Source organism: Litchfieldella qijiaojingensis (assembly GCF_014651875.1).
Lineage (GTDB): Bacteria > Pseudomonadota > Gammaproteobacteria > Pseudomonadales > Halomonadaceae > Litchfieldella > Litchfieldella qijiaojingensis.
Window position 1 is genome coordinate 115343 of sequence record NZ_BMXS01000002.1, and the last position, 56735, is coordinate 172077.

At 61.5% G+C, this 56735-nt stretch carries 55 protein-coding genes and 1 other RNA gene (2 of these 56 running past the window's edge); 10 read left to right on the plus strand and 46 right to left on the minus strand.

The window, feature by feature from the left end:
* From fabF to IE093_RS02940, 7 genes are all read right to left on the minus strand, one after another.
* A protein-coding gene (fabF, locus tag IE093_RS02910) for a beta-ketoacyl-ACP synthase II (RefSeq protein WP_189466048.1) crosses the window boundary here: on the minus strand, nucleotides 1-61 show its beginning. The gene continues 1178 nt to the left of window position 1, outside the view; only the first 61 of its 1239 coding nucleotides appear in the window; it begins with the start codon at nucleotides 59-61; its stop codon lies off the left edge, out of view.
* A 239-nt stretch (nucleotides 62-300) separates the two neighbouring features.
* Complete coding sequence (gene acpP, locus IE093_RS02915; RefSeq protein ID WP_016414620.1) at nucleotides 301-534, minus strand: acyl carrier protein; 234 nt, start codon at nucleotides 532-534, stop codon at nucleotides 301-303.
* A gap of 102 nt (nucleotides 535-636) precedes the next feature.
* A complete protein-coding gene (gene fabG, locus IE093_RS02920) occupies nucleotides 637-1380 on the minus strand; it encodes a 3-oxoacyl-ACP reductase FabG (RefSeq protein WP_189466050.1) in 744 nt (247 codons plus the stop codon).
* A gap of 42 nt (nucleotides 1381-1422) precedes the next feature.
* Complete coding sequence (gene fabD, locus IE093_RS02925) at nucleotides 1423-2376, minus strand: ACP S-malonyltransferase (protein ID WP_189466052.1); 954 nt, start codon at nucleotides 2374-2376, stop codon at nucleotides 1423-1425.
* Between the two features lie 5 nt (nucleotides 2377-2381).
* Nucleotides 2382-3473 (minus strand): phosphate acyltransferase PlsX, encoded by a 1092-nt coding sequence (gene plsX / locus IE093_RS02930; protein ID WP_189466054.1) that lies wholly within the window; start codon nucleotides 3471-3473, stop codon nucleotides 2382-2384.
* Between the two features lie 43 nt (nucleotides 3474-3516).
* Nucleotides 3517-3687, minus strand: a complete 171-nt coding sequence (gene rpmF / locus IE093_RS02935; RefSeq protein WP_010627954.1) for a 50S ribosomal protein L32 — start codon at nucleotides 3685-3687, stop codon at nucleotides 3517-3519.
* A 32-nt stretch (nucleotides 3688-3719) separates the two neighbouring features.
* Nucleotides 3720-4247, minus strand: a complete 528-nt coding sequence (locus IE093_RS02940) for a YceD family protein (protein ID WP_189466056.1) — start codon at nucleotides 4245-4247, stop codon at nucleotides 3720-3722.
* 147 nt (nucleotides 4248-4394) lie between these two features.
* On the opposite strand from IE093_RS02940, the gene IE093_RS02945 reads away from it, so the two are divergent.
* Nucleotides 4395-4982, plus strand: coding sequence for a Maf family protein (locus IE093_RS02945; RefSeq protein WP_189466058.1), 588 nt, complete (start codon nucleotides 4395-4397; stop codon nucleotides 4980-4982).
* A 188-nt stretch (nucleotides 4983-5170) separates the two neighbouring features.
* On the opposite strand, the gene sppA is transcribed toward IE093_RS02945, so the two are convergent.
* The 3 genes from sppA to rluC are packed head-to-tail and all read right to left on the minus strand — an operon-like array spanning nucleotide 5171 to nucleotide 7912.
* A complete protein-coding gene (gene sppA, locus IE093_RS02950) occupies nucleotides 5171-6265 on the minus strand; it encodes a signal peptide peptidase SppA (RefSeq protein WP_189466059.1) in 1095 nt (364 codons plus the stop codon).
* 28 nt (nucleotides 6266-6293) lie between these two features.
* Nucleotides 6294-6944: an HAD family hydrolase gene (locus IE093_RS02955; protein WP_189466061.1), complete on the minus strand. Its 651-nt coding sequence runs from the start codon at nucleotides 6942-6944 to the stop codon at nucleotides 6294-6296.
* A 20-nt stretch (nucleotides 6945-6964) separates the two neighbouring features.
* Nucleotides 6965-7912 carry a 23S rRNA pseudouridine(955/2504/2580) synthase RluC gene (rluC, locus tag IE093_RS02960; RefSeq protein ID WP_189466063.1) on the minus strand — a complete coding sequence of 316 codons (948 nt, stop codon included), beginning with the start codon at nucleotides 7910-7912 and terminating at the stop codon, nucleotides 6965-6967.
* A gap of 588 nt (nucleotides 7913-8500) precedes the next feature.
* Here rluC and rne point away from each other — a divergent pair.
* The gene (gene rne / locus IE093_RS02965; RefSeq protein WP_189466065.1) at nucleotides 8501-11338 is read left to right on the plus strand and encodes a ribonuclease E; all 2838 of its coding nucleotides are present in this window, start codon (nucleotides 8501-8503) and stop codon (nucleotides 11336-11338) included.
* 82 nt (nucleotides 11339-11420) lie between these two features.
* Here rne and murB read toward each other — a convergent pair whose 3' ends face one another.
* The 9 genes from murB to IE093_RS03010 are packed head-to-tail and all read right to left on the minus strand — an operon-like array spanning nucleotide 11421 to nucleotide 20156.
* A complete protein-coding gene (gene murB, locus IE093_RS02970) occupies nucleotides 11421-12449 on the minus strand; it encodes a UDP-N-acetylmuramate dehydrogenase (protein WP_189466067.1) in 1029 nt (342 codons plus the stop codon).
* On the minus strand, nucleotides 12446-12922 hold the full coding sequence (locus IE093_RS02975) for a low molecular weight protein-tyrosine-phosphatase (RefSeq protein WP_189466069.1): 477 nt from the start codon (nucleotides 12920-12922) through the stop codon (nucleotides 12446-12448). The genes murB and IE093_RS02975 overlap by 4 nt, the downstream gene beginning before the upstream one ends.
* Before the next feature lie 3 nt (nucleotides 12923-12925).
* Nucleotides 12926-13717 carry a 3-deoxy-manno-octulosonate cytidylyltransferase gene (kdsB, locus tag IE093_RS02980; protein ID WP_189466071.1) on the minus strand — a complete coding sequence of 264 codons (792 nt, stop codon included), beginning with the start codon at nucleotides 13715-13717 and terminating at the stop codon, nucleotides 12926-12928.
* Nucleotides 13710-13919: a Trm112 family protein gene (locus IE093_RS02985; protein ID WP_189466073.1), complete on the minus strand. Its 210-nt coding sequence runs from the start codon at nucleotides 13917-13919 to the stop codon at nucleotides 13710-13712. The genes kdsB and IE093_RS02985 overlap by 8 nt, the downstream gene beginning before the upstream one ends.
* A gap of 12 nt (nucleotides 13920-13931) precedes the next feature.
* Nucleotides 13932-14963, minus strand: coding sequence for a tetraacyldisaccharide 4'-kinase (gene lpxK / locus IE093_RS02990; protein WP_229803204.1), 1032 nt, complete (start codon nucleotides 14961-14963; stop codon nucleotides 13932-13934).
* Nucleotides 14960-16696: a lipid A export permease/ATP-binding protein MsbA gene (gene msbA / locus IE093_RS02995; protein ID WP_189466459.1), complete on the minus strand. Its 1737-nt coding sequence runs from the start codon at nucleotides 16694-16696 to the stop codon at nucleotides 14960-14962. The genes lpxK and msbA overlap by 4 nt, the downstream gene beginning before the upstream one ends.
* A 5-nt stretch (nucleotides 16697-16701) precedes the next feature.
* A complete protein-coding gene (locus tag IE093_RS03000) occupies nucleotides 16702-17130 on the minus strand; it encodes an ExbD/TolR family protein (protein ID WP_189466075.1) in 429 nt (142 codons plus the stop codon).
* Nucleotides 17127-17813 (minus strand): MotA/TolQ/ExbB proton channel family protein, encoded by a 687-nt coding sequence (locus IE093_RS03005; RefSeq protein ID WP_189466077.1) that lies wholly within the window; start codon nucleotides 17811-17813, stop codon nucleotides 17127-17129. The genes IE093_RS03000 and IE093_RS03005 overlap by 4 nt, the downstream gene beginning before the upstream one ends.
* Nucleotides 17814-17867: 54 nt before the next feature.
* A complete protein-coding gene (locus tag IE093_RS03010; RefSeq protein WP_189466078.1) occupies nucleotides 17868-20156 on the minus strand; it encodes a DNA internalization-related competence protein ComEC/Rec2 in 2289 nt (762 codons plus the stop codon).
* Between the two features lie 128 nt (nucleotides 20157-20284).
* On the opposite strand from IE093_RS03010, the gene IE093_RS03015 reads away from it, so the two are divergent.
* A complete protein-coding gene (locus IE093_RS03015) occupies nucleotides 20285-20830 on the plus strand; it encodes a DUF2062 domain-containing protein (protein WP_189466080.1) in 546 nt (181 codons plus the stop codon).
* Between the two features lie 18 nt (nucleotides 20831-20848).
* On the opposite strand, the gene IE093_RS03020 is transcribed toward IE093_RS03015, so the two are convergent.
* Both IE093_RS03020 and IE093_RS03025 read right to left on the minus strand, forming a co-directional pair.
* Nucleotides 20849-21556 (minus strand): ABC transporter ATP-binding protein, encoded by a 708-nt coding sequence (locus tag IE093_RS03020; protein ID WP_229803221.1) that lies wholly within the window; start codon nucleotides 21554-21556, stop codon nucleotides 20849-20851.
* A gap of 42 nt (nucleotides 21557-21598) precedes the next feature.
* Nucleotides 21599-22840, minus strand: a complete 1242-nt coding sequence (locus IE093_RS03025; RefSeq protein WP_189466084.1) for a lipoprotein-releasing ABC transporter permease subunit — start codon at nucleotides 22838-22840, stop codon at nucleotides 21599-21601.
* Between the two features lie 176 nt (nucleotides 22841-23016).
* Here IE093_RS03025 and IE093_RS03030 point away from each other — a divergent pair, with 176 nt between their 5' ends.
* Nucleotides 23017-24066: an agmatine deiminase family protein gene (locus tag IE093_RS03030; RefSeq protein WP_189466086.1), complete on the plus strand. Its 1050-nt coding sequence runs from the start codon at nucleotides 23017-23019 to the stop codon at nucleotides 24064-24066.
* A 4-nt stretch (nucleotides 24067-24070) separates the two neighbouring features.
* The gene (locus IE093_RS03035; RefSeq protein WP_189466088.1) at nucleotides 24071-24967 is read left to right on the plus strand and encodes a carbon-nitrogen hydrolase; all 897 of its coding nucleotides are present in this window, start codon (nucleotides 24071-24073) and stop codon (nucleotides 24965-24967) included.
* Nucleotides 24968-25145: 178 nt separating this feature from the next.
* Here the strand turns inward: IE093_RS03035 and IE093_RS03040 are convergent, their stop codons facing one another.
* The 4 genes from IE093_RS03040 to IE093_RS03055 all read right to left on the minus strand — a co-directional run bounded on the left by IE093_RS03040 (nucleotide 25146) and on the right by IE093_RS03055 (nucleotide 30567).
* A complete protein-coding gene (locus IE093_RS03040; protein WP_189466460.1) occupies nucleotides 25146-26093 on the minus strand; it encodes a Nudix family hydrolase in 948 nt (315 codons plus the stop codon).
* Nucleotides 26094-26144: 51 nt separating this feature from the next.
* Nucleotides 26145-27353, minus strand: a complete 1209-nt coding sequence (gene argJ, locus IE093_RS03045) for a bifunctional glutamate N-acetyltransferase/amino-acid acetyltransferase ArgJ (protein WP_189466089.1) — start codon at nucleotides 27351-27353, stop codon at nucleotides 26145-26147.
* A gap of 12 nt (nucleotides 27354-27365) precedes the next feature.
* Nucleotides 27366-30104, minus strand: coding sequence for a preprotein translocase subunit SecA (gene secA / locus IE093_RS03050; RefSeq protein ID WP_189466091.1), 2739 nt, complete (start codon nucleotides 30102-30104; stop codon nucleotides 27366-27368).
* An 85-nt stretch (nucleotides 30105-30189) separates the two neighbouring features.
* Entirely contained in the window at nucleotides 30190-30567 is a 378-nt protein-coding gene (locus IE093_RS03055; protein WP_189466093.1) for a hypothetical protein, read from the minus strand.
* A 115-nt stretch (nucleotides 30568-30682) separates the two neighbouring features.
* Between IE093_RS03055 and IE093_RS03060 the strand changes: the two genes are divergently transcribed.
* Entirely contained in the window at nucleotides 30683-31165 is a 483-nt protein-coding gene (locus tag IE093_RS03060) for a DUF721 domain-containing protein (RefSeq protein ID WP_189466095.1), read from the plus strand.
* A 63-nt stretch (nucleotides 31166-31228) separates the two neighbouring features.
* Here the strand turns inward: IE093_RS03060 and lpxC are convergent, their stop codons facing one another.
* The 17 genes from lpxC to rsmI form a co-directional block, all read right to left on the minus strand.
* Nucleotides 31229-32140 (minus strand): UDP-3-O-acyl-N-acetylglucosamine deacetylase, encoded by a 912-nt coding sequence (lpxC, locus tag IE093_RS03065; protein WP_189466097.1) that lies wholly within the window; start codon nucleotides 32138-32140, stop codon nucleotides 31229-31231.
* A gap of 112 nt (nucleotides 32141-32252) precedes the next feature.
* Complete coding sequence (gene ftsZ, locus IE093_RS03070; RefSeq protein WP_189466099.1) at nucleotides 32253-33416, minus strand: cell division protein FtsZ; 1164 nt, start codon at nucleotides 33414-33416, stop codon at nucleotides 32253-32255.
* Between the two features lie 33 nt (nucleotides 33417-33449).
* Nucleotides 33450-34724 (minus strand): cell division protein FtsA, encoded by a 1275-nt coding sequence (gene ftsA / locus IE093_RS03075; RefSeq protein WP_189466100.1) that lies wholly within the window; start codon nucleotides 34722-34724, stop codon nucleotides 33450-33452.
* Nucleotides 34725-34920: 196 nt separating this feature from the next.
* Nucleotides 34921-35649 carry a cell division protein FtsQ/DivIB gene (locus IE093_RS03080; protein WP_189466102.1) on the minus strand — a complete coding sequence of 243 codons (729 nt, stop codon included), beginning with the start codon at nucleotides 35647-35649 and terminating at the stop codon, nucleotides 34921-34923.
* A 6-nt stretch (nucleotides 35650-35655) separates the two neighbouring features.
* A complete protein-coding gene (locus tag IE093_RS03085; protein ID WP_189466104.1) occupies nucleotides 35656-36588 on the minus strand; it encodes a D-alanine--D-alanine ligase in 933 nt (310 codons plus the stop codon).
* The gene (murC, locus tag IE093_RS03090; protein WP_229803223.1) at nucleotides 36585-37997 is read right to left on the minus strand and encodes a UDP-N-acetylmuramate--L-alanine ligase; all 1413 of its coding nucleotides are present in this window, start codon (nucleotides 37995-37997) and stop codon (nucleotides 36585-36587) included. The genes IE093_RS03085 and murC overlap by 4 nt, the downstream gene beginning before the upstream one ends.
* A 58-nt stretch (nucleotides 37998-38055) precedes the next feature.
* Nucleotides 38056-39114, minus strand: coding sequence for an undecaprenyldiphospho-muramoylpentapeptide beta-N-acetylglucosaminyltransferase (murG, locus tag IE093_RS03095; RefSeq protein WP_189466462.1), 1059 nt, complete (start codon nucleotides 39112-39114; stop codon nucleotides 38056-38058).
* Nucleotides 39115-39143: 29 nt separating this feature from the next.
* Nucleotides 39144-40325, minus strand: coding sequence for a putative lipid II flippase FtsW (gene ftsW, locus IE093_RS03100; protein ID WP_189466464.1), 1182 nt, complete (start codon nucleotides 40323-40325; stop codon nucleotides 39144-39146).
* A 29-nt stretch (nucleotides 40326-40354) separates the two neighbouring features.
* Nucleotides 40355-41743 carry a UDP-N-acetylmuramoyl-L-alanine--D-glutamate ligase gene (gene murD, locus IE093_RS03105; RefSeq protein WP_189466109.1) on the minus strand — a complete coding sequence of 463 codons (1389 nt, stop codon included), beginning with the start codon at nucleotides 41741-41743 and terminating at the stop codon, nucleotides 40355-40357.
* A 48-nt stretch (nucleotides 41744-41791) separates the two neighbouring features.
* The gene (gene mraY / locus IE093_RS03110) at nucleotides 41792-42874 is read right to left on the minus strand and encodes a phospho-N-acetylmuramoyl-pentapeptide-transferase (RefSeq protein ID WP_189466111.1); all 1083 of its coding nucleotides are present in this window, start codon (nucleotides 42872-42874) and stop codon (nucleotides 41792-41794) included.
* Nucleotides 42875-42883: 9 nt separating this feature from the next.
* On the minus strand, nucleotides 42884-44254 hold the full coding sequence (locus IE093_RS03115; protein WP_189466113.1) for a UDP-N-acetylmuramoyl-tripeptide--D-alanyl-D-alanine ligase: 1371 nt from the start codon (nucleotides 44252-44254) through the stop codon (nucleotides 42884-42886).
* Complete coding sequence (locus IE093_RS03120; RefSeq protein ID WP_189466115.1) at nucleotides 44251-45768, minus strand: UDP-N-acetylmuramoyl-L-alanyl-D-glutamate--2,6-diaminopimelate ligase; 1518 nt, start codon at nucleotides 45766-45768, stop codon at nucleotides 44251-44253. Before IE093_RS03120 ends, IE093_RS03115 begins: the two co-directional genes overlap by 4 nt.
* A gap of 47 nt (nucleotides 45769-45815) precedes the next feature.
* A complete protein-coding gene (locus tag IE093_RS03125) occupies nucleotides 45816-47540 on the minus strand; it encodes a peptidoglycan D,D-transpeptidase FtsI family protein (RefSeq protein ID WP_189466117.1) in 1725 nt (574 codons plus the stop codon).
* Nucleotides 47537-47860 (minus strand): cell division protein FtsL, encoded by a 324-nt coding sequence (gene ftsL / locus IE093_RS03130; protein WP_189466119.1) that lies wholly within the window; start codon nucleotides 47858-47860, stop codon nucleotides 47537-47539. Before ftsL ends, IE093_RS03125 begins: the two co-directional genes overlap by 4 nt.
* Nucleotides 47861-47869: 9 nt before the next feature.
* Complete coding sequence (rsmH, locus tag IE093_RS03135) at nucleotides 47870-48826, minus strand: 16S rRNA (cytosine(1402)-N(4))-methyltransferase RsmH (RefSeq protein ID WP_189466121.1); 957 nt, start codon at nucleotides 48824-48826, stop codon at nucleotides 47870-47872.
* 67 nt (nucleotides 48827-48893) lie between these two features.
* Nucleotides 48894-49245: RNase P RNA component class A (gene rnpB, locus IE093_RS03140), an RNA gene on the minus strand.
* 34 nt (nucleotides 49246-49279) lie between these two features.
* Entirely contained in the window at nucleotides 49280-50137 is an 858-nt protein-coding gene (gene rsmI / locus IE093_RS03145; RefSeq protein ID WP_189466122.1) for a 16S rRNA (cytidine(1402)-2'-O)-methyltransferase, read from the minus strand.
* A gap of 42 nt (nucleotides 50138-50179) precedes the next feature.
* On the opposite strand from rsmI, the gene IE093_RS03150 reads away from it, so the two are divergent.
* From IE093_RS03150 to IE093_RS03165, 4 genes are read left to right on the plus strand one after another with little or no spacing between them, the layout of a single operon-like run.
* Nucleotides 50180-51985, plus strand: a complete 1806-nt coding sequence (locus tag IE093_RS03150) for a penicillin-binding protein activator (RefSeq protein ID WP_189466124.1) — start codon at nucleotides 50180-50182, stop codon at nucleotides 51983-51985.
* On the plus strand, nucleotides 51969-52337 hold the full coding sequence (locus IE093_RS03155; protein WP_189466126.1) for a YraN family protein: 369 nt from the start codon (nucleotides 51969-51971) through the stop codon (nucleotides 52335-52337). The genes IE093_RS03150 and IE093_RS03155 overlap by 17 nt, the downstream gene beginning before the upstream one ends.
* Before the next feature lie 22 nt (nucleotides 52338-52359).
* Nucleotides 52360-52953 carry a phosphoheptose isomerase gene (locus IE093_RS03160; protein WP_189466128.1) on the plus strand — a complete coding sequence of 198 codons (594 nt, stop codon included), beginning with the start codon at nucleotides 52360-52362 and terminating at the stop codon, nucleotides 52951-52953.
* 5 nt (nucleotides 52954-52958) lie between these two features.
* On the plus strand, nucleotides 52959-53534 hold the full coding sequence (locus tag IE093_RS03165) for a BON domain-containing protein (protein WP_308427190.1): 576 nt from the start codon (nucleotides 52959-52961) through the stop codon (nucleotides 53532-53534).
* Between the two features lie 74 nt (nucleotides 53535-53608).
* On the opposite strand, the gene IE093_RS03170 is transcribed toward IE093_RS03165, so the two are convergent.
* The 4 genes from IE093_RS03170 to IE093_RS03185 form a co-directional block, all read right to left on the minus strand.
* Nucleotides 53609-54067: a ClpXP protease specificity-enhancing factor gene (locus tag IE093_RS03170; RefSeq protein WP_189466132.1), complete on the minus strand. Its 459-nt coding sequence runs from the start codon at nucleotides 54065-54067 to the stop codon at nucleotides 53609-53611.
* A 62-nt stretch (nucleotides 54068-54129) separates the two neighbouring features.
* Nucleotides 54130-54756, minus strand: a complete 627-nt coding sequence (gene sspA / locus IE093_RS03175) for a stringent starvation protein SspA (RefSeq protein WP_189466134.1) — start codon at nucleotides 54754-54756, stop codon at nucleotides 54130-54132.
* A gap of 135 nt (nucleotides 54757-54891) precedes the next feature.
* Nucleotides 54892-55659, minus strand: a complete 768-nt coding sequence (locus IE093_RS03180; RefSeq protein ID WP_189466136.1) for a cytochrome c1 — start codon at nucleotides 55657-55659, stop codon at nucleotides 54892-54894.
* A protein-coding gene (locus tag IE093_RS03185) for a cytochrome b (RefSeq protein WP_189466138.1) crosses the window boundary here: on the minus strand, nucleotides 55659-56735 show its 3' portion. The gene runs 183 nt beyond the window's last position; 1077 of the gene's 1260 nt are visible here — the last part of the coding sequence; the start codon falls outside the window, past its right edge; its stop codon occupies nucleotides 55659-55661. The genes IE093_RS03180 and IE093_RS03185 overlap by 1 nt, the downstream gene beginning before the upstream one ends.

Here is a 56735-nt window from a genome sequence, read left to right on the forward strand (position 1 = left end):
CGGTGTTGCCGACCGGCGTTACCACACCGAGCCCGGTCACCACGACCCTTTTACGAGGCATCAGTTTTCCTCCCGACTTTCTGGTTGGCAAGCCACTCCGCCAATGAAAGCGGGAGCCCTGCCATGACTTTGCGCATTATACCTGAACAACTCGGCTATGTGCCCCGAGTTGCAAATCCGTCGGGTCAGACTTCCATGCTTGTCAAAAAACGAGAGCCGTCCTGTATCCAGAACGGCTCTTATTACAGACACTGTAACCAGTGCTGCGTTCCGCTACGGTCACGAACGTGACGTCACGACTTACTGATGAGCGTTGACGTAGTCGATCGCTTCCTGAACGGTGGTGATCTTCTCGGCTTCTTCGTCGGGGATTTCGGTATCGAATTCCTCTTCGAGCGCCATCACCAACTCGACGGTATCCAGGGAATCCGCGCCGAGATCCTCGGTGAAGGAAGAAGTGTTCTGGATGTCCTCTTCCTTGACGTTCAGACGCTCGGCCACAACCTTCTTCACGCGCTCTTCGATGGTGCTCATTATGTCGTCACTCCTAGTCGTACGAAATCCGCAAGCCAAAAAAGCTGCGGGGTAGTTTATAGACCGCCCCTCGCCGACGCAACACAAGCGTCGACCGAGCCGTCACCGCATGTTCATGCCGCCATTGACCTGCAAGGTCTCGCCGGTAATGTAGCTGGCCGCATCGCTGGTCAAAAAGGCCACGGCGGCGGCAATCTCTTCGGGTTGCCCCAGGCGTGCCAACGGGATTTGCGCCAATAACGCCTCCTGCTGAGCCTCCGGCAGCGATTCAGTCATGTCGGTAGCAATGAAGCCGGGCGCCACGGCGTTGACGGTGATATTGCGCGATGCCACCTCACGTGCCAAGGCACGAGAGAACCCCTCCATGCCAGCCTTGGCCGCAGCATAATTGCTCTGCCCCAGGTTGCCCATGGTCGCGACCACTGAACTGATACTGACGATACGACCGAAGCGTGCCTTGGTCATGCCACGCAGGCAAGCCTTGGAGACACGATAGACGGACTTGAGGTTGGTATCGAGCACCGCGTCCCACTCTTCTTCCTTCATGCGCATCAGAAGATTGTCGCGCGTAATGCCGGCATTATTGACCAGAATCGTCGGTGCCCCGAACTCTTCGCCGATCGATTTGATCAACGCATCGACACTGGCTTGATCGGTCACGTCGAGCTGACGACCGGCACCCTCGATTCCCTGCTCCTTGAGGTCGGCGTCGATCTTCTCGGCACCTTGATCACTGGTGGCGGTACCGATGACCACTCGCCCCTGGCGCCCAAGTTCATGGGCGATGGCACGTCCGATACCTCGACTGGCACCGGTGACCAGGGCAACTCTGCGAACGCTTGTCATAATCTATCCTGAATGAGTCTACGTCGTTGTCGGGCTGTACATTCAGCCGTTGGCCATGTCCCGGGCCAGCTCCAGCGCCGCAGCCAGGCTGTCCGGATCGTTGACCGCCAGCCCCTTGCTGCCACGCGCGATACGCTTGTTGAGTCCCGTCAGCACCTTGCCGGGACCGCACTCGATGAACACTTCGGCCCCCTGGGAAAGCATCGTTTCGATGCAAGCGGTCCAGCGCACCGGCCGATAGAGCTGCTCGATCAAGCGTGAACGCAACGTCTCGACATCGGCATGTGCTTGGGCATCGACATTCTGGACCACGGTATAGCGCGGCGGGCGAATCTCGATCTCCTGCATGGCAGCGGACAGGCGCTCGGCCGCCGGACGCATCAACTCACAATGCGACGGCACCGACACAGGCAAGGGCATTGCACGTTTGGCACCCGCCTCCTGACACAGGGCAATGGCGCGCTCCACGGCGGCCTTGCTGCCGGCGATCACCACTTGGCCAGGCGCATTATAGTTGACCGCCGAGACCACATCACCCTGGGCGGCATCCTCACACGCTCGCTCCACCGCGGCATCGTCGAGGCCCAGTATGGCGGCCATGGCACCTTGACCGATAGGTACCGCCTCCTGCATGGCCTCCCCGCGCAAACGTACCAGCCGCACCCCTTCAGCGAAGGTCAATACGCCGGCACAAACCATTGCGCTGTATTCGCCCAGACTATGGCCGGCCATGGCCAACGGACGCGGCCCTTCGAGCTCCTGCCAGACACGCCATACGGCCACGCTGGACGTAAGCAGTGCCGGCTGCGTGCAAGCCGTGGCATTCAGCGCCTCTTCCGGCCCCTCCTGCACGACGTTCCATAGATCGTACCCCAAGGCATCCGAGGCCTCTTCGAAGGTCGTTCGCACCACACTGTAGCGTTCGGCCAGCTCCCGCAACATTCCGACTTGCTGGGAGCCCTGCCCCGGAAACACTAGGGCCAGGGATTGTGTCATGGCTATCACCTTTCACTATTGTATTCATCGGGCCGGCAGGCTTCGGCCCCGCCACCGCCCTGGCTGGCGACTGCGGCAATTGCCGATCGGCGCCTGCCAAGTTCCGAGGCAAGGCGAACCGGAAGAGCCTGCTCGACCTCCTGGACGGCACGCGATACGGCATAGGCGAAGCCCGTGTCATCGGCTCCACCATGGCTCTTGACCACGATGCCTCCCAACCCCAGCAGACTGGCACCATTGTAGCGCACCGGATCAAGCTGGCTTTTCAACCGACGCAGGGCAGGACGCGCCAACACCCCGACCAGACGGCTGGTCCAGTGAGCATCGAAAGTCTGCTGGACTCGATCGATCAGCATTTTCGCCAATCCTTCGCTGGCCTTGAGCACCGCATTGCCAACGAAGCCATCGCAGACCACCACGTCGACGTCCCCGGAAAAGATGCCGTCGCCTTCGACGAATCCCCGATAATCAAGATCCGTTGCCCGGCGCAACATGGCATCGGCCTGACGCACACTGGCCGTCCCTTTGGTTCCCTCGACGCCCACGTTCAACAGTGCCACTCGAGGCGCCGGCAACCCGTCGACCTCGCGCGCCATGACATCGCCCATCAGGGCGAAGTCCACCAGCCGCTCGGCACTGGCCTCGACGTTGGCACCCAAGTCGAGCAAATAGCAGCGATCACCAAGCCGCGTAGGAATCGCCGTGCTGATTGCCGGACGCGGCACCCCGGCGACCGTGCCCAGCGCCCGCCGCGCAAGTGCCATCAAGGCACCAGTATTGCCTGCACTGACTGCGGCATCCGCGTCACCTGCCGCCACGCAATCAAGCATCATCGCCAGGCTCGAATCACGAGGCGCACGCAACGCACTCGAAGGCTTCATGGCCTCGGCAATGGTGGTCGGTGAATGCTGCAGGGAGAGGCGTGGCAGAACAGCGGTCAGCGAGCTCGGTAATGTCTCGATCACACCCTCCAGCTCGGCCTGGCGACCAAACAGTCGCACTTCCAACCGAGGATGCGCGAGGAGTGCGCGAGCAGCTCCCACAACGGTGGCACGGGGACCAAAGTCCCCGCCCATCGCATCGATGGCGAGTCGCACGGTCAGCGTCAGCTATCGAGCGCTGCCAAGTAAGGTCATCGACTCAAACGTCGACGACCTTGCGACCACGATAGAAGCCGTCAGGGGAGACGTGGTGACGCAGGTGGGTAGTACCGGTCTCCTTGTCCTGGGACAGGGTCGGCGCGGACAGCGCATCGTGGCTACGACGCATGCCGCGCTTGGAACGGGTCTTGCGGTTCTGTTGAACTGCCATGGGATATCACTCCAGAGTGCATCGACATTGAATCAGGATTTGCCTTTCAAGGTGCGCAACACCTCGAAGGGGCTCGCAGCAGGCTTTTCCGAGGCCTCGGAGTCCGCCCCGCTGGTCAGCTGGTCTCGAGAGACGCCACACTGCGCCTCATCGTGGTAAACCACCTGTGGCAGGCTGAGGATCAATTCATCCTCCAGCACGGTCAGGAGGTTCAGCTGTTCGTTTTCCACCAGCACTGGCTCGTGGGAGCTCGGCAGCTCGGCCGCCAGAGCGTCATCCGTGACCACCCCCAACAGGAAATGACTCTCGATCTGCACAGGCATCGCCTCTAGACAACGGCGACAAGGCAGCCGCACCTCGGCCTCGAGCCAGCCCTCGATGATCCGCCGGCCCTGGGCATCGATACCGAAATCGAGCCGCACCTGGCAGTCGCCCTCCTGCGTACCGGCATCCAACGCCAAGCGCTCGAAGGTCTCGAGAGCCACCAAGCCCTCGAGGCGTTCATCCTGGGCGGCGAGCCGGTAGGGCTCGACTTGTAACGGGAGTCGTGTGGTCAACATAGGCGCGCAATGATAGGCACTCGCCCCGCCCCTGTCAAAGCAACCGTTGCACTGTACAATCCTGGCCAGCGCTGGGCAGACTTTCCAGCGATATTGCTGGGATCCATGGATGACACCGGCATCTTAGCCATCACAGAGGACATGCTCATGACGTCACTGGTTCTCGCCTCGGGATCGCGCTGGCGCCGCCAGCTGCTCGACCGCCTCGACCTGCCTTATGCGTGGGCCAGTCCCGACATCGACGAAACCCCGCGCCCCGGCGAGTCTCCTGAGGCGCTGGTGCATCGCCTGGCCTTGACCAAGGCAAGCCGCCTGGCCGACGAGTATCCGGCACACCTGATCATCGGCGCCGACCAGGTCGCGGTATTCGACGGCGAGATCCTTGGCAAACCAGGTAATGAAGCCGTCGCCCGCGCTACCCTGGCTCGTTTCTCCGGTCAGCGCGTGCGCTTCTTGACCGGTCTGGCGCTGCTCGACACCCGCCAAGGCCTGCACCGAGTCTGTCACGAACGCTACGACGTGGTGTTTCGCCGCCTTGGCGAACGCGAGATCGCCAATTATGTCGCCCGCGAGCAGCCCCTGGACTGCGCCGGCAGCTTTCGCATGGAGGGGCTGGGCATCGCCCTGTTCGAGAAGCTCGAAGGGGACGATCCCAATACCCTGATCGGCCTGCCGCTCATCCGCCTATGCGAAATGCTGCGCGAAGCCGGCCTCGACCCGCTCGCTGAGCCGTAAGCCTAATCAATCTTGGCCTCGCGCTGCGGGCAACGAGCTGCGAAAACCACGACAGCAAAACGCCCGTAGCCCGTAGCCCGTAGCCCGTAGCCCGTAGCCCGTAGCCCGTAGCCCGTAGCCCGTAGCCCGTAGCCCGTAGCCCGTAGCCCGTAGCGATTAGGCAGTTAATAGGCCGTACTCAGCAATCGCTAATAGGCTTGATAACGCACCGGCGACTGGCTACTGGGGATGCCCAACCACTCAGCAGTGACTCGTCCGAACCGGCGCGTCAAACGCTCGAAGGGATCGAGGGGTGGCGTATAGTCACGCAGTCGCGGCTCTTCCAATCGCTCGCGTGCCACCCCATCCAGGCTATTGAGACCATCGACCAATCCCAGCTCGACGGCTTGCTCACCGGTCCAGATCAAACCGGAGAACAAGCGTTCGTCATTGGCCAGGCGTTCGCCTCGCCCTTCTTTCACCGCGTCGATGAACTGGCGGTGAGTGGTATCCAACACCTCTTGCCAGAACTCGCGTTGCTGCGGCGCAATCGATGAGAACGGATCGAGGAACGCCTTGTTGTCGCCGGCAGCGAAGATGCGCCGCTCCACCCCCAGGCGCTCGATGGCTTCCTCCAGGCCGAAACTGGCAAAGATGACACCGATCGAACCCACCAGGCTCGAAGGCGAGGTAACGATCTCGTCGGCGGCCGAAGCGATGTAGTAGGCACCGCTGGCGCCGATGTCCTCGATAACCGCGATGATTGGCTTGTCACCTTCATCACGCAGCCGCATGATCTCCTGATAGATACGTTGCGACTGTACCGGGCTACCGCCGGGACTATTGATATGCAATACCACGGCACGGGCGCTATCGCTCTCCCAGGCTCGTTTCAGTCCTTCGATGATACGTTCGGCATTGGCTGGCGACTTGCTGTCGATCGCGCCCTCTACCTTCACTATTCCGAGATGCGGCGCTGAAGGAATCGACGGCTGGGCAGCCGAATACAGGCCATAGCCGGTCATGACCAGCCCACCCAGGATCAAGGCCGCGAACAAGAAACGGAAAAACAGTTTCCAGCGCCGTGATCGACGCTGCTCGGCGAGCACGCCATCGATCCAGCGATCCATCATGGCGAGTTGCGCCAGACGCTGGCGCTCACGAAGCGTCTCGGCATCCTCGCCAGCATGTTCATCGCGACCACCAGTGGCCTGCGCCTCACGCCGGCGCTGAGCCTCCTCGGCGCTCAACTCAGGGCCTTGCGTCCATTTGTCGTGATCGTCACGATGCTTGTCGTCACTCATCGGCATCCTACCTGGCAGTGGAATCAAGTCATTGGTGCAACCAGTCGATCAACTCGGCAAAGCTGCCGGCAACGAAAACCGGTTGGCTTCGCTCCAAGCGCTCGACCGTGTGCACACCATAGGTCACGGCCGCCCGGTCCATGCCCAAGGCGCGGGCCATGTCCAGGTCGTATTCGGTGTCGCCCACCATCACGGCCTCGCCAACCTCGACGTCGAGTTCTGCGAGGAGTTCCTCGAGCATTTGTGGATGCGGCTTCGAGCGCGTCTCGTCGGCGGTGCGACTTGCATGAAACCAGTCACCACTGCCATTGGCTGCAAATACCCGCTCGAGACCGCGGCGACTCTTGCCTGTTGCCACCGCCAAGCGGATGTCAGGATTCTGACGCAGCCGTGCGACTCCTGCCTCGACGCCGGGGAAAAAGGACATCGGTTGCTGATCGGCGGACACGAAATGATGGGCGTATCGCTCACGCAACATGCGCGCCTGATCGTCGGCGATCCCTGGGCACAAGCGAGCGATGGCTTCGGGCAACCCAAGGCCGATGATATCGCGGACGCTCTCGCGACTCAGCTCACCCCAGCCCACGTCGCGAGCCGCCGCCTGCATGCATGTCACTATCCGCGACTCGGAGTCCATCAGGGTTCCGTCCCAATCGAAGATCACCAGTCGATAACGCATTGCTTCTCCAGATCCAGGCGTCAGAACTGCTGGCGAGCCCTGGCTAGCACTTCGTTCAATTCGTCTCCCAACGGTGCTTTGATATGGACCGGACGACCGCTGGTGGGTTCGGGAAAGGTCAGCGCCACGGCATGCAGGAACAGCCGCGACAACCCGAAGCGTCCGGCCAACCGCTGCGCTTCCCAGGATCCATACTTGTCATCGCCCAACAGCGGGTGACCAGCATGGGCGGCATGCACGCGGATCTGATGGGTCCGGCCGGTCACAGGCTCGGCTTCCACCAGGGTAGCGCCCACGAAGGTCTCGCGTACCGCGAAGCGGGTTTTTGCCACCTTGCCTTGCGAGTCGACTCGTACTCGACGCTCGCCGTTGCCGGCCTCATAACGCTCGAGCCGGGCACTGACATAATCACGCCGAGCCGGCCAGCGCCCCGCCACCAGTGCCAGATACTGCTTCTGCATCTGATGCCGCTTGAGAGCATCGTTGAGTGTCAGCAGCGCAGGCCGTGTCTTGGCCAACAGCAGGCAGCCCGAGGTGTCGCGATCGAGCCGGTGCACCAGCTCGAGGAAGTCGAGATCCTCACGCACTTGACGCAGCGCTTCGATCAGGCCGATCTTGACGCCGCTACCACCGTGCACCGCCAGTCCCGACGGCTTGTTGACCACCAGCCAATCGGGGCCTTCGAGGAGTACACTGCCGACCAGCAGGTTACGCAGGTTGTCGCTGACTTCGCGTACCGCTTCCTCGGGCGCCAAGCGCAAGGGCGGAATACGCACCAGATCGCCAACGGCAAGCCGGTAGTCGGCTTTGACGCGCTTCTTGTTGACTCGCACCTCACCCTTGCGCACGATCCGATAGATCAATGACTTGGGCGCGCCCTTCAAGCGCGTGCGCAGGAAATTGTCGATGCGCTGGCCGTCCTGCCCTTCTGAAACCTCGACCCATTGTACGTCATGCCCTTCGGCCATGCCCGCTCCTCATACGACGAACCTGCAAAGGGCGCATTCTACCTCACGAAGGCAAGATCTGCGCCAATTGCTGCTTCTCCCTATTGCTGTTATATTTCCAGCTCGCTCAAATGGGCAACAAGTGCCCGGAAAATGCGCCTGCACGGCTGACACGCAGGCCAGAGCGACGAATAAGGCTGCCACGACGAACCATGGGCTCGTCACGGCGCCAGCAGCAAGTAAAGCGATACAAGAGAGAACGCCACGCCCGGACCCCGGTCCGATCCGCATGATGCCGGACGGCCCGCAGGCCACGGGGACTTTCAACACCGTGCCGGAGGCCGGCGTTGGCGAATCGATGAATGCCAGGTGTCTGGCGGTTGACCGCAGGGCCGGATGGGCCTAATCGTGCCCACCGAAACATGTCCTGCCACCGCCGCGTACTCAACATGATCATGTCATGACCGCGACGCCCCAGTGCCATACGGTCATGGTCGGGCGCTGTACCGCATCCGCGACATGCGCTGAGCACAAGCACGCAGCACCAGAGGTTCGCCTTCGTCGACGCGCACTGCCCGCCTTCCGGCGCGATTCAGTTAGCGAGACAACATGAAACGGATGCTCATCAATGCGACCCAGCCCGAAGAGCTGCGCGTCGCGCTGGTCGATGGACAACGTCTGTATGACCTGGACATCGAATCCGGTGCCCGGGAACAGAAGAAAGCCAATATCTATCGCGGCAAGATCACCCGCGTCGAACCTTCCCTGGAAGCCGCTTTCGTCGATTTCGGTGCCGACCGTCACGGATTCCTGCCACTGAAGGAAATCTCCCGAGAATATTTCACCAAGGATCCCGGTGGTCGCCCCAACATCAAGGAAGTCCTCAAGGAGGGCCAGGAAGTCATCATTCAGGTCGACAAGGAGGAACGTGGTAACAAGGGAGCCGCGTTGACCACCTTCATTAGCCTGGCCGGTCGTTTCCTGGTGTTGATGCCCAACAACCCTCGGGCTGGCGGTATTTCGCGCCGCATCGAGGGTGAGGAGCGCGCCCAGCTCAAGGAGGCCATGGGACAGCTGACCCTGCCCGACAAGATGGGCGTGATCGTACGCACGGCAGGTATCGGTCGAAGCCCCGAAGAGCTGCAGTGGGATCTCGACTACCTGGTACAGGTCTGGGAGTCGATCACCGAGGAGGCCGGCAAGCGCCCCGCGCCTTTCCTGATCTATCGCGAATCCAACGTCATCATCCGCGCCATGCGCGATTATCTGCGCCAGGATATCGGCGAGGTTCTGATCGACAGCCCCGAGGTCCATCAGGAGGCCTTGACCTTCATTCGCCAGGTGATGCCGTCGTATCAACAGAAGATCAAACTCTACGCCGATGAGGTCCCGCTGTTCTCGCGCTTCCAGATCGAGTCGCAGATCGAGACTGCCTATCAGCGCGAAGTCAAACTGCCCTCCGGTGGCTCCATCGTCATCGACCACACCGAGGCCCTGGTTTCCATCGATATCAACTCGGCTCGTGCCACCCGCGGCAGCGACATCGAGGAGACCGCACTGCAGACCAACCTGGAAGCCGCAGACGAAATCGCTCGCCAGCTTCGCCTGCGCGATATCGGCGGTCTAGTGGTCATCGACTTCATCGACATGAGCCCGGCGCGCAACCAACGCGAAGTCGAGAATCGCATGCGTGATGCGCTCAAACTCGACCGGGCGCGAGTGCAGATTGGCCGCATCTCGCGCTTTGGCTTGATGGAAATGTCACGCCAGCGCCTGCGCCCCTCGCTGGGTGAAACCAGCGGCGTGGTCTGCCCCCGTTGTGTCGGCCAAGGCACCATCCGCGATGTGCGCTCGCTATCGCTATCGGTCATGCGCCTGATCGAAGAAGAGGCGATGAAGGAGCGCAGCGCCCAGATTCGCGCCATCCTGCCAGTGCCGGTGGCCACTTACCTGCTCAACGAGAAGCGTAGTGTGCTTGCCGAGATCGAACGTCGCCAGGGCGTCCGGGTGGTGATTTTGCCCAGTCCGGAAATGGACACGCCGCACTACGATGTTCAGCGCCTGCGAGCCGACCATCTCGACGAAGAGGACACCGAAAAATCGAGCTTCGAGTTGTCCACCGATACCGAGATCGGCAAGGAACCCGATACCAGCTTCGAAAAACCCGCGCAACGTGCCGAAGCGGCGGTCAAGAGCGTGGTCCATAATGCCCCTGCCCCCGCCTCGTTGCAGCAAGAGGAAGTTGCTCCCACTGAAAGCAAGGTCACAGCCGGAGCCCCCCAAGGCGAAGGGACTTTGGCTCGCCTGGTCAAGGGGATTGCCCGACTGCTGGGTGGTGCCGATGACACCCAGGCAACTCGTTCAGCCGAGGAGCAGGAGCCTCAGCCTCGTCCCAGTAGTGCTCGTCGTCAGGAGAGTGACACCCGCAGCGGGCGTGGCGGGCGTAACGGCGGAAGCAGCCGTCGCGGGCGCGGCGACAGCCGTGAGGAAGCCCGCCAACCCCGTGGTCAGCGCCAGGAAACGGCGCGCGGCGAGGCACGCGACACCAAACCGGCCGATACCAAGGCCGACAACCGTGGCGAGGCCGATCGCAAGCAGGCGGATGGTCGTGGCCAACGCGGTCGCGGTCGTGCACGCACCGGCGACGACAGTCAGCGTGCACAGGAGACTCGTCAACAGGAACCAGCCCAAGTCGACAAGGCTCCCGCCGACGATACCCCCAAGGGCAAGGAAGCTGACAAGGTCAGCGAAGACAGCAAGCCCAAGCGGACTCGCAACAATCCACGTCAGCGCACTCGCAAGCACGCACTGAACCCTGAAGCCAAGGCCGAGCAGGAACGCTTGCAGGCTGAGGCGGCAAAGCAAGAGGCCGTACCAGCTACCAAGGCTACCGAGGCCAAGTCGGAAGCCAAAGCCAGCGAGGCCAAACCCGAAGCCAAGGTCAGCGCGCCCAAGGCTGAGGCCAAGCCCGAAGCCAAAGCCACTGAGCCCAAGACCGAGGCCAAGCCGGAAGCCAAGCCCAGCGAGGCCAAGCCGGAAGCCAAGCCCAGCGAGGCCAAGCCCGAAGCCAAAGCCACTGAGCCCAAGGCCGAGGCCAAGGCCGAAGCCAAGCCCAGCGAGCCCAAGGCCGAAGCCAAGCCCAGCGAGCCCAAGGCCGAAACCAAGGCGACTGAGCCCAAGGCCGAGGCCAAGCCCGAAGCCAAGGCGACTGAGCCCAAGGCCGAGGCCAAGCCCGAAGCCAAGGCCACTGAGGCCGAGGCCAAGCCCGAAGCCAAGGCCACTGAGCCCAAGTCCGAAGCCAAGGTCAGCGAGCCCAAGACCGAAGCAGAAGCCAAGGTGGAAGAGACCAAGCCTGCAACCCGCCGTCGTCGCCGGGCACACAACGACCCTCGGGAAATCCGCCGTCGCGAGCAACAAGCTCAGGCCAAGGCCGACGACAGCAAGTAAAAGCGAGTCTTCCCGAGTACTACCGAAAACGCCCACCGCAATGCGGTGGGCGTTTTCCTTTTACGGCCTGTTCCCACTGCCATCAAGCGGTATCGGCCAACCCTATCAGGCGCGGCTCGCGTTCGAGACTCACTCCGAAACGTTGCCACACCCGCATAGCGATAGCATTGGAAAAGGCCAGCAGTTCGCGAGCATTCCCGTCGCCATGATGAACCAGCACCAGTGCCTGCCGATCGTGAACGCCGAAGGCACCCTCGCGATATCCTTTGAGCCCACATTGGTCGATCAGCCAGCCCGCCGCTAACTTGACACGTCCATCCGGCAGTGGAAAGTGCGGCATATCGGGGTAACGAGACAATAATGCCCGCGCCTGTACCGTCGTCGCCACCGGATTCTTGAAGAAGCTTCCGGCATTGCCGAGTTGCGAGGGGTCGGGGAGTTTTTCGCGCCTGATACTGATCACGGCTTCGGCAACCTCGCGGGCCGACGGCGCCGGTCCCACGCGCCTGGCTAGATCGCCATAGTCCAGCCGCGGGCACGAGCGACGCGAAAGCTGTAATACCAGCTTGGTGATTGCCACTCGACCGTCCAACTCTCCCTTGAAGATGCTGTCGCGATAGCCAAAGGCACAGTCGGCGCTCCCCAGCACGGCCTCGCGTCCATCGTCGAGGTACACCAAGTGTACGGCTTCCAGTACCTCGGCCAATTCGACACCGTAGGCACCGATGTTCTGGATCGGTGCCGCGCCGCAGTGACCGGGGATCAAGGCCAGATTCTCGATACCCCACAGGTCGCGTTCGACCAAAGCCATGACCAACGCGTGCCACTCCATGCCAGCCTCGACATGAACGCGTACCGAACCGGCAGGTCCCTGCTCCAGCCACCAACCGGTGAAGGCCGGCTGCACCACCAATCCCTTCAGGCATTCGCCGAGGATCAGATTGCTGCCCCCTCCCAGCAGTGTCAGTGGCCATTGGCGTTCGCGCGCCATCGTCACCACCGACATCAGTTCGCCTTGGCTGGCAGGAGCCACGAAGTGAACCGCTCGGCTAGGCAGGCCCAGCGTATTGGCTCGCGTCAGATCGCGATCCCGATGTATCTCGAGACTCAAGACGTGGCCTCCAAGCGACGACGCAACTCGTCGATCAACCCCTCGGCTCCCGCTTCGACCAGATCCAACACCTTCTCGAATCCTTGCTTGCCCCCGAAATAGGGATCAGGCACCTCCTTGTTCTCGTAGCCAGCGAAGTCGAGGAAGAGTCCGATATGCGCCCGACAGTCCGGTGGGCACCACGCCTCAAGCACTAAAAGGTTGTCTCGGTCCATGGCCAGCAGATAGTCGAAGCGATAGAAGTCATCGACCTCGAGCTGCCGTGCACGCAAGCCGCTCAGGTCGAAGCCACGCCGCGCCGCCGCAGCCATGGCGCGACGATCCGGAGCCTTGCCGATATGCCAGCCACCGGTCCCGCAGGAATCCACCTCGACACGAGTCGCCAACCCGGCCTGCTCGAGCTTGTGACGCAAGATACCCTCGGCGGTGGGAGAACGGCAGATGTTGCCCAGACAAACCAAGAGAACACGCATCGCTTATCGCTCCCCGTCGTGATCCGCACTGAACAATGCTCTGACCCGCACCAGGTCCTCGGGAGTATCGACACCGGCCGGATGTGCCTGGCAGGCCAACCCCACCTGAATGCGATGCCCCTGCTGCAGAGCACGCAACTGCTCGAGTTGCTCGAGACGCTCCAGCGGCGCCGGTGACCAACCACGATAGGCCGCCAGGAAACCGGCTCGATAAGCGTACAGACCGATATGGCGCAGCCAGACATCCTGCGCAAGAGGCCCAGAATGCCCGGTCAAGGGACCGTCTCCCCACTCCTCTCGATGCCATGGCACGGGCGCCCGCGAGAAATATAGGGCACGACCGGATAAGTCACGCACCACCTTGACAACGTGTGGGCTGAACAGTGCCTCGGCATCCATGATCGGTTCAGCCAGAGTCGCGATCGAGGCGTCGGGGTCCTCGGCAAGGCACTCGGCGACTTGATCGATCAGTACTGGCGGTAACAAGGGCTCATCGCCCTGAACGTTGACCAGGATTGCCTCCTCGGTCAGCGCCAGCGACTCGGCCACTTCACTCAGTCGATCGGTGCCGGTGAGATGGTCTGCCCGGGTCATCAACACCTCGCCGCCAGCCTCGGCGATGACGTCATGGATACGTTCGTCATCGGTCGCCACGACGACGCGCGAGGCTCGGCTCTGTTTGGCCTGACGCCAGACCTTGACCACCATCGGCTCACCACCGATATCGAGCAACGGCTTGCCCGGCAGGCGGCTGGACGCATAACGCGCGGGGATCACGGCGATGAAATCACTCATGCTCGGGAGCCCCTGGCGTCTTGCCCAGCTTCTCGTCGACGTCCATGACCCGAGCCTCCTCTTCCAACATCACCGGGATGCCATCACGTATGGGGAAGGCCAGGCCGTCGAAGTGGCACTTGAGTTCACCACGATCGCGATCGTACTTCAGCTTACCCTGGCACAGCGGGCAAACCAGCATGGCCAGCAGTTCCTTATCCATTGTCATCTCTACCTACTCGGGAATCTTTGTGTTCGAGGATACTTCCATCAAGCACTCGAGACGCCGTTCCAGCCAGTCGATGAACTCTCGACCGGGGCACGCCTCCACATCCAGCGCCCAACAACGAGCATCGGCGAAACTACGACACTTCACCGCATCCTTGGCAGTCATCACCACCGGCCGATCATCGCCAAAGGCCAGGTCGCCCGCCTTGTAATCATGATGATCGGCGAACGGATGTGGTTCGACCTCTAGTCCCAAATCCGCCAGGGTGGCGAAGAAACGCTCGGGATTCCCGATACCGGCGACAGCATGCACTCGTCCGGTAAGGGGATGAGTATCGATCGACACCCGGGAGTCATCGTCGAGCCGGCGCCAATAACGAGGCTCCAGCCGCATTTCATAATGTGGCTGGGGTATCGCCCGGCGCGGCCGACCGTTGACGATCAAGGCATCGCAACCGGCCAGGCGCGACATGGGCTCGCGCAGCGGACCGGCAGGCAGGCAACGCGCATTGCCGAAACCTCGCTCGCCATCCACCACCACCAGTTCGATATCCCGCCCCAAGGCCAGATGCTGCAGCCCATCGTCACTGATCAGGATATCGCAGCCTTCTTCAAGCAGGCGACGGGCGCCCCGCGGGCGCAAGGGATCGACCACCACCGGCACGCCGGTCTGACCTGCCAGCATCAAGGGCTCATCTCCGCACTCGGCAACCGGTGTGTCGGGGCTCACCCGCAAAGGATAGGCCTCGCTTCGACCACCATAGCCACGTGACAGGATACCCGGGCGCAACCCTCGCTCGACGAGCCAGCGCGCCAACCAAGCCACCAGCGGCGACTTGCCGGTCCCACCGAGGGTGATATTACCGACCACGATCACCGGTACCGGTGCCCGCCACACCGGCTTGCGCCCTGTGGCATAGGCACGCGCACGCGCCGCAACCAGGCTTTGATACAGCCACTCCAGTGGAACCAACCCCTTGAGCCAGGCGGCGTCTCGATACCAAGCCGACAGCAGGCGCGAACTCAGGGCCGCCTTCACGCTGTCTCCTGGAACTGCAAACGGTATAACGCTGCATAGGCACCGTCCTGTGCCAGCAACTCGGCATGACTTCCGCGTTCGATGATTTCCCCTTGCTCCATCACCAAAATGCGATCCGCACGTTCGACGGTCGACAAGCGGTGAGCGATGACGAAGGTGGTACGGTCACGACAAACCCTTTCCAACGCTCTCTGAATATAGCGCTCCGACTCGGTATCCAACGCCGAGGTAGCCTCATCGAGAATCAGGATCGGCGCATCCTTGAAGATGGCCCGGGCGATGGCCAGACGCTGACGCTGCCCTCCCGAGAGCATTACCCCATTCTCGCCGACTACGGTGTCGTAGCCCGCTGGCAGGCGTGCGATGAACTCATCGGCATAGGCGGCGCTTGCCGCGGCTATGATCTCTTCCCGGCTCGCACCTGACATGCCATAGGAAATATTGTCGGCGATACTGGCATTGAACAGCGTGACTTGCTGCGAGACCAGGGCAATCTGACGGCGCAAGGGAGGCAGCCGATACTCTTCGATAGGAACCTCATCGATGAGAATCCGCCCCGCAGTCGGACGGTAGAAACGCGGCAACAGGCTGACGAAGGTCGATTTTCCGCTTCCCGAGCGCCCGACGATGGCGACCATCTCTCCTTGGGCGACCTCGAGGTCGATCCCCTTAAGCACTTCAGGCTGCTCCTCGCCATAAGCGAAGCGCACCCCCTCGAAGCGAACCTTTCCGGCGAAGCGTGGCGGCTCACGAGTTCCTTCATCGGGTTCCAAGGGCTCTTCGAGCAAGCCAAACAGTTCACCTGAAGCCGCGATTCCCTTCTGGATGGAACTGTTGACCTCGGTAAGCTGGCGAACAGGCTTGGCCAACAGCGAAGCCGCGGTGATGAAAGCCACGAATTCGCCTGGCGTCATGCTGGCCATCAAAGCCGGTGACATCGCAAACCAAACCAATATCGCCAGCGCCAGCGCCACCAAGAGCTGGATCACCGGCGTACTGGTGGCCTTGGTCAAGGCTTCCTTCATGCTTTGCTGGCGGTTGTATTCGCTAGCGCTCGCGAAGCGACGCTTTTCGTAGTCTTCTGCGCCATGGGTACGCACCACGCGGTATCCGGACAAGGCCTCCGAGGCCACATGGGTGACATCCCCCATGGAGTGCTGGATGCGTTGCGAGATGCGCCGAAATCGCTTGCTGGCATAACTGACCACCCCGCCGATCAAGGGGGTCACGCCAAGAAACAACAGTGTCAACAGCCAGTTGGTCCACAGCAAATAGACGACCAAGCCGATCACGAACAACCCCTCACGCAACAGAATGGTGATGGCATTGGTCGCCGCCCCCGTGACCTGCTCGACATGATAGGTCACCCGTGAGATCAGATGGCCACTGGAGTGGGAGTCGAAAAAGCGGCCAGGCAAATGCAACATATGACCGAACACATCACAGCGCAGGGCATGCACCACGTTACGAGCCACATTACTCATGAAGTAGGTACCAAGGAAGGTGCCCGCGCCACGAGTGGCAAACATGCCGACCACGAACAGCGGCAGGAACACGCGAAAAGCAGCATCGGGATCCTGAATCCCGTCGATCAGCCGCTTCATCATCTCCGCCAGGGCCGTACTGGATGCCGCATAGATGCCATACCCCAGCACGGCCAGCAGGAAGGACTTCCAATGCGGCCTGACGTAGCCCAACAGGCGCATATAGAGGGACCAGCCTGACGTCGACATTTGTGTCACGGTGACTCCGCTTGAATGAATGAGTTCTCATACTCGCGAGTGGCAATACGCACACGCGAGATCCCCAAGGCCGCGGCATGATCCAAGGCCTTGACCACGGCGGCATGTCGTGCACGGCCATCGGCCTCGACGATCAGGCCATGCTCACGCGCTTCCCCGACCCGCTCGGCCAGCACCGCTTTCAGTTCGTTGGCCGGCACGCGCTCGTCGCCCAGGCGATAACCGCCTTCGGCGTCGACCACCAAGGTCACCGGCGCGGCTTCAAGAGAAGCGCCGGCCGTGCTCTCGGGCAACACCAGTTCGAGCGCCTGGCGAGTATCGAAAGTGGTCGAGACCATGAAGAAAATCAACAACAGAAAGACGACGTCGATCAGCGGTGTGAGGTTGACCTCCACCGGATCGCGGCGTCGCCGCGGAAATCTCACAGGCGCCCCACCCGCGGCTCGCGATGCCCCTCGGCATCGTGCCGTTCACCCTCATGGCGCTCGGCAAGCGTCAGCTCCCCCTGGTGGTGGGCCAGGAACTCGACCAGCAGTCCGGCCTGCTCCTCCATGCGCACAGTAATGTCCTCCACGCGACGCTGGAAGTAACGATGGAACATAAGCGCCGGAATGGCGACAGTGAGACCGGTGGCAGTGGTCACCAGCGCTCGCGAGATCCCCCCGGCTAGATCGGCGGTGCGCTCGACTCCATCGGTGGCGACGATCACCGAAAAGACTTCGATCATGCCGACCACAGTCCCCAACAGACCGATCAAGGGGGTTATGGCGGCGATGGTCCCCAGGGGGTTCAAGAATCGCTCCATATCATGGATCACCGCCATGGCAGCCTCTTGCAAACGGGCCCGCACTTGCTCGTGACCGAGCCGCGCGTTGCGCAAGCCCGCAGCCAGTACGCTACCCAGTGGCGAATGACTCTCCAGCCAATGAAGATTGACCTGGCCTTTGGCAATCAGCGTGCAGACCTCCTGCCCCAATCCCAAGGGTGCGATGCGCTGGGCTCGCAGCGTCCACAGCCGTTCGATGACGATCACCGTAGCCACCAGCGAACAGCCCAACAGCGGTATCATCAACCAGCCACCAGCGACCAGGGCGTCGAGCACATTCATTCGAAGCTCTTCCTCCAGGCTCAAGGCATCGGGCGGTGAAACGTCTCTCCCGAATCAAGGGTGCGATTTTACCTCATGACAGAGGCCTTCGACACCGCTGCCCGGTTGCCCTCGCATACCGGTGACCAGCGGACCATCGGCGCCACCCAACCACAGTGTCACGGCCCCATCCAGGGCGGTATTCCATAGACAGCTTTGGTGACGGCGAAAGCGCCTGATGACCTCGTCGTGAGGATGGCCGAAGGCATTGTCACGACCGGCGCTGAAGATCACATGGCGTGGCGCGAGCTCCGCCACCAATTGCGGCCCTGAACTGGTGCGGCTGCCATGATGACCGGCTACCAGCACCTGCAACGGATGCGACACCTGGCGCAAGAAGCGTCGCTCGACCTCAGCCCCCACATCACCGGTGATCAACAAGCGCTGCTCGCCGGCCTCGACCAACAGCACGCAGGATCGGTCATTACTCGGCCATTCACCGCTGTCCTCGGAAGGCGGCCACAGGAAGCGAAACGTTACGCCATCCCAGTGCCAGCCTTCACCGGCCAGACACGAGATGAAAGGCACGCCGATGTCCTCACCGGCTGGGGCCAGATAATGCCCTACATGATGATCGGCTAGCGCCGGTACGCCGCCGGCGTGGTCGATATCGGCGTGGCTGGCGACAACCCTATCGAAGGTCTGTCCGGATGACCACAACGTGGTCAGGGGCATGAAGCCGGAACGGAAGCGCGGCCCCGTGTCGTAAAGCAATCGGTGGTTGGCGGTACGCAACTCGATCAGTTGTCCCTGCCCCACATCGTGCACGCGTATACGGACCGCACCCTCGGCAATCACCGGCGGTTCGAGTGCGAATAGCATTGCTGCCAATAGCGCCGTCCCCGTGACACGCAGGCCTTGCGCCAACCCCGGCAAGGCCCACAGCATGGCAACCGCCCCCAGCACCAACACCATGGGCAGCACTTGCCAGGCAGGCGGCTGCCAGAGCGGCAACCCGGCCACGGCCTGATCCAACAGCGTGACAAGACCTTGAGCTAACTGCCCAAACAACCACCAACCGTTCTGCGACAAGGGGGGCACGCCGACCAACAGCCAGCCGATCAGTCCAAGGGGCACCATCAGGACGCTCACCAACGGTACCGCGAACAAGTTGACCAACGGTGCTACAGGTGCCACACGTTCGAAGGCCAATAGCACCGCTGCCGCCATCATTGGCGCCAAGAGCCCTTGGGTTCGCAACAGTGCCCAGCACCATCCCCTTATCCCTTGTGGTCGTTTACGTCGCTGCCAGATCAGGATCAACAAGGCCACGGCGACAAACGAAAGCCACAGCCCTGGTCGCCACACCGACAACGGGTCGCTCGCCACCACCAGCGCCAGAGCTAGCCACCAGCCCTGCCAAACCCCAGGAGCGTGACGGCCACTGGCCACCCACAGCCCGACCAGAGTCATGATCACGGCACGCATAGCGGGCGGCTCGAGTCCAGCCAGCCAGGCATAGGCAAAACTTGCCATCGCCGCCACCCACCAGGGCCAGACCGCCATGCGCCAGCGACCTGGCGTGATCAGTCGCGCCACTCCCCGCGCCAATATCAATGCGAAGGACGCCACCAGCCCCACATGCAAACCGGAGATGACCATCAGATGGGTGGTGCCGCTGGCATTGAGCAGCTCCCAGTCGTCGGCACTCAGGCGCTCCCCGGCACCCAATGTCAGGGCCGCCAGCCAGCGACGCGTCGAGGCCTCCAATGGTTGCTCATCCAAATGCGCCAGTGCCATGCGTCTCAGCGAGAATCGAGGCCCGGCCTGGCGCACCGCTGCCGGCTCCGTTCGCACATAACCAGTAGCGTCGATGCCCTCGCGCCACAACCAGGTTTCGTAGTCGAAGGTATGGGGATTCATGAACCCACGCGGCGGACGCAGTCGCACGGTCAGTGCCCAGCGCTCATCCACGCGCCAGTCATCGCTAGAAAAGGCGCTGACCCGAACTTGGCGCAGGCGCTCGCACGGCAAGCGGGGGGACTCGAGAGGCTGGCATTGCTCCACGTCAATACGGAGCCGTACGCGCTCGTCGCCTTCATCGACCAGCGAGACGACACGTCCCTCGACTCGCAAATCCACACCGGACAGTCCTTGTGGAAGCTGTGCGTGGCGCGCCGACAACACTTGCCCCGCCACCAATCCCGCCATCAGCAGCATCCATAGCGCGATGCGCTGCCGCGATGCGCAGGCACACAGCAGCGCCAGCGCCCAGGCCTCGAACACGCCAGGCAGCGTCAGACTGCCAAGAACAGCCCCCACTAACGCGGCGACGGCTAGAGGCATCGCCAGCCCCACTTGCATTCCCTTGCTCCTGCATCCCTTGTGAGAACCATCCTCGCCGCGAACCACCGAGGCATCCTGCGCAAGCATGGCGAGTGGCGCGACTAGTATGGATAATAGCCCGAATCACGAATCGATGAGCCGACTTCATGCCGCGCCGTTTCTTTCAGCGCTATCTACCCCATCCCGACACCCTCAAACGCCAACGCTCCTTGCGCGTCGTGGGTCACCTGATCGGCAACCCATCGTTGTGGGTGCTGTCACGTCGCTCGGTAGCAAATGCCTTTATGGTCGGCTTATTCAGTGCGCTGCTGCCGATCCCCTTTCAGATGGTGGTGGCGGCCTTCGGCGCCTGGCTGCTGCGCTGCAACCTGCCGTTGTCGGTGGGATTGGTATGGATCACCAACCCGCTGACCATGCCCGTGATCTTCTACGGGAATTATCTTCTCGGTGCCTGGCTGTTGAGCACTCCGGCCCGAGAAGCACCGGGGCACCTGTCGACACACTGGATCGCCGAGCAGATGGTCGACATCCTGCCGGTGCTGGTCTTGGGTTCACTGGTATCGGCAGTAGTAGTGGGACTTGCCGGCAACCTGATCATCCGCCTGATCTGGCGTTGGCATGTTGCGAGAAGCTGGAAACGCCGCCGCCTCAAGCGCCGACAGGCCCGGCGATCGGCCGTCGATGATCTTTGATCGTCCTGGCCGTGCCGATCACTCCGACGGTGTCAATCGCCCGTCGTCAAGGCGCAATATGCGATCCTGGTGCGCAGCCAGTGCCGGGTCATGCGTCACCACTACGAAGGCACAGGCACTGTCACGCGCCAATTCGTCCATCAACGCCAGGATACTTGCCGCAGTGCTCTGATCGAGGTTCCCGGTGGGTTCGTCCATCAACACCACGCTCGGATCGGTGATCAGGGCGCGGGCGATCGCGACCCGTTGACGCTCGCCGCCGGACAGCTCTCCCGGCTTGTGCTCGCTGCGTTCGGCCATGCCGACCCTCGTCAGGATCTCGCGCGCCCTCGCCATCGCAGGCTTGCGCTTGTGACCGCGCACGATCAACGGCAGCGCGGCGTTCTCCAGCGCCGTGAACTCGGCCAGCAAGTGGTGGAACTGATAGACGAAACCAATATGCCGGTTACGAAACCGCCCCATCGCCGCCTCGTCGAGTTCCGACAGGGACTGTCCCGCCACGTGTACTTCACCAGCACTGGGGCGATCCAACCCTCCCAAGAGATTGAGCAGGGTCGTCTTGCCCGAGCCTGAACTGCCCACTACCGCGACCCGCTCACCGGCTCTGACATCGAGCGCCAAGTCATGCAACACCGTGACGTCCTGGGGACCTTCGCGGTAAACGCGGGTCAACCCCCGACAAGACAACATGACGGGTGACGTCGAATGCTTGTCATCGGCGGGCATTGCGACAGATGGCATCTCGGTTCCCTTGTTCATGACAACACCTCACTCGTAGCGCAGAACTTCGGCCGGCTGGATGCGTGCAGCACGCCAAGCGGGATACAGGGTCGACAGGAACGTCAGGCCGAAGGCTGCCGCCACGATGTTGCCGACATCGCTCCACTCCAGTCGCGACGGCAGATAACTGATGAAGTACACATTGGCATCAAGGAACTGGATACCGAACAGCGACTCAACGCCACGAATCAGTTCAGAAATCGTCAGTGCCAGCCCGATGCCAGCTGTCACGCCGATCAGAATACCGATAATCCCGATCGCCAGTCCCTGGACGACAAAGATCCCCATGATCGAGCGAGGCGTGGCGCCGATAGTGCGCAGGATGGCGATATCGGCATGCTTGTCGGTGACCACCATCACCAAGGTCGAAACGATATTGAACGCCGCCACAGCGATGATCACTGTCAACAACAAGGCGATCATGCGCTTTTCCATCTGGATTGCCTGGAACAGGTTACCGTGGGAAAAGGTCCAATCGAACCCACGGTAACCGGGTCCCAGATCATTGACGATCGCCCGGGTTTCGGTACTGGCGGCGAACAGATCGTCGAGTTCCAGACGCAGCCCGCCCACGGCATCCCCCAGGCGAGCCAGGGTCTGCATATCCTCGATATTGGCATAGGCGAGGTTGGAGTCGAGGTCGGCGCCAACGCTGAAGATGCCGCTCACGGTAAAGCGCTTGAGTCGGGGGAAAACACCACCTGGGGTGATCGAGGCCTCCGGGACCAACAGTGTGACACGATCACCCACTCCGACTCCTAACTGACGAGCCAGCAGTGAGCCCAACACGACGTTCCATTCACCGGGAACCAGGTCGTCGAGACTACCCCGTTGCATATGGTTACCGATGATCGATACCTGGCTCTCGTACTCCGGGTCGACACCCGTGACCATGGCACCCTTGTTGTTCCCTCCGGCCGAGAACATTCCCTGCTGCTCCACATAAGGAGCCACACCGATCACCCGTTCACGCTGAACCAAGCGGCCTGCCAAGGCTTGCCAGTCGGTCAACCCGCCACGAGCCTCGATCTTGGCATGCGGCACCATGCCCAGTACCCGGGTGCGCAGTTCATGGTCGAAGCCATTCATCACCGAGAGAACCAGGATCAACACCGCCACCCCAAGCATCAAGCCCAGCATGGAGGTCAAAGAAATGAAGGAGATGAAGTGATTACGGCGCTTGGCGCGCACGTAACGCAATCCAATCAAGAATGGCAGGCGGTCGAGCATCGCGATCGGTTCCTTGTCTGCGGGCGCTCATGGTACGGTTTTTCGTATCGGGCTGCACGGAGAATGCCGCATGTCATCCACTTCGCCCCACTAGCGGACCTCGATTCAGTACTTGCAACGGCAACGTGCTGGCCCTACATTGCGCGGTTTCGTGGCGCACCCGAGAGAAGACTGCGATGGCAAACCGCTTGTTCCCCGAATGGCATCCCCAGGATGCGGTTCAATTGACCTGGCCCCGCGTGGATAGCGACTGGGCAGGGCTGCTCGAGCGTATCGAGGCGACGCTGGAGGCCATCGTGGTGGCCATCGCTCGCTATCAAAACGTGCTGATCAGCGTGCCCGACACCGCCACCCGCATCCGGTTGACAACGAGTTTCCATCATCTGGGCATACCGACGCAACGCCTGCGACTGATCGTCGCGCCGGCCGACGACACCTGGTGCCGCGATCATGGTCCCATCGCCATCGAACGCGACGGTCATCCCGTGCTCCTGGACTATACCTTTACTGGCTGGGGCGGCAAGTTCCCAGCGTCACGCGACAATGCCCTGAACCGTGCCCTGAACGACCAAGGCGCCTATCGATCACCACTCGAATCTCGCGATCTGATCCTCGAAGGGGGAGCCATCGAGACCGACGGTCAAGGCACGCTGTTGACCACCGAAGCCTGCCTGCTCAACCCCAACCGCAATGCCTCCCTTGACCGGGAGGCAGTGGAAGCGCATCTGCGTCAGGATTTCGGGGTCGAGCGCGTGCTATGGCTAAGTCACGGCCACCTGGAAGGCGACGATACCGACAGCCATATCGACACCCTGGCACGCTTTTGCGACCCGCAGACCATCGCCTATGTGCGCTGCGACGACGAACTGGACAGCCACTATCCTTCGCTCAAGGCCATGGAAACCGAGCTCCAGAGTTTCCGTCAGGCCAATGGTCAGCCGTACCGGTTGATACCGCTGCCCTGGCCAAGCGCTTGCCACGACCCCGAAGATGGCCACCGTTTGCCGGCCACCTATGCCAACTTTCTGATCATCAATGGTGCGGTGTTGGCCCCCACCTATGGCGATGCCGCCGATGCATATGCCCTGGAGGCACTGGCCAAGGCCTTCCCCGGCCGCGATATCGTACCCATCGACTGCCGCAGCGCGATACGCCAACATGGCAGTCTGCACTGTCTGACCATGCAACTGCCCCAGGGAAGCCTGACGCCCTTCGCCGAGGAGTAACGAGATGAGCAAGACCTTGAAAGTGGGCCTGGTGCAACAAGAAGCCTGGCCGGAGAAGAACCGCAGCCTGGCCGAGAGCGAAGCCGGGGTGCGCGAACTCGCCGCCCAGGGGGCCGAACTGGTGTTGCTGCAGGAACTGCACGCCACTCACTATTTCTGTCAGTACGAAGACCCCGCCCTGTTCGATCTGGCCGAGCCGCTAGACGGCCCCACCGGACAGCGCCTCGCTGCGTTGGCCGCCGAATTGAATATCGTCCTGGTCGGCTCTTTGTTCGAGCGCCGTGCCCCAGGGCTCTATCACAACACCGCGGTGGTCTACGACCGGGCACGAGGCCGGGTCGGCCACTACCGCAAGATGCATATTCCCGACGATCCGGGCTTCTACGAGAAGTTCTACTTCACCCCAGGCGATGCCGAACAGGGTCAAGGTTTCGCGCCCATCGATACCTCGGTGGGCCGCTTGGGCGTGCTGGTGTGCTGGGACCAATGGTACCCGGAAGCGGCGCGCCTGATGGCACTTGCCGGCGCGGAGCTACTGCTCTATCCCACCGCCATTGGCTGGCACCCACCGGACGATGGCGACGAAAAGGCCCGCCAGAAGGATGCCTGGACCCTGATCCAACGTGCGCACGGTGTGGCCAACGGCCTGCCGGTGCTTGTCGCCAACCGCGTCGGTCATGAGCCCGACCGATCGGAAGTCAGCCCCGGGATCGACTTTTGGGGCGGCAGCTTCGTCTGCGGTCCACAAGGCGAATTGCTGGCGCATGCCGGCGAGGGCCCCGAACGGCTGTTGGTCGAAATCGACATGGCACGCTGCGAGGATACCCGGCGCATGTGGCCGTATCTGCGCGACCGCCGCATCGACGCCTATGGTGACCTGACGAGGCGGTATCGGGACTAGGCGTCGAGCTTCGAGCTTCGAGCTTCGAGCTTCGAGCTTCGAGCTTCGAGCTTCGAGCTTCGAGCTTCGAGCTTCGAGCTTCGAGCTTCGAGCTTCGAGCTTCGATCAGCAGTCTGCTGTCCCTTTCAGTTGGCTGCCAACTACCCGTTGCCCGAAGCTCGCTGCTCGACGCTGAGGGTTACTTCCAAAAATCCCGTATCGAGGCGATACCTTGTGCCCCCACGGCCCTGGCATGATCGGCGTCGTGACGCGTCATGCCACCCAGGGCGAATACTGGCATCCCGGCAGTTTCCACCAGTTGCTGGAAATCGTGCCAGCCCAGCGGCTCGACTTCGGGATGGGACGGCGTGGTACGCAGTGGCGACAGGGTCACGAAATCGCAGCCGATACGTTTCGCCTGGTCGAGCTGGGCCCGGTCGTGAGTCGAGGCCGACAGCCACTTGTCTTCGGCGATGGGACGACGCTCCAGGCTCATCAAGCGCTCACTGGTCAGGTGTACCCCATCGGCATCGAGCGATCGCAACAGCTCCGGTTCGCCATTGAGCAGCAAACGAGCACCATGCTCGCGACACAGCCCCAGCGCCTTCTCGGCGCGCTTCAGATAAGCATCACGATCCAGGGTCTTGGCGCGGAGCTGAACCAAGCTTATGCCATCCTCGCGCAGCGCCCGCCCCAACTTGGCCAGGAATACCTCGTCATCGACCTCTTCATCGCTGATCAGGTACTCGGTGGGTAGCATCACGGCGCGCAGAATTGGCAGGTTGGCAGCCGGGAAGGGGTAGTTGTAAAGCTCGTCCATCGGCACCCAGCGTACCGCCTGTCCCTCGCGACCGAAGGGCTCGCCAGCGAAGGTGAGCACCTGCCACACGTCCAGCAGGATATGCTTGTCGGGATACTCGTGATGCACACGGATCAACGGCTGCGCGCGCTGGATCTCCACGCCCAGTTCCTCGTGCAGCTCACGCTTCAAGGCCTCGAAGCCGGTCTCGTAAGGCGCCAGCTTGCCGCCAGGGAACTCCCACAGCCCGCCCTGATCGACATTGGACGGACGCCTGGCGATCAACACTCGCCGACTGTCCCGACTGATGATGGCGGCAGCCGCCACATGTACCCTTCTCTTGACCATGGTGCTCATTGACTCTTCCAGAATGGGCAACGCGTCCATCGCAGACTCGGCTCAGCTACGATAATCGGCGTTGATCGATACGTATTCGTGCGACAGATCCGAGGTCCAGACCGTGGCGGCTGCCTCGCCGCGCCCCAGGCGGATGCGGATGGTAATCTCCTCGCCCACCATCACTGCACTGCCAGCCTCTTCGGTATAGCTGGCGGCTCGGCCACCCCCTTCCACCAGCCTGACCTCGCCGAGGTCGATGACCACACGCTCGACATCGAACGCTTCCACCGGGGCCCGCCCTACCGCTGCAAGAATGCGCCCCCAGTTGGCATCTGAGGCGTAGAGCGCAGTCTTGACCAGCGGCGAATGGGCCACGGTGAAGGCAACATCCAGCGCTTCCTCGCGCGTACGTGCCTCGCTGACCTCCAGGGTAACGAACTTGGTGGCCCCTTCACCGTCGCGAATGATGGCCTGGGCCAGCTCGATCAACACACGATCGAGTGCCTCGCGGAAACGCGCGATATCGTCATCGCTGGAAACCCGGGGGCCTCGGCCAGTGGCGATCAGCATGCAAGCATCATTAGTGGAGGTATCACTGTCCACGGTGATGCAGTTGAACGAGCGTGCCACACCCTCGCGCAGCAGGGTCTCAAGCAGCGCCTGATCGACACCGGCGTCGGTAGCCACGAAGCCCAACATGGTGGCCATGTTGGGCTTGATCATGCCTGAACCCTTGCTGATACCGTTGATGGTCACCTTGCGCCCCCCGATCTCGAGCGACGTGGTAGCGCCCTTAGGACGGGTATCGGTGGTCAGGATGCCTTCTCCGGCTGCCTGCCACCCATCGGCCGTCAGCGACTCCAGGACCATCGGCAAACCACCGAGCAAACGGTCCATGGGCAATGGTTCGCCAATCACCCCCGTGGAAAACGGCAATACCGCCGAACCCGGCACACCAGCGAGACGTCCAAGCTCGGCACAGGTCGCTTCGGCATCGCGCATGCCGACGTTACCAGTACCGGCATTGGCGTTCCCGGTATTGACCACCAGAAAGCGCGGCGCCCCGCTCGATAGATGGCGCTTGGCCACATGCACCGGCGCTGCGCAAAAGGCATTTCGCGTGAAGGTTCCCGCCACGCTCGCGCCCTCGGCGATCTCGATCACCACCAGATCACGACGCCCAGGTTTCTTGATCCCGGCCTCAGCCGTCCCCAAGCGCACGCCCTCGATCACCGGCATCGCCGGAAACAACGCCTCACCCACCGCCATGGTGATGTCTCCTTAACTGAGTTTTCCGCAACACTGCTTGTACTTCTTGCCCGAACCACAGATGCAAGGATCGTTGCGACCGACCTTGGGCCCCTCGCGCCGTACCGGCCGTCCATCGGCACCGGGCACCGCGGCGGCCTGGCCGCCGGCAGTGGCATCGGCCCTCCCCACATCGAGGGCATCACGGCGATTGCCGGCCTGGGCCTTCTCACGCTCCAGAGCCTCACGACGCTTGCGCTCGAGCTCCTCGACTTCTTCCTGGCGACGCACCTGGACATGACTGAGGATACGCGTCACATCGGACTTGATATTGGCCAACAGAGTCTGGAACAGCTCGAAGGATTCGCGCTTGTATTCCTGCTTGGGGTTCTTCTGCGCGTAACCACGCAGATGAATGCCTCGCCGTAGGTGGTCCATGGCCTGCAGGTGTTCCTTCCAACGAGTATCCAGCACCTGCAACAGCACCTGCTTCTCGAAGCGGCGCATCAGTTCCGCACCAACCGCCTCGACCTTAGCGGAATAGGCATCGCGATGCTGAGCCTGGAGGCGCTCACGCAACTGTTCCTCGTGGAAGCGCTCGTCTTCCTCGGCCCACTTAGTCACCGGCGCATCCAGGTTGAACTCGCTCTTGAGATGCGCTTCGAGGCCTTCCAGGTCCCATTGCTCAGGCAGGCTCTGCGGCGGCACGAACTCGCTGATCGCCTCATCGAGCACTTCCTCACGGATGCCCAGCACGGTGTCGGAGACATCCTCGGCGGCGAGGATGCCGTTGCGCTGCTCATAGATCACGCGACGCTGATCGTTGGCCACGTCATCGTACTCGAGGAGCTGCTTGCGAATATCGAAGTTGCGGCTCTCGACCTTCTTCTGAGCCCGTTCGACCGCATTGGAGACCATCTTGTGCTCGATTGCCTCGCCATGTTCGATACCCAATGCCTTCATCATGCGCTGAACCCGTTCGGAGCCGAACAGCCGCATCAGGTTGTCTTCCAGCGACAGGAAGAAACGGGTCGAGCCGGGGTCGCCCTGACGCCCGGAACGCCCACGCAGCTGGTTGTCGATCCGCCGCGATTCGTGGCGTTCGGAACCGACCACGTGCAAGCCGCCGGCTTCCACAACGGCACCATGGCGCTCCTGCCAGGCCGCCTTGATGGCCTCGACCTGGGCCTGGTCGGGATTGTCGAGCTTGGCGACCTCGGCCTCCCAGTTGCCGCCGAGCACGATATCGGTGCCGCGACCGGCCATGTTGGTGGCGATGGTGATCGCACCGGGCCGGCCAGCCTGGGCGATGATCTCGGCCTCGCTCTGGTGCTGCTTGGCATTGAGCACGTTGAAGGTCAGGCCTTCTTTCTTCATCAAGCCGGCCAGATACTCGGAGGTATCGATGGAGGCCGTGCCCACCAGTACCGGGCGGCCCTTTTCCGTTTCGGCCTTGACGTCCTTGATGATCGCCTCGAACTTCTCCTCTGCGGTGAGGTAAACGAGGTCATTGAGATCCTCGCGGATCAGCGGCTTGTTGGTGGGGATCACCATCACGTCCAAGCCATAGATCTGACGGAACTCGAAGGCCTCGGTATCGGCGGTCCCGGTCATCCCCGCCAGCTTCTCGTAGAGACGGAAGTAGTTCTGGAAGGTGGTGGAGGCCAGCGTCTGGCTCTCGCGCTGGATGGCGACCCGCTCCTTGGCCTCCACCGCCTGATGCAGGCCTTCCGACCAGCGTCGACCGGGCATGGTGCGCCCGGTATGCTCATCGACGATCACCACCTGACCGTCGTTGACGATGTAGTCGACATCGCGGTGGTAAAGATGCCGTGCTCGCAGCGCCGAATGCATGTGCTGCAGCAGGTTGAGGTTCTGGGCAGCGTACAACGAGTCATTCTCGCCAAGCCGCCCCTCGCTGCGCATCAACTCCTCGACCTTGTAGTGCCCCTCTTCGGTCAGCTCGACCTGCTTCTGTTTCTCGTCGAGCAGGAAGTCGCCAGTGGACGGATCCTCCTCATCGGTGCAGAGGGTCAAGTTGACCGCCAGACGGTCCGCCACCTGGTACAGTTCGGTGTTCTCGTCCACCGGGCCGGAGATAATCAGCGGCGTGCGGGCCTCGTCGATGAGAATCGAGTCGACCTCGTCGACGATCGCGTAGTGCAGCTCTCGCTGCACCTTGTCTTCCAGCGAGAAGGCCATGTTATCGCGCAGATAATCGAAGCCATACTCATTGTTGGTGCCGTAGGTGATGTCACAGGCGTAGGCGGCCCGCTTTTGCTCCTGATTCTGACCGGCATAGATGGTGCCCACCGAGAGCCCCAGGAACTCATAGAGCGGTCGCATCCACTCGGCATCGCGACGCGCCAGATAGTCGTTGACCGTGACCACGTGCACGCCCCGACCGGGCAAGGCGTTGAGGTAGACGGCCAGGGTTGCCACGAGGGTCTTACCCTCGCCGGTCTTCATCTCGGCGATCTGTCCCCGGTGTAGGGTGATCCCGCCGATCAGCTGAACGTCGAAATGGCGCATGCCCATGACGCGCTTGCTGGCCTCGCGCACAACGGCGAAGGCTTCCGGAAGCATCGAGTCGAGCGACTCGCCATTGGCCAGTCGCTCACGAAATTCGGCGGTGGAGGCCTGGAGCGTCGTGTCGTCGAGCGACTCGTACCGCGGCTCCAGTGCGTTGATCTGAGCAACCGTCTTGCCCATGCGTTTGACTTCGCGGTCGTTCTTGGAGCCGACGACCTTGCGCAACAGAGTATTCAGCATGACAGGTCCAATAGATTTAGTGCCTGTGGACAGTGCCGGCACGACAGGAGGTGGCTCCCGGCCGGCATGTAACGCGCTCGCGATATTACACGCGAATGATGGCGGGATAGACGGGAGGCCCACGGCGGGTCAACACGTCGTGGGCGGCACTGGATCGGCTGGGAGGGGCATTGCGATGAGCCTGGGATTGGCGCAAGCGGGGCTGCGGAATCCTCGCCCGTGGCTGCCAGCGATAGCGTCGAGCAACTCGTCGGGATTCGGCTCGGATCGCCTCCGGTGCCAGCAGACAGATCTGCACGATGCGCTCGGCATGACGGGCGGCATCCCCCGCAACCAACCCCGCCGGCAACAGGCAGCCGACCAGCAAGCCCGCCAGCCACCAGCGCGAACGAACGCGGCGGCGTGCTGCCGTTGACTCACTGGCAGCAGAGACTGGATCTGTCGCGTGGTCAGTCAGGGTCATGCTGTTGGCGGACTCCCGGACATGCTAGGCTTTGTGCGCATCTGCGCTTCGTCACTCTTCGACCACCGGCGACGGCCCATGGCTTATCGTCGGTTGGCACCCTAAGGGCAAGCACATGAGTATAAAGGTTAAGCGTTTCCGCGCCCAGCCCATGTCAGCATTGCTGTCGGGCGGCGGCGAACTGGGGGGTCTGATGCGCATGGCCTCGCTGATCGAGCGCGCGCAAAGCGAGTTACGCGAACACCTTCCCGAGGAAGTGCGTCCACATGTCTTCGTCGGAGGCTACCGCGAAGGCAAGCTCACCCTCATCACCGACCGTGCCGTATGGCTGACTTGGCTGCGTTATGAACAGCCGAGACTGCTAGCGTTACTGCAGCGGCGCCCTGAATTCGAGGCGGTACTCGGTTTCAACTTCAAGGTCCGGCCGGTGCGCCCACCCAAGGTTCCTACCCGCAACACCCGTCGGCTCCCGGCAAGAGCCGCAGACGAACTATCGAGTTGTGCTCGAGATACCGAAGACCCTCGTCTTAAACGTGCTCTGGAGCGCCTCGCCTCGCACGCCGAACAGCAAGACGAGCCAACCAAGAGCACCGAATAACGAAAAACGCCACCTCAATGTGAGGCGGCGTCAGAACCCTGGCGTAACGATAAAAAATGGTGACTAGACCATGGCGGGGGCCGCGTAGGAGATAGGCGCCCGCTCGGTTTCGTTTTCGAAGGTGACGATCTCCCAAGCATCCGGCTGTGCCAGCATGGCACGACAAAGCTGGTTGTTGAGCGCATGTCCGGACTTCACGCCACGGAACTCACCGATCAAGCTGTAGCCCAGTTGGTAGAGATCGCCGATGGCGTCGAGCACCTTATGCTTGACGAATTCGTCGTCGTAGCGCAACCCACCCTCGTTCACGATACGGTAATCGTCGACGACGATAGCATTGTCGAGGCTTCCCCCCAACGCCAAGTTGTGGGAACGCAGAAACTCGAGATCACGCATGAAACCAAAGGTCCGCGCCCGCGATACTTCCTTGACGAATGACGTGGTGGAAAAATCGACCTCGGCGCTCTGCTTCTGCAACTCGATGACCGGATGGTCGAAGTCGATGGCAAAGGACACCTTGAAACCGTTGTGCGGCAGGAAGATCGCTTCCTTGTCATCCTCGCGGACGGCGATTTCACGCTTGATACGGATGAACTTCTTGGCCGCGCTCTGTTCTTCGATCCCCGCCGACTGGATGAGGAACACGAAAGGACCCGCACTACCGTCCATGATCGGCACCTCAGGGGCGCTGACATCGACGAAGGCATTGTCGATGCCTAGGCCAGCGAATGCCGACATCAGGTGTTCGACGGTCGCCACCTTGACGCCATCCTGTGAAAGCGCCGTGCACAACGTCGTGTCGGTGACGTTTTCCGCACGGGCGGCGATACGCACCTCCGGGTCGAGATCGGTGCGCACGAAGACGATGCCGTTGTTTGCCGGCGCCGGGCGCAAAGTCAGATAGACCTTCTCACCGGAGTGCAACCCCACCCCGGTGGCGCGAATGGTGTTCTTGAGGGTTCGTTGTCTGATCATGAGTAACCGCCAGGTGATGATTTAATTATCAAACACCGTTCACTATAACAGCGAACGAGCGTTTCAACAAAAAAATGATACCTGGCGCTTCCTATCCCCCTCATAGCACCGCTCAATCAGCCTGACGACGCAAGAAAGCTGGAATATCGAGGTAGTCATCAAGCTCCTGGGACTTGCGCTTGTCGCTACGCGGGCCGGCGGCTTCCTGCTCAGACTTGGCGGCCTGCTGGCGCATCACCGTGGGCTGCTGCAACTTGCGATAGTCCGTCGGCTCGGGACGCTTGGCAACGCTCTCTCGTGGCGCAGCCTTCTGTTGGCGCCCTTCGAGCCCCGCAGCCACTACTGTCACGCGAAGCTCATCGGACATTTCCATGTCGATGGAAGTGCCCACCACGATAGTCGCGTCCTGGGAAGCGAACTCCTGAACGGTAGCCCCGACATCGTTGAACTCGCCGATAGAAAGGTCGGGACCAGCCGTGATGTTGACGAGGATGCCGCGTGCGCCATGCAGGTCGATATCTTCCAGCAACGGACTGCGGATGGCCTTCTCGGCGGCTTCGCGAGCCCGGTTCTCCCCGGTAGCTCCTCCGGTACCCATCATCGCCATGCCCATCTCGGACATTACGGTGCGCACGTCGGCAAAGTCGACGTTGATGATACCTGGACTGGTGATCAATTCGGCGATGCCCTGCACGGCACCAAGCAGGACGTCGTTGGCGGCGCTGAATGCTGAAAGCAGGCTAGCGTTCTTGCCCAGCACGGCCAGCAGTTTCTCGTTGGGGATGGTGATCAGCGAGTCGACATGCTCGGAAAGCTCTTTCATGCCCTCCTCGGCGGCCCGCATGCGCTTGGGCCCCTCGAAGGGGAAGGGACGTGTGACCACTGCCACGGTCAGAATTCCTAGCTCCTTGGCTACTTGAGCCACCACGGGAGCCCCTCCGGTACCGGTACCTCCTCCCATGCCGGCGGTAATGAACACCATGTCGGCGCCATTGATCAGCTCAGCGATCCTTTCACGATCCTCCATTGCCGCCTGGCGGCCAACATCGGGATTGGCACCGGCCCCCAGACCCTTGGTGATCTCGCTACCAAGCTGGAGAACGGTCTTGGCCGCTACGCGCTTCAATGCCTGGGCATCGGTATTGGCGCAGATGAACTCCACGCCTTCGATGCTGCTTTCCACCATATGATTGACGGCGTTGCCGCCGCCGCCACCGACACCGATCACCTTGATGACCGCGCTGCTTGAGGGTGCGTTATCTACCAGTTCGAACATAAGACCCGTCTCCTGGACCTTTTGCGGCCCCTGTCAGAAATTTCCTTTGAACCAGCCCTTGATTTTGTCCAGCGCCGGAACACCTTCCATGATCCCACGCCGGGAGACGTCCTCCCTCTTCGGCTGAGCCGATACTACACGGCCATGCCCGAGCCTGGCGTCACGCATTCCATAATGTAGCAAACCCACGCCGGTGGAATAAATCGGGTTACGGACCACATCGGCCAGGCCGCGTACATTCTGCGGGCAGGCAATACGTACCGGCATGTGGAAGATTTCCTCAGCCAGTTCGACCACGCCTTCCATGCGTGCGGTGCCGCCAGTCAACACCACCCCGGCGGCCACCAAGTCTTCGTAGCCACTACGACGCAACTCTTCTCGTACCAAGGTGAAAAGCTCTTCGTAACGTGGCTCAACGACCTCGGCCAGCGCCTGACGCGACAGATCCCGTGCCGGGCGATCACCAACACTTGGCACTTTGATCATTTCATCGCTTGATGCAAGCTGTGTCAGCGCACAGGCGTACTTAACCTTGATATCCTCGGCATACTGCGTCGGCGTACGCAACGCCATGGCAATATCGTTGGTCACCTGGTCGCCGGCGATGGGAATCACCGACGTATGCCGGATCGCTCCCTCGGTAAATACCGCGATATCGGTCGTTCCTCCACCAATATCCACCATGCAAACGCCCAATTCACGTTCGTCTTCGGTGAGCACGGCATGGCTTGAGGCGAGTTGCTCGAGAATGATGGCATCGACCTCGAGCCCGCAGCGACGCACGCACTTTTCGATGTTCTGCACAGCATTAAGCGCAGCCGTGACCAGATGAACACGAGCTTCCAGACGCACCCCGGACATGCCCAGTGGCTCGCGGATGCCCTCCTGGGTATCGATGGCGAACTCCTGAGGCAGCACATGCAGAACCCGTTGTCCCTCGGAGATGGCCCTTGCACGTGCCGAGTCGATCACCCGTTCGATATCCGAAGGCGTGACTTCACGGTCCTTGATCGCGACGACACCGTCGGAATTCATGGAACTGATGTGACTGCCGGCCACGCCGACATAAACCGAGTGAATATCACAACCGGCCATCAGTTCGGCTTCTTCCACGGCGCGCTGAATCGATTGCACGGTCGACTCGATATTGATGACCACCCCTTTCTTCATACCACGAGAAGGGTGCGAGCCGATGCCTGCAATTTCGATTCCACCATCGTCGGTGGGTTGTCCCACGATCGCCACGACCTTGGATGTTCCGATATCCAGCCCGACTACCATATTGGAAGCATTGTATTGTCCTGCCATGGGTCGGGTTTACTCCTCGATCTTAATTCGGGTTTAGCGTCCATTTAAGAGCACAATGAGACATTGAGCCAATTATAGGAACAACTAGGGTTGTTTAACCAGCCCAGTTGGAAAACAGATGCCAGAATACGGAGGTTTTTATCCAAAAGAAACACCCCAATGGCCTGATTGGCGGGAGTTGACCAAAGAAAACGCTTCAGGAACCTTCCGACTCGACGACCTCCCCTGTTTCCGTTTCGCCATGCCAGGCAACGGCCACCCCATTGGGATAACGCAGGTCGATGTAGCGAATTTGCGACGCTTGAGCACCAAGCTGTCGCTCCCAGGCAGCACGTAAACGCGACAGCCTCGCATGTCGATCGTTGCGACCCAGCATGACCCAGACACTGTCATCAAGCTGGAAACGCCAGGCTCCCCTCGCTTCAAGACGCAACTGGGTAATCTCCAGCCCCAAGGCAGAAAAACGCGGCTGAAGATAGTCATAATACGCCAGAACCTCGGCACCACTGCCCTCGGGACCTGCTAGATCGGCAAGACCAAGGGGAGGAGAGACCGGGCCAAAGGCAAAAGGCTCGCCTTGGTGATTGAGCAGAAAGGTATCGTTCCAGCGTGCGACCGGCTTCTGTTCGATCAGCTCGAAGGCGAGCGCATTGGGCCATTCCCGCGACACCCGTACCTCGGCCAGCCATTCGATATCGCGAGCACGACGACGTAAATCCCCGAGGCTCACCGACAGCCAAGTCTGCCCTTGAATCAGCGGTGAAAGCTCCTCGCGCAAATAGGCAGCACTGACATGTGTCAAATCGCCCCGGATCGAGACTCGCTCAATGGGGCGGTCGAGCCATAACCATAAGGCGCGACCACCAGCCACCAGCAATACCAGAAGCAGTATCAGCCCCGGCAAGGAGCCACGCAATACTGACATGAACGATCAACTTTCCAGAGAAGTATCGAGAATCGCGAGAACCAACGCATCGAAGTCCAATCCGGCATGAGCGGCCGACTGTGGGACCAGACTGTGATCGGTCATGCCGGGAATGGTATTGACCTCCAGCAGCCAGAACTGCCCGTTGGCATCGCGCATCACATCAACGCGTCCCCAACCGTGGCCACCGATGGCCGCGAAGGCCCGACGAGACAGCGCCCCCAACTCCTCCTCCTCGACGCTAGAGAGGCCACACGGCAAGTGGTACAAGGTTTCACTGGAGAAGTACTTGGCCTCATAGTCGTAGAACCCGCTGGGTACTTCGACACGGATCGCCGGCAACACTCTGTCACCCAACAGCGACACCGTATATTCCGCCCCGTCGATAAAACGCTCGGCCATCACTTGGGCATCGTACTGCGAGGCTTCACGATAGGCCGCCTCCAGGGAAGTACGGCTATCGACGATACTGATGCCCAGCGTCGACCCTTCATGCACCGGTTTGACGATCAAGGGCAAGCCTAGCGACTCACATACCCCGGACCAGTCCGCTTCGGCATCGAGGATCACGCTCTCCGGCGTCGGCAGACCTACCGCGCGCCAGACCTGCTTGGTACGCAGTTTGTCCATGCCCAGCGCCGAAGCCAGCACACCACTACCGGTATAAGGAATCTTGAGCAACTCCAACGCCCCCTGCAGGGAGCCATCCTCGCCACCTCGGCCATGCAGGGCGATGAAGACACGATCCGGCCGCAGTGCCTCCAGGCCAGCAAGGCCGCCGGTCGCCAAGTCGTAGCCATGTACCTCGATATCGCTGCGCTGGAGCGAGGCCAGTACCGCATTGCCGCTGATCAGCGATACCTCGCGTTCGGCGGAGTCGCCACCATAGACGACGACGACTCGACCGTAGTCGAGATGCCCTGCCACTTGCCGGCTCATAGAGATACCTCGTCGAATTTCAATTGAGCCTGTGCCAGGCACAGGGCGATCCCCCCCACGTCACCGGCTCCTTGGGTAATCAGAATATCGTCGGGGCGCAGAACCCGAGACAACAGGCCCGGCAACTCGGCCTTGCTTTCGACGAACAGCGGGTCGACCTGCCCTCGCTGACGGATCGAGCCCGCCAAAGTACGCCCTTCGGCACCCGGGATCGGTGCCTCACCAGCACTGTAGACATCAAGCAACAACAGGATGTCGACCTCGGAAAGTACCTTGACGAAATCCTCGTAGAGATCCCGGGTGCGAGTATAGCGATGCGGCTGGTAGACCATCACCAAGCGCCGCTTCGACCAACCGGCACGCACCGCCTTGATGACCATTTCCACTTCTCGGGGGTGATGGCCGTAGTCGTCGACCAGCATCACCGCGCCTTCGCCTGAAGGTGCGGAAAACTCACCATGGACCTGGAATCGCCGCCCCACACCGGCAAAGCCGGCAAGCCCCCGCAGAATGGCGTCATCGTCGACCCCAGCATCACTGGCCACCACGATCGCCGCCAGGGCATTCAGGGCATTGTGCTCCCCCGGCATGGCCAAACGCACGTCCAATGGCGCCATCCCCTCGGGACGCAAAGCGGTGAAACTCACCTCACCGGCCGTCTGCACGAAGTCGACGATACGGTAATCGGCATCCTCACTGAAGCCGTAGGTGACGAATTGGCGGTGTACCTGGTCGAGTAGCCCGCGCACCTGTTCATCGTCGATGCACAAGACCGCCAATCCATAGAATGGGAGATTGTGCAGAAACTCGATGAAGGTCCCCTTGAGGCGCTCGAAATCCCCACCATAAGTGGCCATGTGGTCGGCATCGATATTGGTAACGATGGCAACCATGGGTTGCAGGTGCAGGAAAGAGGCATCCGACTCGTCGGCTTCGGCGACCAGATAATCCCCTTCCCCCAGGCGAGCGTTGGTTCCGGCGCTGGTCAAGCGGCCACCGATCACGAAAGTCGGATCGAGACCGGCCTCGGCCAGCAGTGTGGCGGTGATGCTGGTGGTGGTGGTCTTGCCATGAGTACCGGCCACGGCGATGCCATGTCGGAAGCGCATCAGCTCGGCCAACATTTCGGCGCGCCGCACTACCGGAATGCGATGTTCATGGGCCCAGCGAATCTCTGGATTGTCCTGATCCACCGCCGTCGATACCACCACGACATCAGCATCCTCGACATTCTCGGCGTCATGGCCGATGACCACCCGGATTCCGCAACCGCGCAGATGCTCGATCACCGGAGAGACCCTCAAGTCGCTTCCACTGACCTGGTAGCCCTGATTGAACAGTACCTCGGCGATGCCGCACATGCCGACCCCACCGATACCGACGAAATGGATGCGCCGGATACGCCGCATGCCCAAGGCACCAGCCCCACGACGACGCTGCCGCCTGGACGACGACACTGCTTGTTGGTTATCGCTCAAAACTTGTCTCCATACAGCCATCCACCAAGCGCTGAGTGGCGTCGAGCCGGGCACTGGCTCGAGCCGCCGTCGCCATGGTGGCAAGAATCCGAGGGTCGAGCAGCCTTTCCAGGCACTCGGCCAAAGAGGTGGCCGTCAGGCTGGATTGCGCCATCAACTCGGCTCCGCCAGCCTCGACCAATATTCGGGCATTGGCCGTCTGATGATCGTCCACCGCGTAGGGAAAGGGAACCAACAAGGACGGCTTGGCCGCCGCAGCAAGCTCGGCCACGGTCAGTGCGCCTGCACGACACACGACCAGATCAGCCCAATCGTACGCCGCTGCCATGTCATCGATAAAGGTCGACACCTCCGCCGTCACGGCGTGCTCCTCATAAGCCCGGCGTGTTGCCCGGTCCTTGTCGCGACCCGCCTGGTGACGCACTTCGGGCCGACTGGTTTCTGGCAGACGCGCCAGTGCCGCCGGCAGCGTCTCGTTCAACGCCAAGGCCCCCAACGAACCCCCAACCACCAGCAGGCGCAAACGCCGCCCTTGCATTGCCGATTGGGAACGCGGCACCTCCCCCAATGCGGCGATATCGATGCGTACCGGGTTGCCGATCACCTCGCTTCGGCCCACGGGAAAGGCGCCAGGGAAAGCGGCATAGACATGCTTCGCCAAACGTGACAGTACCTTATTGGTCAAGCCCGCCACGGCGTTCTGCTCATGAATCACCAATGGGCGTCGCATCAACCAGGCCGCCAGACCGCCGGGGCCACTGGCAAAGCCTCCCAGCCCCACCACCAGTTGCGGATCGTAATAGGCAATCACGTGCCGTGCCTGCCATACCGCTCGCACCAACCGAAGTGGCGCCAGCAGCCAGCCGGATGCGCCCTTGCCACGCAACCCTGCCACCGAAATGCAATGCAACGGAATGCCGGCCGCCGGCACCAACCGATTCTCGATACCTTGCGGACTGCCCAGCCACTCGACCCGCACCCCCTTGTCGGTCAGCGCCTTGGCCAATGACAGGGCCGGGATCACATGCCCTCCGGTGCCACCGGCCATGATCAGTGCCCGCCGCTGTGGGTTATGCGTCACTTGCGCGCTCCTTGCGAATTGGAAGAAGTAGCGGAAGTTCCCGCCTTCGGCGCAGTCGGGCTCGCTCGCCTCACCGCCCGGCGAGTTTCGATATCGACCCGCAGCAGCATCCCCACCATGATGCAACTGACCAGCAGGCTCGACCCCCCATAGCTGAGCAACGGCAGGGTCAGTCCCTTGGTTGGCAGCATGCCGGTGCTCACGGCAATGTTGATGAAGGCTTGGGAGCCAATGACCAAGGCGATACCGTAGCTGAGATAGGCTGCGAACGGCAATCGCGCCAGTTCGGCGCGCCGTCCGACCGACAGTGCGCGGTAGATCAAAAGCGCGAACAGCCCAACTACCGCGATGGCCCCCAAAAGCCCCAGCTCCTCGGCGATCACCGCGAATACGAAATCGGTATGCGCTTCGGGCAGGTAAAAAAGCTTCTGGACGCTGTTACCCAACCCCAGCCCCAACCAATGGCCACGACCATAGGCGATCAACGCCTGGGTCAACTGATAGCCGCTGGCAAACTGGTCCGCCCAGGGGTCGGCAAAGCTGGTGAGGCGCGCCAGGCGATAAGGTTCGGCAATCGCCACATAAAAGCCGAGTGCCACGACTCCCGCCATCAACATCACGAAACGCCCGAGCGGCGCACCTGCCATCAGCAGCATCCCCATGACGCACCCGGTCATGACCACCACGGCCCCATAGTCGGGCTCGAAGATCAGCAGCAAGGCAACCACCATCGTCACCACCAGCGGCCGCATGAAGGCTCCCCATTCGCGGCGCACCTGGGGCAGGAAGCGCTCCAGATAACCCGCCATATAGGTAATCAGGAACAGCTTGGCGACTTCGGAGGCCTGCAGATTGAAGGGCACGCCGGGGATCGACAGCCAGCGCTTGCTGCCGTTGATCTCGCGGCCCACCACCAGCACCAGCACTAGCAGTGCCATGCCGACCAGCAGCAAAAAAGGCCCGTTGACCCGCCACCAGGCAAGCGGCACACGAATCACCAACAGTGCGGCCAGCAATGACACCAATACGAAAATGCCATGGCGAATACTGAAGTAATAGGGGTTGCCTGTCAGGCTGGAAGCCACTTCGGTGGAGGCCGAGGTCACCATCACCCAGCCTGTAAGCAACAACGCCAGTGCGGCAACGGCCAGCCAGCCATCGCAGGGCTGATCAGGCATCGGGAAGCGAATCCTGCTCTTGCTAGCGCTCACGCCCGCCTCCTCGAATATTCGATCACCCAGCGGCGAAATACCTCGCCACGCTCCTGGTAGTTGCTGAACTGATCGAGACTGGCACAGGCCGGCGACAGCAGAACGCAATCTCCCGCTTCGGCGATCGTCGCCGCTCGCTCCATGGCTGCGGCCAGGTCGATGACTCGGGAAGTCGCCACTCTCTCCTGCAGAGCACATTGCAGCGCCTGGGCGTCACGCCCGAAGAGTATCGCCTCACGCGCGTAACGGCTAAGCGGCTCGGCCAGCGGCGTGAAATCAGCTCCCTTGCCCACACCGCCCGCGAGCAGAACCAACTTGCCGGACAGGGCCGCTCCCAAGCCATCGATGGCCGCCAGTGTCGCTCCGACATTAGTGCCCTTGGAGTCATTGATCCAGGAAACGCCCTCGACCTCGGCCACCAACTCGCCGCGATGCGGCAGCCCCGGAAAACGTTCGAGGACTTCAAGCATCGCCGTCATCGGTAGTCCCAAGCGGTGCCCCATCGCCAGAGCCGCCAACGCATTGGCCTGGTTGTGGCGCCCCTTGATTCGTAACGCATGACACGGCAGTAACGGTTCAGCGCCCCGCATCAGCCAAGCACTTGCACCACTGCCATCATCATGCTCGGCAATTCCCCATTCGTCGGCATCGGGAGCGCGTATCGTGAACCGATCCAATGCCGGCAAAGGGGTCTCTGGCCAAGTCATGGGATCCTCGGCGTTGACCACAGCGTGCCGAGCACCGCGGAAGATGGGGAGTTTGGCAGCGCGATACCCCGCCATGTCGCCATGGCGATCAAGGTGGTCGTCGGACAGGTTGAGAAAGGCAACGGTCTCGGCGCCCAGGCAAGGCGTGGTCTCGAGTTGGAAACTGGACAACTCCAGCACATAGAGATCGGCATCGGGCTGGTCGTGAAGCAGGTCCAGCGCCGGAGTGCCGAGATTACCGCCCACCGCGACGTTCCAGCCGGCAGCCCGCGCCATCTCTCCCAGCAATGTGGTGACCGTCGATTTGGCATTCGAGCCAGTGATGGCGGCGATCGGCGCCCGGCAGTCGCGCACGAACAGAGCGATCTCGCCGACCACCAAGGACTCGCCGGAGGCGATCCGCACGCGATCTCCGAGGCCCTCTAACCCTGGACTATCCGGGGCGACACCGGGGCTGAGCACCACCTCCTCCACCTCGCTGAGATCAAGCTGAGCCAGGGAGCCGCAGTGAACCTCCACCCCAGGGTGGGCGGCATGGAAATCATCAACACCCGGTGGTGTTGCACGAGTATCGGCGAGCATGAAAGGAATGCCCTTACGGGTCAGGTGTCGGGCAATCGCACGGCCCGACACTCCAAGTCCCACGACCAGGGTCGTTCCGGCTGGCACCTTATGCATTCCGCACTCCTCGAATCCACCCCCGACGCCTCCACCACGTTGCACGCATCAACGAATCTTGAGGGTCGCCAACCCCAACAACACCAGCACCACGGTGATGATCCAGAACCTGACGATGACCCGTGGCTCCGGCCAGCCCTTGAGTTCGAAGTGATGATGCAACGGAGCCATGCGGAAGATGCGTCGACCAGTGAGCTTGTAGGACCCCACCTGGAGGATCACCGACACGGTTTCCATGACGAAGACCCCACCCATGATGAATAGCACGATCTCCTGGCGCACGATTACCGCGACCACCCCGAGCGCCGCTCCCAGGGCCAGCGCCCCGACATCGCCCATGAACACCTGGGCCGGGTAGGTGTTGAACCACAGGAAACCGAGCCCGGCGCCAGCGATGGTACCGCAAAATACCGCCAGTTCGCCGGCTCCCGATATCATGGGGATATGCAGATATTCGGCGAATACCGCGTTGCCACTGGCATAGGCAAACACCGATAGCCCCATGGCGACCATCACGGTAGGCATGATGGCCAGCCCATCGAGACCATCGGTAAGGTTGACCGCATTGGAGCTACCGACGATCACGAAATAGGTCAGCACCAGATAGAAGACCCCCAGCGGCAACACGATGTCCTTGAACAGCGGCACGATCAGGCTGGTCTCCACCGGTCCCGCGGCGGTCACGTACAGGATGCCAGCCGCCGCCAAGCCAATCACCGACTGCCAGAAATACTTCCAGCGAGCCGGCAGGCCTCGCGGGTTCTTCTCCACCACCTTACGATAGTCATCGACCCAGCCGATGGCCCCGAAGCCCAGGGTCACCGCCAATACCACCCACACATAGTGGTTGACGAGATCGCCCCACAGCAACGTGCTGATGGCGATCGCCATCAAGATCATCGCCCCGCCCATGGTCGGGGTACCGGCCTTGGATAGATGCGATTGCGGCCCATCGTCACGTACCGCCTGGCCAATCTGACGCTCGACCAGACGGCGAATCATCGATGGTCCCAGCCACAGGCACAACAGCAGGGCCGTGAGAGCCCCCAGAATCATGCGCAGGGTAAGATAATTGAAGACGTTGAAGGCGCTTTGGAATTGCGCCAGAAAGTTAGCCAGATAAAGCAGCATGTATCGCATTCACCTTGGTGCATCACTGCGCAATGCGGTCACCAGTCGTTCCATGCCGGCACTGCGCGATCCCTTGACCAGCACGCTGGCCCCCGGCGGTAGACGATCCCGGGCATGGCGCGCCAACGCCTCCCAGTCGTCGAAATGATACCCGCCCATGCCAAAGGCCTGCGAGGCCGCTCTGGCCGGCTCCCCCAAGGTGGCAAGGACATCGATCCCCAACTGACGTGCGTACTGTCCGACTTCGGCGTGCAGCGACTCGCTCGCCTCTCCCAATTCGCCCATCGCCCCCAACAAGCACCAACGGGGGCCTGGCAACTCGGCCAGCAGCTCCAACGCAGCCCTGACCGCACCGGGGTTGGCATTATACGTATCGTCGAGCAAACGTGTCGCCTTGATGCCTGACACTACCGCCATGCGCCCCGGCAGCGGTTGCAGAGCGGACAGGCCAACCACCAGCTCACTCTCGGGCAGCCCCATGGCCGTCGCCGCGGCCGCCGCCGCCAGCGCGTTGATCACGTTATGCCGACCCAGCAAGGCGAGCTGTACCCGCCCCAACACCCGACCGTCGAACACAAGCGTGAAAGCATAGCGCCCCAACTCGTCGGCTACCAGTTCATTCGCGGTCATGCGTGCCCGGGGAGACAGACCGAAGTCGATGACTTCGCGAGATGCGGCCAGGCGCCGCCACACTGAAAAGAAGACATCGTCGCGGTTGAGGACCGCCACTCCATCGTCAGACAAGCCAGCCAGGATCTCGGCCTTGGCCTGGGCGATCCTGCCCATGCCGCCGAACTCCCCCACATGGGCACCCGTGACGTTGGTGATCACTGCGACATTCGGTGCGGCCAGGGCCGCAGTCCAGGCGATCTCACCGAGATGGTTGGCCCCCAGTTCAATAACCGCTTGACGGTGGCTCTTGCCTAGCCCCAGCAATGTCAGGGGCGCCCCGATATCGTTATTGAGATTGCCTCGCGTGGCCAGCGTATCGCCCTGTCTGCTCAACAGAGCGGCGAGCATCTCCTTGACCGTGGTCTTGCCGCTGTTGCCAGTCACTGCCACCAGGCGCCCGCCCCATGTCTGGCGGCACGCCTGGGCCAGCACCCCCAATGCCAGGCGTGTATCGGCGACCACCAATTGCGGCAGTGGATCCTCCACCGGATGAGACACGATCGCGGCAATGGCGCCGGCCTCGCGTGCTCGAGCCAGGAAATCATGACCATCGAAGTGTTCGCCAACCAGAGCGACGAAGAGATCACCACGAGACAAGGTCCGGGTATCGCTGACAATGCCGGCGACCGCTCGATCACCGCCGGGTGGGCAATCACAGCCCAGCACCCTGGCCAGCTCGTCCAGGGTCTCGAGTCCGCAGCCGCTCATGCGCGTGCCTCCCGGTGCCCGAGAGCCGCTTCGGCGATGGCAACATCCGAGAAAGGATGACGGATGCCGGCAATCTCCTGATAAGGCTCGTGCCCCTTCCCGGCAATCAGGATCACGTCCTCGGGGGCGGCCTCGGCAATCGTCCATTCGATTGCCGCTTGACGCCCGGCGACCTCCCACGCCGCCTGGCGACCCTCGGCTGTCAACCCTTCGAGAATCTGTAGCCTAATTGCCTCGGCTGACTCGTGGCGTGGATTGTCGTCGGTAATCACCAGCCGCTCGGCCCTGGTCTCGGCAATCTGTCCCATCAAGGGGCGCTTGCCGGTATCGCGCTCACCGCCACAGCCGAATAGACACCACAGGCACCCTCGATCATTGCGAGTTCCCAGATGCGCACGCAAGCCCTGCAAGGCGTTGTCCAACGCATCCGGCGTGTGAGCGTAATCGACCACTACACTGGGCATGCCTGGGCGGGTCAGCAACTGCATGCGACCCGGTACTGGCGATAACTTGCCGGCGGCCAAGCTCAACGCATCAAGACTTTCGCCCAGACCATGAAGCACCGCCATCGCCAACAGCACGTTGTCCAGGTTGAAACGCCCCATCAGTGGCAAATCCAGGACGAATTCGCCGTCCGGGCCAGCAATCAAGGCACGCTGGCCCGACTCATGAGGCAGCCATTCGAGTACCCGCAGCGTGGTGACTTCGTCCTGACCAGTGGCCAGTACACGCACACCAGCCCCCAATCCGGCGAGCATCAGGCGAGCGAGCGAATCGTCGGCGTTGACCACCGCCAACTCGAGTTCAGCCCGCTTGAAGAGCTGAGCCTTGGCCGCGGCATAAGCGGCCATGCTGCCATGGTAATCGAGATGGTCACGACTTAGGTTGGTGAAAACACCGGCACGCAGACGACAGCCTTCCAGACGCTGCTGTTCGAGCGCATGTGAAGACACTTCCATGGCCACCCGCGTAATGCCGCCAGCGGCCATTTTTCCGAGGTAAGCCTGCAAGGCCAGCGGCCCCGGAGTCGTCAGTCCGCCTTCCCGCAGTTGACCGGGACGCCCATACCCCAAGGTACCGACCAAACCACAGGGCTTGCCCAACGCCTCGCTCAGTGCAGCGATGTAATGAGTAACGGAACTCTTGCCATTGGTGCCAGTGACACCGATCACTTCGAGTTCGTCGGGCACCTCGAACAGTGACCGCCCCAACTCGCCCTGCAGCATCTTGAGACCTGGCAGAAGCAGGACGCGGGGATCCTCGGCGCCGGCCACAGTAGCATCGTCGTCATGGTGGCAAAGTACCAGCGCCGCTCCAGCGGCCAACGCCTGAACGATATGGTCGCGGCCATCGGCGCGTACACCCGGCACTGCCACAAAGACATCACCGGGCCCCAGTTCCCGGCTGTCGAGCACCAGGCGTAATGAGCCTTCGACCGTCGCGGGCCAGGTCGCCGTGACTCCAGGCCACAGGCGCTCGAGGCTCTCGATGAGTTGCTGACACTCGACCTGCATTGCAGTGGTTCTCCCTGATTATGAACGTCGAGACCGGTACGCCGGGATTACGGCGTGGACGATGCTGAATCGTGCTGGTCGGGAGGCACATCGAGCAGGCGCAAAGCACTGCCAGTCACCTTCGAGAACACGGGTGCCGCCACGGCACCGCCATAATATTCGCCACCGCGCGGGTGGTCGATCATCACCACGGTGACGATACGAGGATCGGAAACCGGGGCAATGCCGACAAAGACACTGCGATAGACATCCTCCTGATAGCCTTCACTCGAGGTCTTGCGAACCGTGCCGGTCTTGCCCGCCACCCGATAGCCAGGCACCCCGGCACGGCGCGCGCCAGTCCCCGGCTGCACGGATTCTTCGAGGATACGCAACAAGTCATGTGCCACTTGAGGGTCGATGGCCGGCGTGCCGCTTGGTGCCTCGGGCAGTTTGAGCAACGAGGGCATTAAGCGTACGCCATCGTTGGCGATGGCGGTATAAGCGCTAGCCAGTTGCAGCGCCGACACCGACAGACCGTAACCATAGGACAACGCGGCCCATTGGCTACGTGACCAGCGCACGGGAGCCGGCAAGCTACCGGTGGCCTCGCCGGGGAACCCTGTCTCCGGACTTTGGCCCAGCCCCAGAGCCCGGTACTTGTCCGCCACCAAGGGGTCATCAAGCTGCAGGACCAGCTTCGACATGCCGATATTGGACGACTTTTCCAGGATGCCGGCCAGATCGAGTTCTCCGTAGTTGCGGACATCACGAATGGTGTAACGGTCTATACGCATCCAGCCCGGCGAGGTATCGACCACGGTATCTCGATCGAACTGCCCGCTTTCAAGGATCGCGGCCATGGCCAGCGGTTTCATCACCGAACCGGGCTCGAAAACATCGACGATGGCCTGGTTGCGCAACCCTCGAGGGTCCAGCCCCGCTCGGTTATTGGGGTTGTAGGAGGGCTGGTTGGCCATCGCCAGGACTTCGCCGGTACGCGCATCCATCATCACCAACGTCCCACCATCGGCATCATGCTCGGCCACCGACGCTTTGAGCTCACGATAGGCCATGTACTGCAAGCGCTGGTCGATGGACAACACCAGATCGCCGCCTGGCTTGGCTTCGCGCAAAAGATGCAGGTCACGCACCAACTGCCCCTTGCGGTCCTTGAGCACACGCCGCTTCCCTGGCGTACCGGCCAGATAGGGGTGGTAGGCCAGTTCCAGTCCTTCCTGACCCCGATCGTCGACATTGGTTACCCCCAGTAACTGGGCCGTGACCTCGCCGGAGGGGTAGTAACGCTTGTACTCGTTCTGGGCATAGACACCTGGCAGGTTCAAATCGAGTATCCGCTGAGCGGCTTCGGGGGTCATCTGGCGGCGCAGATACATGAACTCACGTTCGCTGTAGCGCTCGACCCGAGCATTGAAGCCGTTCAAGTCGGTACCCAGCGCCTGCGCCAGCATCAACCGCTGGATATTGTCGGGTGGCAGCTCCTGGGGATTGGCCCATAACGTGACCACTGGCGTCGAGATGGCCAGAGGCTCACCATGTCGGTCGGTGATCATGCCACGGTGAGCACTGATGGACTCGACCCGCAGCGTACGCGCATCCCCCTGCCCCTGCAGGAAGGTGCGGTCGATGACATGCAGGTCAACGATGCGTCCCACCAACACCCCCAATGCCAGTACCACCAACACCAGCATGAACCCGTAGCGCCCGCCACCCAGCGGCTGAACGGGAGGCGGCCGGCGCGGGGTCACGGCATCACTTGCATTGGCTCTCATGGTCGGATGACCTCGACTTCATCGACATCCGGCACGCGCATTTCGAGACGCTCGACAGCCAGCCGCTCGATCCGCGCCGGCGACGACCAGGCGCTCTCTTCGAGCAGCAACTGTCCCCATTCGGTCTGCAACTGGTTCTGCTCGCGCTCGAGGCGTTGCAGGCGCGCATATTGCTCGCGAGTCAGATGGCTGGAGGTGATGACCGCCATGGCACTGGCCAGCACAAGTAGCACCAGCAATGCCACCATGGCAAGTGGCCAGCCCGGACGGGCTCCAATGCGCCAGTCGATGTCGGGTAGGAAAGATCGTCCCTGATTCATGGCTCGTCCTCAGACACGCTTGCGTGCAACTCGCATGACGGCACTGCGCGCACGGGGGTTTGCCTCGACCTCCTCGACTCCCGGCCGCATGGCCTTGCCTACCGGCTCGAGGCGCTTGACAATCTGATCATCGCGAATCGGGATGCCACGCGGCAAGTGCATATCACCACGCGCGTGATCGCGGATGAATCGCTTGACACGCCGGTCCTCCAGCGAGTGAAAACTGATCACCACCAGGTGACCGCCGGGAGCGAGTGCCTCGAGCGCGGCATCGAGTGCGGCATCTAGCTGCTCGAGTTCGCCATTGATATGGATACGCAACGCCTGGAAAGCCCGGGTTGCCGGATGTTTGCCCTTCTCCCAGGCAGGATGGGCGGTCTTGATGACCTCGGCCAGATCCTGGGTACGCTCGAAGCTCCGTTCTTGTCGGCGCTCGACGATGGCATTGGCCAGACGTCTAGCGAAACGCTCCTCCCCATAGGTCTTGAAAACCCGCGCGATCTCACTGGCGCTGGCTCGAGCCAGCCAACTAGCGGCGCTCTCCCCTTGGGTCGGGTCCATGCGCATATCCAGCGGCCCGTCGCGCAGGAAGCTGAAGCCACGCTCGGGATCGTCGAGCTGTGGCGACGACACTCCGATATCGAGCAAGATGCCGGACAACCGGCCATGCAAGTCATGACGCTCGGCGAACGTGGCCAGGCGCGAGAACTCGCCTTGCTCGATGGCAAAGCGAGGATCATGGATATTACGGGCCTCGGCCAACGCTTGAGGGTCGCGGTCAATGGCCAGCAGCCGCCCCTCGGGCGACAGACGTTCGAGAATCGCCCGTGAATGCCCGCCTCGTCCGAACGTGCCATCCAGATAGGCACCCGACGGATCATGCACCAACGCTTCCACGGCCCCGTCGAGCAACACGCTGGCATGACGGTAGGAAACGGAAGGCGGAGCGGTTTCGGATGGCGGCATGCGATACTCGGAAAAGGCAACCAGGGATAATGATGAAGCAGCCGGATACGCCGCAGGCTGAGCGAAGAGGGGGAGTCGGCCGCTAAGCCGGGTTCTGTCGTGGACAGCCATTCATCTAGGAACCGCGTCACCGCAGTCCTCCAGCAACCTACCCGAACCCAGCGCGGGCCACGCCATTGGGTTCCTATTTGGTCTTGCTCCAGGTGGGGTTTACCGTGCCACGCACTGTTACCAGGCGCGCGGTGCGCTCTTACCGCACCCTTTCACCCTTACCGGCAGCCGAAACTGCTTAGGCGGTCTGCTCTCTGTTGCACTTTCCGTCGGCTCGCGCCGCCCAGGCGTTACCTGGCACCTTGCCCTGTGGAGCCCGGACTTTCCTCCCCCGACACAAGGTCGGCGGCGACTGTCAGGCCAACTCCCAGCAGCGAAGAATAACAGCGCGACGAGCGCCCCTCAAGCACCGTCCTTGAGTGCTTGCACTCGCTCGTACCAAGACCTCTTGGTACCACCCAGGACACGCGCCGCCACACCAGCGATCTGCTTGACGCCCATCCCCTCGGCGAGCAAGGCCGACAACAGTGTGGAGGCCTCGATCTCGCTGCTGCTTTCCTCCTTCGCCGGCGGCGCACCGGCCACCATCACTACGAACTCACCACGCGCCTGATCGGGGTCGTCGTTCATGGTGGCCAACAAATGGTCGGCATCGCCTTCCAGAAACGTTTCGAAGGCCTTGGTCAGCTCACGCCCGAGCACTAGGTGACGCGAACCGAATACGGTGGCGATATCCTCGAGGGTGTCGCGGATACGATGTGGCGACTCATAGAACACCAACGTCTCGTCGCGCTCGACCAACGCTTCGAGCCGTGCCCGCCGCGCTCCCCGCTTGGCCGGCAGGAAGCCGTTGAACAGGAAGCGGTCGGTCGGCAGTCCGGCCGCTGATAGCGCCGTCACCAAGGCACACGGCCCCGGAACCGGCACGATGCGATGTCCGGCACGGCGCAACTCGCGTACCAGCACGAACCCCGGATCGCTGATAAGAGGTGTACCCGCATCGCTGACCAACGCAACGTCTCTTCCCGAACGCAGATGCTCGGCAATTCTCTCGACGCGGCTCGCCTCGTTGTGCTCATGCAGCGAAAGCAGGGGGCACACCACACCAAGATGACGGAGCAGCCGCGCGCTATGCCGGGTATCCTCCGCTGCCACCAGTGTCACCGTACCAAGCACTTGTGCTGCACGGGGCGATAGGTCGTCGAGATTCCCAATCGGCGTAGCGACCACGTACAATGCCCCGTAAGCTGAATCTGTCATTGCGATTCCGAAAGTCAGTTATCGAAACTAGGGATAAGATTGATGGAAAAATCGCGTCGCGGTCTGCTGGCCGTTGCCCTACTCATGTTAATGGTCGCAGGCTGTGCACCAATGGACTTGGTCGAACGCGTCTCCGAGCCCGAGCCGGCCGAACTGCTGCAGCAGGCCGAGAATCAGTCATCCGAGCAAGCTGCCGTCACGCGCCTGGAAGCGGCGGACATTCTAGCACGCCGCGGTCAGTCGCAGCAGGCGCTTGATGTCGTCGGCAAGCTGGACGCCGAACGCCTTGCTCCTGAAGCGCGCATCCGCTGGGCACTATTGCTGTCCGAATTGGGCTTTGACCACGACGACCCCTGGAGCGTTATCCGGGCTGCCCAGGTGCTCGATGACGACCTCCCCTTCTCGCGGGATCAACGCCTCACCCTACGCTATCGCCAGGGCCTGGCATTGGGTATGGTCGGCGAATCCCGGGCTGCCAGTGAATCGCTGCTCAACGTTCAAGCCGCCACCGACAGCACCGAGCTCAATGATGCGATCTGGAAGCAACTGATACGACTCGGTCGCCCGGCGCTCGATGAGTTGGGCCGCGCCCCGGACGAACTGACCGCCGGATGGCTGTCGCTGGTTGAACTGCAACGTCGCAGTGGCAGCGATATCGATCGTCTGTTCCGCCAGTTCGAGCAGTGGCGCGAACGCAATAGCGGCCATCCAGCCGCTCGCCGCCCGCCCTCGGATCTGATGGCGCTGCGCGAGCTGCGTGGCCGCGAAGTACGCCATATTGCCATCTTTCTACCGGAATCCGGGCCACTCGAGAACGTCGCGCGACAAATCCGCGAGGGTATTCAGGCGCGTCACATGCAAGCTGTCAACGATGGCGAAACCACGCCGCGACTGACCTTTCTCGACACCAGTCAAAACGACCTGGAAAGCCTCTACGCCGAAGCCACCATGATTGGAGCACAAGTGGTGATCGGCCCCCTAGACAAGGAACAGGTCACCAAACTGGAGAGCCGCGATGACGTACCTCTGCCAACTCTGGCGCTGAATTATGGTAATGGGCAACGCAACAACGCCCGAAACCTCTACCAGTATGGCTTATCCGCCGAAGACGAAGCCCGCCAGGTAGCACGTCGGGCCTATGCCGATGGCCATCGACGTAGCGCCGTACTGATCCCCAACAACGAATGGGGCACGCGTGTAGGCGACGCCTTCCGCCAGGTCTGGCTCGAACAAGGGGGCGAGATCGGCTCCACGATCCGCTACAACCCACAAGCACCGGTCGCCAGTGCCGTGGAGCCGCTACTCAATGTACGCGGTGAACGCGCCCACCTCGATGGCATCGACATGCTGTTCCTGCTGGCCCTGCCCAGCTATGCCCGCCAGGTGCCACCGACTCTGGATTACTACTACGCCGGAGACCTACCGATCTACGCCACGTCGCACCTCTTCGAGGGGCGCCCGCGACCACGCGACGACCATGATCTCAACGATGTGCTGTTCGTCGACATTCCCTGGCTGATTCCCGATGCCGCGGTCGGTGGCGAAGAAGCCCTTCCCTTCCTGTCCAGCTATCGGGGACTACGCGAGGGTAACGACCCCTCCTTGCTCAAGTTGGCCGCCATGGGGGTCGATGCCTATGAACTGGGACGACGCCTGCCGCAATTCCAGATCATTCCCGGCAGCGAGCTGTTCGGCGCCACCGGTACGCTGAGAGCTGCCAGCGATGGCCGCATTCATCGTCAGCTCCCTTGGGCGCGTTTCATCGATGGGATTCCCCAGCCGCCCTTGCGCGACGGGTTGCTTCTCGACGGTTTGGGCGAGGGTTCGATGGATGGCCAAGCCAACTGATGCCCGCGCCCGCGGTGCCGCTGTCGAACGTGCGGCAGCGGCCTGGCTGGCGGCGCGGGGCTTGACGCTCATCGCTCACAACCAGCACGCCAAGGGCGGTGAACTGGACCTGGTGATGCGGGATGGCGAGACCCTGGTGTTCGTCGAAGTCAAGCACCGCACCGATACACGCCATGGCCATCCTCTGGAGATGGTCACGGCCAGCAAGCAGCGGCGCCTGGTCAAGGCGGCGCGTTTTTATCTCCACCGCAACGGACTATCATGTCCGTGCCGCTTCGACGTGATCGCCGCGACCGGTCATGCCCCTGACCTGGACTTCGAATGGGTCCAGGCAGCCTTCGAAGCATATTGATGGCCATAGGACCTGCGAGACAATGGATTTCCAAGCACGCATTCTCGGGCACTTCAACGCCAGTATCGACACCAAGACCTACGCCAGTGAAGTCTTGCCTCCCTTCATCGAAGTCGCCAGCCAGATGATGGTGCAGTGTCTGGTCAACGAGGGCAAAATCCTTGCCTGCGGAAATGGCGGTAGCGCCGGCGACAGCCAACACTTCTCCTCGGAGCTGCTCAACCGCTTCGAACGAGAGCGCCCTAGCCTGCCGGCTCTCGCCCTGACCACTGACACCTCGACGCTGACCTCGATCGCCAATGACTACAGCTACAATGAAGTCTTCTCCAAGCAGATTCGAGCCTTGGGCCAGCCTGGAGACATCCTGCTGGCCATCTCTACCAGCGGCAACTCCGCCAACGTGATACAGGCCATTCAGGCCGCCCATGATCGCGACATGGCTGTTGTCGCCCTGACCGGACGCGACGGTGGCAACATGGCCTCACTGCTCGGCCAGGACGACTGCGAGATTCGCGTACCCGCCACTTCGACAGCGCGCATCCAGGAGGTACACCTGCTGGTGATCCACTGCCTGTGCGATCTCATCGACGAACAACTCTTTGGCAGTAGCGAGTAATGACTATGAAAAAAGGACTCTTCACCTCAGTCGTACTGGGACTGGCCCTGACCATCGGTGGCTGCGCTTCCATCACGAGCGCCACACATCAGGGGCCAATCGACGAGAATTACGGAGAACGCACCTTCGGCAGTCAAGTCGAGGACCAGAGCATCGAGACCAAGATTAGCCACAATCTTGGCAGCCAGGACGCGCGATTCAACGATGCCCACGTCAATGTCGACAGCTACAACGGCATAGTGCTGCTTACCGGTCAAGTGCCCAGCCAGGAGCTCAAGGACAAGGCCACCAGCATTGCCCAGGCTGTGCGCAACGTTCGCCAGGTGCACAATGAGCTAACGGTGGCTGCCAACGCGCCAATTGCCCAGCGAACTACCGACACATGGGTTACAGCACGTATCCGCACCCGCCTGATCGCCAATGAAAACATCGATGCGGGGCGCATTCGCGCCACCACCGAGAACGGCAGCGTTTATCTGATGGGGCTCGTGACCCACGCCGAGGGTGACCGTGTCGTCAACGCGATCTCCGATATCGGCGGGATACAGCGTATCGTCAAGGTGTTCGAGTACATCGACTGACTTATAAAAGAAACGGCAGGCCATATGGCCTGCCGTTTCGTATACCACTTTCCCCTCGCGCGGTGACCGCCACCTTACTTGATGACGCGCAACGATGGGCGCCCCTTGGGAGGCGTCTCGTCACGCTCGGACGATTCGGTCGCCCCCTCCTCGCCATCCACGCTGGACAGTGTCGGGCGCTCTTCCTCAGCTTCACGCGATGGCTCGACATATCCCGGCATCACCGGTTCATGCCCGAATACCATCCCGACACCGTTCTCACGAGCATAGAGTGCTACCAGCGACTCCATAGGCACCACGACCTGCATCGGTTGCCCACCGAAGCGCGCGTTGAAGGTGATGGCTTCGTTTTCCATGTACAGGTCACGAACCGCCGTCGGTGCAACGTTGAGCACGATCTGGCCATTCTGCACGAACTGTTCCGGTACCATCACACCCTCGCGCTCAGCATCGACGACGATATAAGGGGTCTGGTCATTATCCAGCAGCCATTGATACAAGGCCCTGGCGAGATAAGGACGACTCGACAACATGCCAGTCCCTCCTCTTTGGGTCGGTTTGGCAGGGAACCGCAGCCCCAACTGCCAAGACGGGTTCAGGTACGCATTTCGCGTTCGGTTTCCGACAGTGAGGCCTTGAAAGCCTCCCGCGTAAAGACACGCTCCATATACGCCACCAACGGCTTGACCTGCTTCTCGGGCAGTTCAATCCCCAATGCCGGCAAACGCCATAGCAGCGGTGCCAGACAGCAATCCACCAGCGAGAACTCCTCGCTCATGAAGTAGGGCATATCCTCGAAAATCGGCGCGATGCCCACTAAGCTTTCGCGCAGCTCCTTGCGCGCCTTGTCCGCATCCTTCCTGGCGCCACTCTGGATCTGTTCGACCAGCGGACACCACTCACGTTCGATGCGGTGCATCCACAGCCGACTCTGAGCGCGTGCCACCGGATAGACCGGCAACAGGGGTGGATGCGGAAAACGTTCGTCCAGGTACTCCATCATCACCTTGGACTCATAGAGCACCAGGTCACGATCAAGCAGGGTCGGCACGCTATTGTAGGGATTCAGGTCCGCAAGCTCCTCGGGATGATTGTCTTCCGTGACATCCAGGATGTCGACGGCAACGCCCTTCTCCGCCAGAACGATACGTACACGATGACTGAAGTGGTCATCACTGCCGGAGTAGAAGGTCATCGACGACCGCTTGGCCACTACACCCATGAAACAATCCTCGCATCAATTCGAGCCACGATGATAACACGACACACCCAGTTTCGGGTGTGTCGCCACCACTCAGACCATAAACAGGGGCGCATGACCTTCGGTCATACGCCCCACACCGAAACGCCTGACGTATCAGTGAATGTCGCGCCAGTACTCACGCTTGAGCAGGTAGGCAAGGACACCGAAGATGAAGATGAAAATCAGCACCTTTGGTGCCAGCGTTTGCGCCTGCAGTTTAGATGGCTCACCAACGTAGGCCAGGAAGTTGGTCAGGTCATAGACCGCTTCCTCGAACTCCGCCGGCTCCATCTGCCCAGGCTCGGTCACCTGCAATACCTCGCAGGACTGGTACTTGCCAGTCAATGGATCGAGTTCGGCATCGCCAACCGGGTGATCGCTCTGGGCACAGACCATTTCCTGCACGCCCTGCAAGGGCTCAAGCACATTGGGCATGGCGACCAGATCGAAAACAGCGTTGTTGACACCTGTGGGCCGCTCTGGATCCTTGTAGAAGCTGAGCAGATAGGAGTAAATCCAGTCGGTGCCACGCACACGACTACGCAGGGTCAGGTCGGGTGGCGCGGCACCCAACCAGTTTTCGGCATCTTCCTTGCTCATAGCGATGCGCATCTGGTCATTGAAGGCCAGATCGGACGAAAAGATCAGATTCTCCTCGACCAGATCCTGCGGCATGCCCAAATCCTCGGCGGCCCGGGCGAAGCGCTGATGCTCCAGGGAGTGACAACCCATGCAGTAATTGACATACAACTGCATGCCACGCTGCAAGGATGCCTTGTCTTCCAGGTCGGGTGTCATCGAATACGGCAGATGAGCCTCTGCCGCCGCCAGAGCCGTGAAGGGCACCAGCGCAAACAGCAGTGCGAACAGTTGCTTTTTCATTAGCCAGTCACCCTTTCCGGAACGGGTTTGGTTTTCTCGAGCCGGGTATAGATCGGCATCAGCAGGAAGAAGGCGAAATACACTGCTGTGCAGATCTGGGCCACCAGAGTCCGTCCGCCGGTAGCCGGCAACACACCGAGCACGCCCAGGATCACAAAGCTGACAGCGAACAACGCCAGCATGATACGCGAGAACCAGCCCTTGTAGCGCATGGAACGAACCGGACTGCGATCCAGCCAAGGCAGCACGAACAAGATAGCGATGGCCGCCCCCATCAACACCACACCCCAGAATTTGGAGTCGAGGCCAAATAGAGAGAAGGTTACCGCACGCAGGATCGCGTAGAAGGGCGTGAAGTACCACACAGGCGCGATATGGTCAGGCGTTTTCAACGGATCCGACGGTTCGAAGTTGGGCTTCTCGAGGAAGTAACCGCCGCCTTCCGGGAAATAGAAGATCACGACGCAGAATACGAACAGGAAGACCGCCACGCCGAACAGATCCTTGACAGTGTAGTAAGGATGAAAGGGAATACCGTCAAGTGGCTTGCCAGTCTCGTCCTTCTTGTCCTTGATCTCGATACCATCGGGATTGTTGGACCCGACTTCATGCAGGGCGATCAAGTGCAGGACGACCAAGGCCAGAATCACGATGGGCAATGCCACCACATGCAAAGCAAAGAAGCGGTTCAGAGTAATGCCGGAGATCAGGTAGTCACCGCGGATCCACTGTGTCAACTCCGCTCCCACCACGGGAATCGCCGAGAACAGTGAAATAATGACCTGTGCACCCCAGTAAGACATCTGCCCCCACGGCAACAGGTAACCCATGAAGGCTTCAGCCATCAACGACAGGTAGATGGTCATGCCGAAGATCCACACCAGCTCGCGCGGCGCCTTGTAAGAGCCGTACAGGAGACCTCGGAACATGTGTAGATAGACGACCACGAAGAAGGCAGACGCCCCGGTCGAGTGCATGTAGCGAATCAGCCAGCCGTACTCGACATCGCGCATGATGTACTCGACGGAGGCGAACGCACCTTCGGCCGTGGGGTTGTAGCTCATGGTGAGCCACAC

What these genes read in the sequence shown, in the direction of transcription:
- IE093_RS03010 (WP_189466078.1), bottom strand. Translation starts at nt 20,156, where the DNA reads ATGCAAGTGGGGCTGGCGATGCCTCTAGCCGTCGCCGCGTTAGTGGGG.
- IE093_RS02940 (WP_189466056.1), bottom strand. Translation starts at nt 4,247, where the DNA reads ATGTTGACCACACGACTCCCGTTACAAGTCGAGCCCTACCGGCTCGCC.
- rsmI (WP_189466122.1), bottom strand. Translation starts at nt 50,137, where the DNA reads ATGACAGATTCAGCTTACGGGGCATTGTACGTGGTCGCTACGCCGATT.
- murG (WP_189466462.1), bottom strand. Translation starts at nt 39,114, where the DNA reads ATGGCCGGTGGCACCGGAGGGCATGTGATCCCGGCCCTGTCATTGGCC.
- murC (WP_229803223.1), bottom strand. Translation starts at nt 37,997, where the DNA reads ATGCGGCGTATCCGGCGCATCCATTTCGTCGGTATCGGTGGGGTCGGC.
- sspA (WP_189466134.1), bottom strand. Translation starts at nt 54,756, where the DNA reads ATGGGTGTAGTGGCCAAGCGGTCGTCGATGACCTTCTACTCCGGCAGT.
- IE093_RS02955 (WP_189466061.1), bottom strand. Translation starts at nt 6,944, where the DNA reads ATGCGTTATCGACTGGTGATCTTCGATTGGGACGGAACCCTGATGGAC.
- IE093_RS03080 (WP_189466102.1), bottom strand. Translation starts at nt 35,649, where the DNA reads ATGTCAGTATTGCGTGGCTCCTTGCCGGGGCTGATACTGCTTCTGGTA.
- sppA (WP_189466059.1), bottom strand. Translation starts at nt 6,265, where the DNA reads ATGAGTGACGACAAGCATCGTGACGATCACGACAAATGGACGCAAGGC.
- IE093_RS03055 (WP_189466093.1), bottom strand. Translation starts at nt 30,567, where the DNA reads ATGACCCTGACTGACCACGCGACAGATCCAGTCTCTGCTGCCAGTGAG.
- fabD (WP_189466052.1), bottom strand. Translation starts at nt 2,376, where the DNA reads ATGACACAATCCCTGGCCCTAGTGTTTCCGGGGCAGGGCTCCCAGCAA.
- argJ (WP_189466089.1), bottom strand. Translation starts at nt 27,353, where the DNA reads ATGGCGGTGGGTGAGGCGTTGTTTCCGGCGATGCCGGTGATCGAGGGC.
- IE093_RS03085 (WP_189466104.1), bottom strand. Translation starts at nt 36,588, where the DNA reads ATGAGCCGGCAAGTGGCAGGGCATCTCGACTACGGTCGAGTCGTCGTC.
- rne (WP_189466065.1), top strand. Translation starts at nt 8,501, where the DNA reads ATGAAACGGATGCTCATCAATGCGACCCAGCCCGAAGAGCTGCGCGTC.
- fabG (WP_189466050.1), bottom strand. Translation starts at nt 1,380, where the DNA reads ATGACAAGCGTTCGCAGAGTTGCCCTGGTCACCGGTGCCAGTCGAGGT.
- IE093_RS03170 (WP_189466132.1), bottom strand. Translation starts at nt 54,067, where the DNA reads ATGTTGTCGAGTCGTCCTTATCTCGCCAGGGCCTTGTATCAATGGCTG.
- secA (WP_189466091.1), bottom strand. Translation starts at nt 30,104, where the DNA reads ATGCTGAATACTCTGTTGCGCAAGGTCGTCGGCTCCAAGAACGACCGC.
- rluC (WP_189466063.1), bottom strand. Translation starts at nt 7,912, where the DNA reads ATGGCCGAAGGGCATGACGTACAATGGGTCGAGGTTTCAGAAGGGCAG.
- IE093_RS03035 (WP_189466088.1), top strand. Translation starts at nt 24,071, where the DNA reads ATGAGCAAGACCTTGAAAGTGGGCCTGGTGCAACAAGAAGCCTGGCCG.
- IE093_RS03165 (WP_308427190.1), top strand. Translation starts at nt 52,959, where the DNA reads ATGAAAAAAGGACTCTTCACCTCAGTCGTACTGGGACTGGCCCTGACC.
- ftsL (WP_189466119.1), bottom strand. Translation starts at nt 47,860, where the DNA reads ATGAATCAGGGACGATCTTTCCTACCCGACATCGACTGGCGCATTGGA.
- IE093_RS03020 (WP_229803221.1), bottom strand. Translation starts at nt 21,556, where the DNA reads ATGCCCGCCGATGACAAGCATTCGACGTCACCCGTCATGTTGTCTTGT.
- IE093_RS03040 (WP_189466460.1), bottom strand. Translation starts at nt 26,093, where the DNA reads ATGGTCAAGAGAAGGGTACATGTGGCGGCTGCCGCCATCATCAGTCGG.
- ftsW (WP_189466464.1), bottom strand. Translation starts at nt 40,325, where the DNA reads ATGCCTGATCAGCCCTGCGATGGCTGGCTGGCCGTTGCCGCACTGGCG.
- rpmF (WP_010627954.1), bottom strand. Translation starts at nt 3,687, where the DNA reads ATGGCAGTTCAACAGAACCGCAAGACCCGTTCCAAGCGCGGCATGCGT.
- ftsA (WP_189466100.1), bottom strand. Translation starts at nt 34,724, where the DNA reads ATGGCAGGACAATACAATGCTTCCAATATGGTAGTCGGGCTGGATATC.
- IE093_RS03025 (WP_189466084.1), bottom strand. Translation starts at nt 22,840, where the DNA reads ATGCTCGACCGCCTGCCATTCTTGATTGGATTGCGTTACGTGCGCGCC.
- IE093_RS03180 (WP_189466136.1), bottom strand. Translation starts at nt 55,659, where the DNA reads ATGAAAAAGCAACTGTTCGCACTGCTGTTTGCGCTGGTGCCCTTCACG.
- rsmH (WP_189466121.1), bottom strand. Translation starts at nt 48,826, where the DNA reads ATGCCGCCATCCGAAACCGCTCCGCCTTCCGTTTCCTACCGTCATGCC.
- IE093_RS03030 (WP_189466086.1), top strand. Translation starts at nt 23,017, where the DNA reads ATGGCAAACCGCTTGTTCCCCGAATGGCATCCCCAGGATGCGGTTCAA.
- IE093_RS03160 (WP_189466128.1), top strand. Translation starts at nt 52,360, where the DNA reads ATGGATTTCCAAGCACGCATTCTCGGGCACTTCAACGCCAGTATCGAC.
- IE093_RS02945 (WP_189466058.1), top strand. Translation starts at nt 4,395, where the DNA reads ATGACGTCACTGGTTCTCGCCTCGGGATCGCGCTGGCGCCGCCAGCTG.
- IE093_RS03060 (WP_189466095.1), top strand. Translation starts at nt 30,683, where the DNA reads ATGAGTATAAAGGTTAAGCGTTTCCGCGCCCAGCCCATGTCAGCATTG.
- mraY (WP_189466111.1), bottom strand. Translation starts at nt 42,874, where the DNA reads ATGCTGCTTTATCTGGCTAACTTTCTGGCGCAATTCCAAAGCGCCTTC.
- IE093_RS03015 (WP_189466080.1), top strand. Translation starts at nt 20,285, where the DNA reads ATGCCGCGCCGTTTCTTTCAGCGCTATCTACCCCATCCCGACACCCTC.
- IE093_RS02985 (WP_189466073.1), bottom strand. Translation starts at nt 13,919, where the DNA reads ATGGATAAGGAACTGCTGGCCATGCTGGTTTGCCCGCTGTGCCAGGGT.
- IE093_RS03115 (WP_189466113.1), bottom strand. Translation starts at nt 44,254, where the DNA reads ATGAGCGGCTGCGGACTCGAGACCCTGGACGAGCTGGCCAGGGTGCTG.
- IE093_RS03120 (WP_189466115.1), bottom strand. Translation starts at nt 45,768, where the DNA reads ATGCAGGTCGAGTGTCAGCAACTCATCGAGAGCCTCGAGCGCCTGTGG.
- lpxC (WP_189466097.1), bottom strand. Translation starts at nt 32,140, where the DNA reads ATGATCAGACAACGAACCCTCAAGAACACCATTCGCGCCACCGGGGTG.
- ftsZ (WP_189466099.1), bottom strand. Translation starts at nt 33,416, where the DNA reads ATGTTCGAACTGGTAGATAACGCACCCTCAAGCAGCGCGGTCATCAAG.
- IE093_RS03005 (WP_189466077.1), bottom strand. Translation starts at nt 17,813, where the DNA reads ATGAATGTGCTCGACGCCCTGGTCGCTGGTGGCTGGTTGATGATACCG.
- murD (WP_189466109.1), bottom strand. Translation starts at nt 41,743, where the DNA reads ATGCATAAGGTGCCAGCCGGAACGACCCTGGTCGTGGGACTTGGAGTG.
- kdsB (WP_189466071.1), bottom strand. Translation starts at nt 13,717, where the DNA reads ATGAGTGATTTCATCGCCGTGATCCCCGCGCGTTATGCGTCCAGCCGC.
- IE093_RS02975 (WP_189466069.1), bottom strand. Translation starts at nt 12,922, where the DNA reads ATGCGTGTTCTCTTGGTTTGTCTGGGCAACATCTGCCGTTCTCCCACC.
- msbA (WP_189466459.1), bottom strand. Translation starts at nt 16,696, where the DNA reads ATGTCGACGTCAGGCTGGTCCCTCTATATGCGCCTGTTGGGCTACGTC.
- acpP (WP_016414620.1), bottom strand. Translation starts at nt 534, where the DNA reads ATGAGCACCATCGAAGAGCGCGTGAAGAAGGTTGTGGCCGAGCGTCTG.
- IE093_RS03150 (WP_189466124.1), top strand. Translation starts at nt 50,180, where the DNA reads ATGGAAAAATCGCGTCGCGGTCTGCTGGCCGTTGCCCTACTCATGTTA.
- IE093_RS03125 (WP_189466117.1), bottom strand. Translation starts at nt 47,540, where the DNA reads ATGAGAGCCAATGCAAGTGATGCCGTGACCCCGCGCCGGCCGCCTCCC.
- IE093_RS03155 (WP_189466126.1), top strand. Translation starts at nt 51,969, where the DNA reads ATGGCCAAGCCAACTGATGCCCGCGCCCGCGGTGCCGCTGTCGAACGT.